At 42.7% G+C, this 57,671-nt stretch carries 53 protein-coding genes and 1 tRNA gene (2 of these 54 cut by a window edge); 26 read left to right on the top strand and 28 right to left on the bottom strand.

All coding sequences use genetic code 11. The features are described from left to right. From NSTC731_RS15100 to NSTC731_RS15085, 4 genes are all read left to right on the top strand, one after another. A protein-coding gene (locus NSTC731_RS15100) for a photosystem II high light acclimation radical SAM protein (RefSeq protein WP_445631503.1) crosses the window boundary here: on the top strand, positions 1-1,068 show its 3' portion. The gene continues 525 nt to the left of window position 1, outside the view; only the last 1,068 of its 1,593 coding nucleotides appear in the window; its start codon lies beyond the left edge, outside the window; it ends in the stop codon at positions 1,066-1,068. Between the two features lie 87 nt (positions 1,069-1,155). Beyond that, a complete protein-coding gene (locus tag NSTC731_RS15095) occupies positions 1,156-2,553 on the top strand; it encodes a DICT sensory domain-containing protein (protein ID WP_445631502.1) in 1,398 nt (465 codons plus the stop codon). Beyond that, complete coding sequence (locus NSTC731_RS15090; protein ID WP_445631501.1) at positions 2,550-3,188, top strand: pentapeptide repeat-containing protein; 639 nt, start codon at positions 2,550-2,552, stop codon at positions 3,186-3,188. The genes NSTC731_RS15095 and NSTC731_RS15090 overlap by 4 nt, the downstream gene beginning before the upstream one ends. A 57-nt stretch (positions 3,189-3,245) precedes the next feature. Continuing rightward, positions 3,246-3,488 carry a hypothetical protein gene (locus NSTC731_RS15085; RefSeq protein WP_445631500.1) on the top strand — a complete coding sequence of 81 codons (243 nt, stop codon included), beginning with the start codon at positions 3,246-3,248 and terminating at the stop codon, positions 3,486-3,488. A gap of 148 nt (positions 3,489-3,636) precedes the next feature. On the opposite strand, the gene NSTC731_RS15080 is transcribed toward NSTC731_RS15085, so the two are convergent. Genes NSTC731_RS15080 through clpS form a run of 4 tightly spaced genes read right to left on the bottom strand, consistent with a single transcriptional unit; the run spans position 3,637 to position 5,931 of the window. Continuing rightward, complete coding sequence (locus NSTC731_RS15080) at positions 3,637-4,197, bottom strand: type IV pilin-like G/H family protein (protein ID WP_445631499.1); 561 nt, start codon at positions 4,195-4,197, stop codon at positions 3,637-3,639. A gap of 31 nt (positions 4,198-4,228) precedes the next feature. Then, the gene (locus tag NSTC731_RS15075) at positions 4,229-4,774 is read right to left on the bottom strand and encodes a hypothetical protein (RefSeq protein ID WP_445631498.1); all 546 of its coding nucleotides are present in this window, start codon (positions 4,772-4,774) and stop codon (positions 4,229-4,231) included. After that, a complete protein-coding gene (locus NSTC731_RS15070; protein ID WP_445631497.1) occupies positions 4,771-5,604 on the bottom strand; it encodes a lysostaphin resistance A-like protein in 834 nt (277 codons plus the stop codon). The genes NSTC731_RS15075 and NSTC731_RS15070 overlap by 4 nt, the downstream gene beginning before the upstream one ends. Before the next feature lie 45 nt (positions 5,605-5,649). Then, positions 5,650-5,931, bottom strand: coding sequence for an ATP-dependent Clp protease adapter ClpS (clpS, locus tag NSTC731_RS15065; RefSeq protein WP_069070124.1), 282 nt, complete (start codon positions 5,929-5,931; stop codon positions 5,650-5,652). A 294-nt stretch (positions 5,932-6,225) separates the two neighbouring features. Between clpS and NSTC731_RS15060 the strand changes: the two genes are divergently transcribed. Then, the gene (locus NSTC731_RS15060; protein WP_322683624.1) at positions 6,226-6,591 is read left to right on the top strand and encodes a hypothetical protein; all 366 of its coding nucleotides are present in this window, start codon (positions 6,226-6,228) and stop codon (positions 6,589-6,591) included. 256 nt (positions 6,592-6,847) lie between these two features. On the opposite strand, the gene NSTC731_RS15055 is transcribed toward NSTC731_RS15060, so the two are convergent. Further along, entirely contained in the window at positions 6,848-6,982 is a 135-nt protein-coding gene (locus tag NSTC731_RS15055; protein ID WP_445631496.1) for a hypothetical protein, read from the bottom strand. A gap of 344 nt (positions 6,983-7,326) precedes the next feature. Next, positions 7,327-7,527, bottom strand: a complete 201-nt coding sequence (locus NSTC731_RS15050) for a hypothetical protein (protein WP_292724859.1) — start codon at positions 7,525-7,527, stop codon at positions 7,327-7,329. Between the two features lie 471 nt (positions 7,528-7,998). Here NSTC731_RS15050 and NSTC731_RS15045 point away from each other — a divergent pair, with 471 nt between their 5' ends. The 4 genes from NSTC731_RS15045 to NSTC731_RS15030 all read left to right on the top strand — a co-directional run bounded on the left by NSTC731_RS15045 (position 7,999) and on the right by NSTC731_RS15030 (position 14,949). Beyond that, on the top strand, positions 7,999-8,328 hold the full coding sequence (locus NSTC731_RS15045) for an STAS domain-containing protein (protein WP_289795322.1): 330 nt from the start codon (positions 7,999-8,001) through the stop codon (positions 8,326-8,328). A 151-nt stretch (positions 8,329-8,479) separates the two neighbouring features. Beyond that, entirely contained in the window at positions 8,480-11,206 is a 2,727-nt protein-coding gene (locus tag NSTC731_RS15040) for a TIGR03960 family B12-binding radical SAM protein (protein ID WP_445631495.1), read from the top strand. A gap of 933 nt (positions 11,207-12,139) precedes the next feature. Then, on the top strand, positions 12,140-14,284 hold the full coding sequence (locus NSTC731_RS15035; protein ID WP_445631494.1) for an Rne/Rng family ribonuclease: 2,145 nt from the start codon (positions 12,140-12,142) through the stop codon (positions 14,282-14,284). 8 nt (positions 14,285-14,292) lie between these two features. Then, positions 14,293-14,949, top strand: coding sequence for a ribonuclease HII (locus NSTC731_RS15030; RefSeq protein WP_445631493.1), 657 nt, complete (start codon positions 14,293-14,295; stop codon positions 14,947-14,949). A gap of 167 nt (positions 14,950-15,116) precedes the next feature. Here the strand turns inward: NSTC731_RS15030 and NSTC731_RS15025 are convergent, their stop codons facing one another. Beyond that, the gene (locus NSTC731_RS15025; protein ID WP_445631492.1) at positions 15,117-15,704 is read right to left on the bottom strand and encodes a DUF1997 domain-containing protein; all 588 of its coding nucleotides are present in this window, start codon (positions 15,702-15,704) and stop codon (positions 15,117-15,119) included. Positions 15,705-16,166: 462 nt separating this feature from the next. Between NSTC731_RS15025 and pheA the strand changes: the two genes are divergently transcribed. Continuing rightward, positions 16,167-17,042 carry a prephenate dehydratase gene (pheA, locus tag NSTC731_RS15020; RefSeq protein WP_445631491.1) on the top strand — a complete coding sequence of 292 codons (876 nt, stop codon included), beginning with the start codon at positions 16,167-16,169 and terminating at the stop codon, positions 17,040-17,042. A gap of 147 nt (positions 17,043-17,189) precedes the next feature. On the opposite strand, the gene NSTC731_RS15015 is transcribed toward pheA, so the two are convergent. From NSTC731_RS15015 to NSTC731_RS14975, 9 genes are all read right to left on the bottom strand, one after another. Next, positions 17,190-17,837, bottom strand: coding sequence for an LON peptidase substrate-binding domain-containing protein (locus tag NSTC731_RS15015; protein ID WP_094349488.1), 648 nt, complete (start codon positions 17,835-17,837; stop codon positions 17,190-17,192). 212 nt (positions 17,838-18,049) lie between these two features. Further along, a complete protein-coding gene (gene rpsJ, locus NSTC731_RS15010; protein WP_445631490.1) occupies positions 18,050-18,367 on the bottom strand; it encodes a 30S ribosomal protein S10 in 318 nt (105 codons plus the stop codon). A 183-nt stretch (positions 18,368-18,550) separates the two neighbouring features. Continuing rightward, complete coding sequence (gene tuf, locus NSTC731_RS15005; protein WP_445631489.1) at positions 18,551-19,780, bottom strand: elongation factor Tu; 1,230 nt, start codon at positions 19,778-19,780, stop codon at positions 18,551-18,553. A gap of 23 nt (positions 19,781-19,803) precedes the next feature. Further along, positions 19,804-21,882 (bottom strand): elongation factor G, encoded by a 2,079-nt coding sequence (gene fusA, locus NSTC731_RS15000; protein WP_445631488.1) that lies wholly within the window; start codon positions 21,880-21,882, stop codon positions 19,804-19,806. 137 nt (positions 21,883-22,019) lie between these two features. Then, on the bottom strand, positions 22,020-22,490 hold the full coding sequence (rpsG, locus tag NSTC731_RS14995; protein ID WP_069070112.1) for a 30S ribosomal protein S7: 471 nt from the start codon (positions 22,488-22,490) through the stop codon (positions 22,020-22,022). Positions 22,491-23,070: 580 nt separating this feature from the next. Next, positions 23,071-23,454, bottom strand: coding sequence for a 30S ribosomal protein S12 (gene rpsL, locus NSTC731_RS14990; RefSeq protein ID WP_012410236.1), 384 nt, complete (start codon positions 23,452-23,454; stop codon positions 23,071-23,073). A 123-nt stretch (positions 23,455-23,577) separates the two neighbouring features. Further along, positions 23,578-23,901: a HesB/IscA family protein gene (locus NSTC731_RS14985; protein ID WP_445631487.1), complete on the bottom strand. Its 324-nt coding sequence runs from the start codon at positions 23,899-23,901 to the stop codon at positions 23,578-23,580. Positions 23,902-24,158: 257 nt separating this feature from the next. Next, a complete protein-coding gene (locus NSTC731_RS14980; protein WP_104907515.1) occupies positions 24,159-24,578 on the bottom strand; it encodes a cupin domain-containing protein in 420 nt (139 codons plus the stop codon). A gap of 254 nt (positions 24,579-24,832) precedes the next feature. Then, positions 24,833-26,908 carry a phosphodiester glycosidase family protein gene (locus NSTC731_RS14975; RefSeq protein ID WP_445631486.1) on the bottom strand — a complete coding sequence of 692 codons (2,076 nt, stop codon included), beginning with the start codon at positions 26,906-26,908 and terminating at the stop codon, positions 24,833-24,835. 1,009 nt (positions 26,909-27,917) lie between these two features. Between NSTC731_RS14975 and NSTC731_RS14970 the strand changes: the two genes are divergently transcribed. Beyond that, on the top strand, positions 27,918-32,603 hold the full coding sequence (locus tag NSTC731_RS14970) for a glutamate synthase-related protein (protein WP_445631485.1): 4,686 nt from the start codon (positions 27,918-27,920) through the stop codon (positions 32,601-32,603). Positions 32,604-33,000: 397 nt separating this feature from the next. Here the strand turns inward: NSTC731_RS14970 and NSTC731_RS14965 are convergent, their stop codons facing one another. Together NSTC731_RS14965 and NSTC731_RS14960 are read right to left on the bottom strand one after the other, a co-directional pair. Beyond that, on the bottom strand, positions 33,001-33,372 hold the full coding sequence (locus NSTC731_RS14965; protein WP_445631484.1) for a hypothetical protein: 372 nt from the start codon (positions 33,370-33,372) through the stop codon (positions 33,001-33,003). Between the two features lie 48 nt (positions 33,373-33,420). Continuing rightward, positions 33,421-34,329: a polysaccharide deacetylase family protein gene (locus NSTC731_RS14960; RefSeq protein WP_445631483.1), complete on the bottom strand. Its 909-nt coding sequence runs from the start codon at positions 34,327-34,329 to the stop codon at positions 33,421-33,423. A 1,716-nt stretch (positions 34,330-36,045) separates the two neighbouring features. Here NSTC731_RS14960 and lepB point away from each other — a divergent pair. Then, the gene (gene lepB, locus NSTC731_RS14955; RefSeq protein ID WP_445631482.1) at positions 36,046-36,618 is read left to right on the top strand and encodes a signal peptidase I; all 573 of its coding nucleotides are present in this window, start codon (positions 36,046-36,048) and stop codon (positions 36,616-36,618) included. Between the two features lie 79 nt (positions 36,619-36,697). On the opposite strand, the gene NSTC731_RS14950 is transcribed toward lepB, so the two are convergent. After that, a complete protein-coding gene (locus tag NSTC731_RS14950; protein ID WP_445631481.1) occupies positions 36,698-37,231 on the bottom strand; it encodes a helix-hairpin-helix domain-containing protein in 534 nt (177 codons plus the stop codon). 14 nt (positions 37,232-37,245) lie between these two features. Beyond that, positions 37,246-37,620 (bottom strand): NINE protein, encoded by a 375-nt coding sequence (locus tag NSTC731_RS14945; protein WP_194042368.1) that lies wholly within the window; start codon positions 37,618-37,620, stop codon positions 37,246-37,248. A gap of 368 nt (positions 37,621-37,988) precedes the next feature. On the opposite strand from NSTC731_RS14945, the gene NSTC731_RS14940 reads away from it, so the two are divergent. Beyond that, the gene (locus tag NSTC731_RS14940) at positions 37,989-38,921 is read left to right on the top strand and encodes a DnaJ domain-containing protein (RefSeq protein ID WP_445631480.1); all 933 of its coding nucleotides are present in this window, start codon (positions 37,989-37,991) and stop codon (positions 38,919-38,921) included. 126 nt (positions 38,922-39,047) lie between these two features. Further along, a complete protein-coding gene (locus NSTC731_RS14935; RefSeq protein WP_094349476.1) occupies positions 39,048-39,371 on the top strand; it encodes a DUF1825 family protein in 324 nt (107 codons plus the stop codon). Positions 39,372-39,464: 93 nt separating this feature from the next. Here NSTC731_RS14935 and NSTC731_RS14930 read toward each other — a convergent pair whose 3' ends face one another. Further along, positions 39,465-41,390 (bottom strand): transglycosylase domain-containing protein, encoded by a 1,926-nt coding sequence (locus tag NSTC731_RS14930; RefSeq protein ID WP_445631479.1) that lies wholly within the window; start codon positions 41,388-41,390, stop codon positions 39,465-39,467. 173 nt (positions 41,391-41,563) lie between these two features. Here NSTC731_RS14930 and tyrS point away from each other — a divergent pair, with 173 nt between their 5' ends. The 5 genes from tyrS to gmk all read left to right on the top strand — a co-directional run bounded on the left by tyrS (position 41,564) and on the right by gmk (position 45,918). Next, complete coding sequence (gene tyrS, locus NSTC731_RS14925; RefSeq protein WP_445632103.1) at positions 41,564-42,754, top strand: tyrosine--tRNA ligase; 1,191 nt, start codon at positions 41,564-41,566, stop codon at positions 42,752-42,754. Between the two features lie 108 nt (positions 42,755-42,862). Next, positions 42,863-43,579: an orotidine-5'-phosphate decarboxylase gene (pyrF, locus tag NSTC731_RS14920; protein ID WP_445631478.1), complete on the top strand. Its 717-nt coding sequence runs from the start codon at positions 42,863-42,865 to the stop codon at positions 43,577-43,579. Beyond that, positions 43,576-44,256 carry a hypothetical protein gene (locus tag NSTC731_RS14915; protein WP_445631477.1) on the top strand — a complete coding sequence of 227 codons (681 nt, stop codon included), beginning with the start codon at positions 43,576-43,578 and terminating at the stop codon, positions 44,254-44,256. The genes pyrF and NSTC731_RS14915 overlap by 4 nt, the downstream gene beginning before the upstream one ends. Before the next feature lie 629 nt (positions 44,257-44,885). After that, a complete protein-coding gene (remA, locus tag NSTC731_RS14910; protein WP_041233849.1) occupies positions 44,886-45,152 on the top strand; it encodes an extracellular matrix/biofilm regulator RemA in 267 nt (88 codons plus the stop codon). A gap of 166 nt (positions 45,153-45,318) precedes the next feature. Continuing rightward, entirely contained in the window at positions 45,319-45,918 is a 600-nt protein-coding gene (gene gmk, locus NSTC731_RS14905) for a guanylate kinase (protein WP_445632102.1), read from the top strand. A 98-nt stretch (positions 45,919-46,016) separates the two neighbouring features. On the opposite strand, the gene NSTC731_RS14900 is transcribed toward gmk, so the two are convergent. The 3 genes from NSTC731_RS14900 to NSTC731_RS14890 all read right to left on the bottom strand — a co-directional run bounded on the left by NSTC731_RS14900 (position 46,017) and on the right by NSTC731_RS14890 (position 47,498). Then, positions 46,017-46,538: a photosystem I reaction center protein subunit XI gene (locus tag NSTC731_RS14900; RefSeq protein WP_445631476.1), complete on the bottom strand. Its 522-nt coding sequence runs from the start codon at positions 46,536-46,538 to the stop codon at positions 46,017-46,019. Between the two features lie 276 nt (positions 46,539-46,814). Next, positions 46,815-46,964 carry a photosystem I reaction center subunit IX gene (gene psaJ / locus NSTC731_RS14895; RefSeq protein ID WP_094349471.1) on the bottom strand — a complete coding sequence of 50 codons (150 nt, stop codon included), beginning with the start codon at positions 46,962-46,964 and terminating at the stop codon, positions 46,815-46,817. A gap of 39 nt (positions 46,965-47,003) precedes the next feature. Then, positions 47,004-47,498 (bottom strand): Photosystem I reaction center subunit III, encoded by a 495-nt coding sequence (locus NSTC731_RS14890; RefSeq protein WP_445631475.1) that lies wholly within the window; start codon positions 47,496-47,498, stop codon positions 47,004-47,006. 288 nt (positions 47,499-47,786) lie between these two features. On the opposite strand from NSTC731_RS14890, the gene tsaD reads away from it, so the two are divergent. Beyond that, positions 47,787-48,836: a tRNA (adenosine(37)-N6)-threonylcarbamoyltransferase complex transferase subunit TsaD gene (gene tsaD / locus NSTC731_RS14885; RefSeq protein ID WP_445631474.1), complete on the top strand. Its 1,050-nt coding sequence runs from the start codon at positions 47,787-47,789 to the stop codon at positions 48,834-48,836. A gap of 278 nt (positions 48,837-49,114) precedes the next feature. On the opposite strand, the gene NSTC731_RS14880 is transcribed toward tsaD, so the two are convergent. Beyond that, complete coding sequence (locus NSTC731_RS14880) at positions 49,115-50,026, bottom strand: alpha/beta fold hydrolase (protein WP_445631473.1); 912 nt, start codon at positions 50,024-50,026, stop codon at positions 49,115-49,117. Between the two features lie 115 nt (positions 50,027-50,141). Further along, positions 50,142-50,861, bottom strand: coding sequence for a hypothetical protein (locus NSTC731_RS14875; RefSeq protein WP_445631472.1), 720 nt, complete (start codon positions 50,859-50,861; stop codon positions 50,142-50,144). 473 nt (positions 50,862-51,334) lie between these two features. On the opposite strand from NSTC731_RS14875, the gene NSTC731_RS14870 reads away from it, so the two are divergent. The 6 genes from NSTC731_RS14870 (at position 51,335) to NSTC731_RS14845 (ending at position 56,558) form a co-directional block, all read left to right on the top strand. After that, positions 51,335-51,886, top strand: coding sequence for a GNAT family N-acetyltransferase (locus NSTC731_RS14870; RefSeq protein WP_322671979.1), 552 nt, complete (start codon positions 51,335-51,337; stop codon positions 51,884-51,886). A 487-nt stretch (positions 51,887-52,373) separates the two neighbouring features. Further along, positions 52,374-52,447 (top strand) — tRNA-Pro (locus tag NSTC731_RS14865). Positions 52,448-53,121: 674 nt separating this feature from the next. Continuing rightward, a complete protein-coding gene (locus NSTC731_RS14860; protein ID WP_445631471.1) occupies positions 53,122-53,940 on the top strand; it encodes a Tic22 family protein in 819 nt (272 codons plus the stop codon). Between the two features lie 25 nt (positions 53,941-53,965). Next, the gene (gene prmC, locus NSTC731_RS14855) at positions 53,966-54,856 is read left to right on the top strand and encodes a peptide chain release factor N(5)-glutamine methyltransferase (RefSeq protein WP_445631470.1); all 891 of its coding nucleotides are present in this window, start codon (positions 53,966-53,968) and stop codon (positions 54,854-54,856) included. 63 nt (positions 54,857-54,919) lie between these two features. Then, positions 54,920-55,522: an L-threonylcarbamoyladenylate synthase gene (locus NSTC731_RS14850; protein ID WP_445631469.1), complete on the top strand. Its 603-nt coding sequence runs from the start codon at positions 54,920-54,922 to the stop codon at positions 55,520-55,522. Positions 55,523-55,625: 103 nt separating this feature from the next. Continuing rightward, positions 55,626-56,558 (top strand): sensor histidine kinase, encoded by a 933-nt coding sequence (locus tag NSTC731_RS14845; protein ID WP_445631468.1) that lies wholly within the window; start codon positions 55,626-55,628, stop codon positions 56,556-56,558. Between the two features lie 102 nt (positions 56,559-56,660). On the opposite strand, the gene NSTC731_RS14840 is transcribed toward NSTC731_RS14845, so the two are convergent. Further along, the gene (locus tag NSTC731_RS14840; protein WP_445631467.1) at positions 56,661-57,128 is read right to left on the bottom strand and encodes a GNAT family N-acetyltransferase; all 468 of its coding nucleotides are present in this window, start codon (positions 57,126-57,128) and stop codon (positions 56,661-56,663) included. A gap of 372 nt (positions 57,129-57,500) precedes the next feature. Then, a protein-coding gene (locus NSTC731_RS14835; RefSeq protein ID WP_445631466.1) for a hypothetical protein crosses the window boundary here: on the bottom strand, positions 57,501-57,671 show its 3' end. 243 nt of this gene lie beyond the right edge of the window; only the last 171 of its 414 coding nucleotides appear in the window; its start codon lies beyond the right edge, outside the window; it ends in the stop codon at positions 57,501-57,503.

Below are 57,671 nucleotides of genomic sequence, written 5' to 3'. Positions count from 1 at the left end.
GGTGAAGGCGAAACCCTGCTGGAAAAACTTTTAAGTGGCAGAGATTTTCGAGATGAACGCTGTTACGTTGCCGGAGAAACTCAACCACGTCAACGGCTAATTCACGAACAACCCACCCCAATAGAAAAAACAGCTTGTAACTACGACTATATCGAAAGCATCTGGCCGGAATTTAACTTTTACCTGCAAGAGCAAGACTTTTATATAGGTGTACAAACTAAACGTGGTTGTCCCCACAACTGTTGTTATTGCGTCTACACCGTCGTCGAAGGCAAACAAGTACGCATCAACCCAGCAGATGAAGTAGTTGCTGAGATGCGCCAATTATACGATCGCGGCATTCGCAATTTCTGGTTTACCGATGCTCAATTCATCCCCGCGAAAAAATTTATCGCCGATGCTGTAGAATTGTTGCAAAAAATCGTCGATTCTGGTATGACAGATATCCACTGGGCAGCATATATCAGAGCCGACAATTTGACACCGGAATTGTGTGAGTTGATGGCGAAAACCGGAATGAACTACTTTGAAATCGGGATTACCAGTGGTTCTCAAGAACTTGTGCGGAAAATGCGGATGGGTTACAACCTGCGAACCGTCTTGCAAAACTGCCGTGACTTAAAAGCCGCTGGTTTCAACGACTTAGTTTCCGTCAACTACTCCTTTAATGTGATTGACGAACGTCCCGAAACCATCCGCCAAACCATTGCTTACCACCGCGAACTAGAACGGATTTTTGGTGCTGATAAAGTCGAACCTGCTATCTTCTTTATTGGACTACAACCCCATACCCATTTGGAAGAATATGCTTTCAAAGAAGGCATCCTCAAGCCAGGGTACGATCCAATGAGTTTGATGCCGTGGACAGCCAAAAAACTTCTCTGGAATCCCGAACCCCTTGGTTCATTCTTCGGCGAAGTCTGCTTGCAAGCTTGGCAACAAAACCCCAACGACTTCGGACGCGAAGTCATGAACATCTTAGAAGAAAAGCTGGGTTGTGCTGACTTAGAAGCAGCACTGACAGCACCATTAGAGACGAAAGAAAAACAGTTAGCAGGTGTATCCTAGAAAACACTAAAATATGAAGAAATTCAGAATTTTGAATTTCTCCCTCTTTCTTACTCAGTGCCTCTGCGGTTATTTTTACCAAATCCCATGTTAGAAGGTTCAATACTACAAAAGCTAGAAACAGCCCATCGCCATACCACCAGGCCAATTCGATTCGGTGTTTACTATAAAAATACCTTAGTTGCTCTGTGCCACGCTCTAGAAGATCATATCTTAGCCGATGACGGTACACCCTTAGTCATCACAGCCTTTCAACAGGGGAAATGGTATCTACAAGAAGCTGAACGATATGCAGACATCGCCCAGTACAGTCGCCATATTGCCATCATGGCTGCCTCTGAATCTGGCTTTGCTGAACATTCTACCAGCCAGCTCCCCAATGTAGACTTAGTGGGATTAGATTCAGGCGATCCAGTAGCGCAGGAGTGGCACTTAATTATTTTATCGCCAAAATACACAGCAATGGTAATTTGTCAAGAATTATCAGAGGCTGACTATGGCAGCGCTGGAGTACCGACATCGGACTTAGAGCGTAAATTCTATGGCTTGTGGACATTTGAGCCGGAGTTAGTACAAGAGACAGCAGAAATAGCGATCGCTCACATCAAAAAATACAACCCAGAACTGGCAGAAAAACTCACAGCCGACAAACAACAAATTGTCCCGTCAATGGCGAGATCGGAAAATTTAGGTGCAGTTGTCTCACGTGTAGTAGATTACCTCCAGACTGGGCAAGATAATTTATCCATCCCAACAGCGTCTCACCAACAAACCCTAGATCGCAACTTGGTTTCCAACGAAATCCAAGCCTTTTTGCGAATGGCGCAACTAATGGATATGGCAGATGTCAACAATCCAATGGCAGCTGCGGAAGTGGTAGGACTTGCTGAAGCGATCGCCCAGCTTTTGGATCTTCCCGCATGGCAGATTAAAAGATTGCGCTTGGCGGCTTTGTTGCATCGCATAGATCCGTTACAGAAAGCAGAAAGCGTTCTCACTGACGGTATATCCACACGCTACCAAGAAGATGCCCCTAGTTGTCCTTTAACTTGTCCCTTAGTACCAGGGGCGCAAGTATTGCGAACCATGCCACGATTACGAGCAGTTGCCCAAATTATTACTCACCAAAGCGAGTGGTGGAATGGCACAGGGGAACCAGCAGGTTTATCTGGAGATGAAATTCCCCTAGAGTCGAGGATTTTGGCATTATTGGCAGACTTTCAGTGGCGAGTCAATGAGCGAAAATCGTCAAATCAAAGCCGGGAACAGATATTTACTCAAGCTTTAGATGAGTGCAGACAGCAACAATCTACCCGCTTTGACCCTAAACTTGTAGATACCCTAACTTTATTGGTGATGGGTTTACAACAGGGACTCGACTTACCCATCATGACACCCAAAGTCAGCGCCGGCATTTGGATACTTGATTCTCAATGGGACAGCCACAGCAAGATAAGTGAGCAGATTGGTAGTTACTTTACATGAACATTGAAGCCATTAAATTAGGAAAACTCAAACAACTTCCAGGGGCAAATTTAGAAGACGAGGAACTCTCTCGACTGGATTTAAGCCGGATTAATCTTGCTGGTGCTACCCTTGTTGGCACTAATTTTGCTGCTTCCAAACTCGAAGGAGGGCATTTGGAGGGGGCAAATTTAATGGGGGCGAACCTCCAACAAACTGACTTGCGGGCGAATTTAATGGGAGCAAACTTGATGCAAGCAGATTTAACCGGTGCTGACTTGCGGGGTAGCAATTTGCGTGGCGCTAACTTGATGGGAGCCAGACTTAGTGATGTGTCATTGGTGGGTGCTTTCTTGAGTGGTGCTAATTTGATGAATGTGAACTTGCAAGGCGTTGATTTGCGCGGTGCTGACTTGCGCGGTGCAAACCTGACAGCGGCAAATCTCAAAGGTGCAGATTTGAGTCGCGCCGATTTGCAAGGGACGTTGTTGAGTGAAGCAAATCTTGAAGAGGCTGATTTGCGGGGGGCGAATTTGGCAGGGGCGAATTTGACGGGGGCGAATTTACTCTGTGCAGAGTTAGAAGGTGCAAATTTGAGCGGCGTTAATTTGAATAAGGCGTGTGTAGTGGGTACTGTGGTTGAGACATCGGCGTAAATATTGCATTCAAAAACTACCTATGCCGATTAGTTGTATTGTTGAGGACTACCCAGAATGACAACCGTCGCCTCCCAAGTTTCAATCACCACCATGATTTCCATGTTGACTGCGATCGCAAATCGCCAATGGGAACAGTTCAAAGAACTGGAGGCAGATTTTGTATCCCAGTATGGTGTAGAGGTATGGCAAGAGGTTTTTAATTTCCGTCTCAAGCCAGCACTGGATAAAGATTCTGACAGATGGTTATTGATTCAGTGGTGTGGTGAAGGAATTATCTTAGTCAAAAATGTGGCGTAGGTGCAATCGCCCAATGTGAATTATGGCGATCGTTTTATTCCCATCCGAAGGTTATTGCTTCCCCGTTTTGCAGTATTCTTAGGTATTGTTAAAATTTTTGTTCGCAAATAATTCTAATATTCTTTGCACTTGCTGCTGTTTAATAGTGTTAGATTGCGTCATCGTTTTTCTTATTAAATAATTCAGTTTCTAAATATACTTTTTCGGCTTTTGGAGGGCAATCTACTAAACCATTTGTATAGTATGGTCGATAATTTAAGGGTGCATATCCTGGCCCAGTACTTTTACATACGATATTTACCACTTTTATTTCTTTAGCATCAATAACAGGAATTACAAAAACACCACCGACATAAGAACTCAAATCTATGCCCCAATTGCCATCACATGCTTCCTGTCTTGCATAAATATAAATACCGTTTACAGTTGATGTACCATTAATTTCAGGAATAGTTTTAGTGTAGTAACCATAACATTTTTCAGTTTTGAAAAAAGATGAATTTGATTTTAATGGTTTATCAAGTGGTTTCAGGAAAGTTTTATGGGTTGAAAAGTAGTTTTTTTGAGTCTGAATCATAGATATAATATTATCTTCTGCAATTTTTTCATATTGTGGTTCCTCACCTGGTGAATATATCTCAGCACATCCAGCGACAAGCAAGTTAATTAAAATAATATTATAAAATAACATTAATATTTTGATTTTCATATATGACGCGATCGCTCAGTCCTTGCTCGCGTTAATATACTTTCGTTGTCTTATTGGGGCATTTTACTACACCGTTTATGTATTCTGGTCGAGAGGGTGGGGCAAAACTTTCAACGCTTTTACAAACAATACTTAGCGTTTTCAGTTGTTTATCTCCAGTAATGGGAACGGCAAAGACTGCTCCAACATAGGACTTAAGCTCAAAGCCCCACTTTCCATTACAATAGTCTTGAACGGCATAGCTATAAACAGCATCAATAGTTGTCTTAGAGAGAACGTCAGCATTTATCTCAGTATAGTAACCATAACAAATTTGTGTTCCGAAAATTGGTGGAAAGTAACCAGAATTAGTTCCTCGTTCATCAGGAGGTTTAAAAAAGGTTTTGTGTTTGGAGAAGTAGCTCTGTTGCTCCTGAATCTTATATACAAGATGCTTTTCTGCTTCTTTCTCAAGTCTTGATATCTTTTCATCCATTGCCTTATTTTCGTCTTTATTCTCACAGCCAGCCAAAAGGAAGCTTAGTGAAATAATTAGTACTAAAAAATAAGCTGATACGATTAATATTTTTATTTTCATATATGATGCGATCGCTCAGTTCGCCCCCGTATCCCCAAAGCTAGTACACTCATTAACAACACCCCCATCACTCCTTGTAGGGGATTATTATTCACACCAGTTACCCAATCAGGAACTTCACCAGAATATTTCACTAATTTACCTACATTAATAATGTAGTAACCCCAAACTAAACCACCATGTAAACCAATTGGAAAACCCAAGCGTCCCCTCCGCCAACGCTTTCCCCATACTTGCGTTAATCCCAGAAGTACTAAAGCTGGAAATTGCGGCAGTGTATGAATAATTGCCTCCAAAGGTTTAATAAAGTGCAATGTAGCAAACACAGTTGCATCTGTCCACAGTGCCACACGCAGACTGTAATCTCGTTGTAATTCATCTAGCAACCAGCCTCGGAATAACAACTCCTCAGCAAATCCAACACCTAAGCCAACAAGTAAACCTTCTAAAACAACTTTCAGCAAAAAAACTTTCGGTTGTTGCCACACCAACCAACCCAATAAACTTTCTAACCCAAAAAGTATCAAAATATTAATTATCCCCAGAGCCAAGCCACGCATTAAATCCACACCGTTTTGCCGCGTGAATTCTAAGCCATAATGCCGCAGAATTTGGGGCTGCTGGTAGACATATTTACCCCATAGTCTCAGGAGGAAAATAAAGATTGCATATAACAATACCAATGTCAATATACTTTCTAGGTTTGAATCATGCACTAGTAAGTATATTGGTGTAGCCAATGGCAACCATAGCAACAGTAAAGTCAAAATAAAACAGCCCAGCCTGATAGGGGCAGGGCGTTCAGCTAAACAGACAAGGTTTTCTTTCATACCAATGATAAGTCACCAGCCAATACTCTATACTTCGACTAATGACTATTCATCAGGTTCAATCGTGCTACTTAAACCATGACTTTTCAATGTTTCGCAATAAAACTCAGCGTGTTCCAAGGCGCAAGTAATGACTAAAGCTAGCCCGTTAGTATGGGCTTCCATCATGATGCTCACAGCTTGGGGTTGGGTAAGGCTAGGTACAGTGGCTATTAGCGACTGTACAACATGCTCCATAGAGTTGTAGTCGTCGTTATGGAGCAAAACGCGATACCGAGGCGCGAGCTTGCGGGTTGTGGAAGGCTTTTGAATAGTTTCAACTGACACGGCTCTTTGCTCTTTTCTCGTTACTTCACTACAACAAAGTCTCTGTTTTGCGATCGCTCAACAGTTGTTTACCTATTCTATAGTATTTCTGCTCAGATACTATGCTAGGAAAACCCTTTGCTGGCAGGGATTGGTTGATTAATTTTGCGTAGCCACCTGATAAGGCACACGTCTAAGACATGGCTGCCGTAAGAGTGCTACCCTAATCTTACAGAAGCTTTTCTTAAACGTAGCGCATTTTCACTTTTAAAATTAAAGAAGTTGCAAGCAAAACAATCCTTGCCCCTGCCCAAGATGGACATGAGCCTAGATTTTCTTCAAACGGGACAAATTGTGTCTCTAGAGTATGGCGACAGGAACCTGTATGCAGAAGTCATTCAATTTGTAGTTTCCCGCCAGTTGTGCTGGGTGCGTCCTTTATTAATGGTTACTTTTATAGAAGAATCACCCCTAATTACCGATTTGCGAGACGCATCTGACTTACTTTGGCCTGCCAATTTATTTCGCCCAGCACTAGATACAGAAGTAATTACCTTCTTGAGCCAACTTTTAGCCAAAGAACCAAAAACTGAACCTGATTCAGCCGCAAAGCAGCAACTCAATCAGTTTATTCACCAACTTTGGCAAGCATATCAAGAGGGATTGGTGATTGGAGATTAGGATGGGGCATGGGGGAGGCAGTGCGGTCTTCTCCCTTGGCGCTAGCCTCTCACGAATGGGAGAAGGGGAGACGCTTTAGCGCATAGCGCCGGCGGCAAGCGAGGTACGAGCGTCTGGGGTTTCCTCAAGTGGAGCAACTGCCGTCATTGGGAATAGGCAACATAGAGACTTCTTGAATAATTCCCCCTTGTCTTCCCAGTCCCCAGTCCCTAATTCCCAGCATTTTTCATGTGTTGAAGACTATGAAATTCGATTGCTAAATTCTTCGCACCAGAAATTTTTTCGTCCCTTCGTAAGGTCGATAATTGTGGTTAGGAGCGTTGTCAATCGCTTCATGCATCACCTGAAGGATATGACTAGAAGTCAGTTTATCTGGCTCGCCAGTAGCCATATTGATGATATCAACTCCCTTAGCAACGAGTTCATTCCGCTTGTGGACAAATTCAGCAAACAGATTGGGAGGAATTTTTTTAAGCGTTTAGCGAACTGTATGGCGATTTTCGATAGAATGCACAATGTAGAGGTTTTTGAGTACAGCTGACGCCACCTTAACTATTTAAATAATCGACCTCATAGAAAAATACTAGCTAATCATACCGCCCTTTTATCCCCCTGCTAGATTTAATTACGAATTACGTTAGGGAGTCCTCGTATCCTTACAGAGAAGCAAGCTACACAGAACTTCTGTCTGCAACACGCTATTCGCGTTCTTAGAAAGCGTGATTATGAATTATTTTAAAATCCCAGGCTAGGAACCAACTGGATTCGTCCAGCATCCATCTCTGCCATTAATAATTCTAAGGCTTCGTAATCAACATCAGAAATGTACCCTAATTCCGTCAGTTCTGAGTTGATTTCATTCTCTATCTCAGGAGTTAGTTTTTTAATGTCAAGAGCTTTTTCTACCAATTTACGAATAGCGTACTGAGTTTTCATAAGTAATAACCCAACTGTAATATGACACTAATAATCCCAGATTGGCCTCAGTATAAAGAGCGATCCAAATACTAACTTAGTAGTGATATATATCACAATTTAATTAGTTAGAGAGATAATTCACTATGACTTTGCTGTATGCCATCAGCAACGCTAAAGTGTAAGATTTAACCTACTGTTAAGACTTGGCTAAATTAGCTTTAGTTATAGACTAAGCAAGCTTTCTCAGCATAGTTACTGATAAATTGTCTGCTTTATGGCCGTCTATAGTTGATTGTTTTTGAAGTGACATAAAAAAAAAGTATATATAAACACATTTTAACCTGGAATTATAACAATCTTTAAACAGACATCCTAAAGCAATAAAGATTCAGCAAAGAGAGCTAAGACGTATGGTCGATGCAACAAAATAGAGTTTATGTTCAAATAATCCTTAGCTTGACGCTTCAAAATTCTTAATAGGATGTAACTATGCAGGCAGTGCTTAACTATCCCAAGATTGCAGTTATTCGCCCCCAAGGGTGTTTAAATGCTGCAAACGCCTTGGAATTTGAACGAGATATGGCTACAGCGTTGGCGCAAAATGGTATTTCCACCTTGGTAGTAGACCTCGCAGCAGTAGAATCCTTAGACAGCGCGGGGTTGATGGCATTGTTATCTACACACAAGCTGGCTCTTACTTTAGGAAGAAGTTGTCAACTTAGCGCTGTTGCCCCACAAATTAGAATGATTTTTGAACTGACGCAACTCGATAGGGTATTTGAAATATTAGACGCTGAAGCCAAATTGACCCAAATATAACTTTATGTAAAAGACAAAGGTTCGAGCAATAATTAAGTGGACTTTATGTAAAGGAGTTGTAAGTTGCAACGATAAAATCTGTTAGAAGACCTAATTCAATGCTAATGTTGGGTTTAGGTAGCTGTAATTAAGGTAGCTAGAAGATAGCACAGTGGTTGTTGCAGTTGAAAAATTAATAACGTCGGATATTTTAAAACCAGCACGTTACTTAGGTAACGAGCTGTTAGCGGTACACAAAGATTGGGATACGACACCAATACGTTGGGTTTTAACCTACCCAGAAGTATATGAAGTCGGTGCATCTAATTTAGGGCACATCATCCTTTATAACATCTTGAATGCCCAACCGCGTCAATTGTGCGATCGCGCCTACCTCCCAGGAAAAGACCTGGCAGCCAAACTACGCGAAACTAATACGCCATTGTTTGCGGTAGAGTCAAAGCGATCGCTGACAGAATTCGACATTTTAGGCTTTAGCCTCAGTTACGAGCTGGGTGCAACTAATATCCTCGAAATGTTGGATTTGGCTGGAATTCCCTTGACATGGCAAGAAAGGCAGGGAAGCAGAGGAGCAGAGGGGCAGGGAGTCAGGGAATCTATCGATACCCAGTCATACTTTCCGTTGATTTTTGCTGGTGGGCAAACAGCGACATCAAATCCTGAGCCTTATGCTGACTTCTTCGACTTTATCGCCCTTGGAGATGGAGAAGAACTGCTGCCAGAAATTGGTTTGGTGTTAGAAGAAGGCAAACAAGCAGGATTAAGTCGGGAACAGCTGTTACTGGATTTGGCACAGATACCAGGTGTATATGTGCCTCAGTTTTACGATATGGCAGAGGATGGCTCAGTTCACCCTCTTCGTCCAGATGTGCCGAAGCGAATTCTGCGACGGGTTGCAACTCCCATACCAGCATATTCCATTGGGTTAGTTCCTTATGTAGAAACGGTGCATGACCGTTTGACCATTGAGATTCGGCGTGGTTGCACTCGTGGCTGTCGCTTCTGTCAACCAGGAATGCTGACTCGACCAGCACGGGATGTAGAACCCGATAAGGTTGTAGAAGCAATTGAACAGGGTATGCGGGCAACTGGTTACAATGAGTTTTCCCTCCTATCTTTGAGTTGTTCTGATTATTTGTCCCTACCAGCAGTGGGGATGGAAATCAAAAATCGCTTAAAAAATGAAAATATTTCTCTGACTCTACCAAGCCAACGGGTAGACAGATTTGATGAAAATATTGCCAATATCCTGGGAGGTACGCGCCAAGGTGGACTGACTTTTGCTCCAGAAGCTGGTACTCAGCGGATGCGAGACATTGTGAATAAGGGGTTGACGAATGAAGAATTGTTGCGGGGAGTAAAAACCGCTTGGGAGCAAGGCTGGGATAAAATCAAGTTGTATTTTATGATTGGCTTGCCAGGTGAAACCGATGCTGACGTTGTGGGCATTGCGGAAACGGTAAGCTGGCTACAGCGAGAATGTCGGGGTAAGGGCAGAAAACCCCTGAACTTTAACCTGACAATTTCTAACTTTACGCCCAAGCCCCATACACCATTCCAGTGGCACTCAGTTTCTACCGCTGAATTTAAGCGAAAACAAAACCTGTTGCGGCAAGAATTCCGCCGAATCAAGGCAGTGAAGGTAAATTTTACCGATGTCCGCATTTCGGCAATGGAAGATTTTGTGGGACGAGGCGATCGCAACTTGAGTAAAGTAGTCCGCCTGGCGTGGGAATTGGGTGCAGGTATGGATTCCTGGTATGAAAATTTAGATCGAGCTTTTAGCGCTTGGGGATCTGCGATCGCCCAAGCTGATTTAGATTGGAAATACCGCCAAGTAGAAAATGGCGAATGGAATTTGTTTCACGCAGAGGCGCCCAGGAGCACAGAAGATGAAGAAAATACCCAACTCCTAACTCCTAACTCCTCACTCTCTAGTACAGACGCCATTAATCGCGTCTCTTCCCACTCCCTCGATATTCCCCTACCTTGGGATCATATTGATACCGGGATTGACAAAAAGTGGCTCCAAGAAGACTTGCAACGCGCTCTAGAAGCTGCAATTGTACCAGACTGCTCTTTTGAAGGTTGTTCTCATTGTGGCGTCTGTGGCACTGATTTTGGGCACAACGTGGTGATTAAATCACCTGTTATCCCAAAATTTGCTGGCGAATTTGTCCCCAACACAACTAAGGCGCAAAGACTGCGAGTTTGGTTTGGGAAACAAGGTAATATGGCTTTAATAAGCCATCTTGATTTAATCCGTCTGTTTGACCGAATTGTGCGGCGATCCGGCTTACCAATTGCTTTTACTGGTGGGTTTCACCCAATGCCACGCATTTCTCTAGCAACTGCTTTGGCTCTAGGGGCTACTAGCAGCGGTGAAATTGCAGATTTTGAGTTAACTGTGCCAGTGGAAGTTGATACTTTCTTCAGAAAGTTGGCTCATGAAATGCCCACAGACATACCTATATATAATGTGGAGCAGATAGATTTAAAAGCTAGTGCCGCTACCCAACTGCTAGAGTCCGCAGAGTATTTAATTACTGTAACAGCACTAGCAGAAACAACACCCATACAATGGCAAACCTGGATTGATACAATCAAAGCAAAAGAGGAACTTTGGTACGAGCAAACAACTAAATCAGGCAAGAGCCAGTTAATAAATCTGCGCGATCGCTTATTTGAACTGGAATTAGTAGAAACCCACAATAGCATTGCAGAATCTATGTCATCTGTAATCCGTTATTTAGGTAGCTATCGCCAGGACGGTTTGCTGTTGCGTCCCGAACAAATCCTGTTTATGCTAGAGACAGTGGCTGGTGTAGAATTTCAACTCCTGCACATCCACCGCAATCGGCTAATTTTAGGGGTATAATCCCTGTAGGGCAACTTGCTAGTAGTTGTCCTAAAATGGCAGCTCACAGGAATTGATTTTTAGCAAGGTTGCGTTAGAATAGGGTGAAGAGAAATTTTCTGGCGCTGCATTGAATTAGCTGGTTCACTACCCTGGTATTCAGGGGGCGAAAGTAAAGATATTAGAGTGCAACTTCTAGGATTTTATCCTAGACAAACAAAAAGCAGATAAAAGAATGCACATCTATATAGCTACCTTGTGAATCAGTAACTAACAGCAGGCTCGGTTAGCTTCTCTAAATTCATGCTTTTTAAACAACTGCTGAATGTCTAATCCACGTAGTGCCCAAGAGCTAGTGCATTACTTTTTTAGAGTTAAAGCAACTGCTGTCGGTTCTGCTTACTTGTAGACGTTCGCGAGACGCGCAAAGCGGTGCTTGTCTTAGTTTAGAACGGCTCAAGGCAGGGTAGCAACTGTGGTGCTGAGTATAACCCTAAGATAAATCCAGGGAATGGAAAATAGAAATAGTTTCTTTTTCTTAACGAATTCAATAGGTTACTCTCAAAGAAAACATCCTGAGTTACAATGCTCACTCAGGATTTAGAACTTCAACTCAGAACTCTCAAGATTTGAGAGTATTGCATCACAAATCAACCACGAACGGTTGATTTAATAGCTTAAACGATATGCAGCAGTTCTGGAATAATCAGCCGTAAAAACGCTCTTAAGAGCGCCAATAGCTATTTAACTTAGAAGCTCAGATTTGCGATTTTTATTATCAGTAGCGCCTTTTGAGGGTTGCGAGGACAGCGAAAGTATAATATCAAACCGAGAAAACACTGGGAATTCAAACTGATGCAAAGACGCAATTAGTTTTGAATTATTAAGTAATTAACCGGACTTGATACAACAAACCTCAAACCTATAAGTGCTGCCAATTTTTGAGGAAATTGAATGCCGAAACAAATTATCATCGCGGAGCAGCACCAAATTGCTGCGGTTTTTTCTGAAGATCAAATACAGGAACTCGTTGTTGCTACGGGTCATCATCAAATAGGTGATATCTACTTAGGAGTAGTAGAAAACGTATTACCTGGGATAGATGCGGCTTTTGTGAATATTGGCGACCCAGAGCGCAACGGTTTTATTCATGTTACCGACTTGGGACCATTGAAGCTCAAGCGTACTGCAGCGGCAATTACAGAACTACTTGCACCACAACAGAAAGTTTTGGTGCAAGTAATGAAAGAGCCAACAGGGACAAAAGGTCCCAGGCTCACGGGGAATATTACTTTACCCGGACGCTACGTAGTACTGATGCCATACGGCAGGGGCGTAAATTTATCCCGACGGATTAAAAGTGAAAGTGAGCGCAACCGCTTGCGAGCGCTGGCGATTTTGGTCAAGCCGGCGGGAATGGGTTTGCTTGTGCGTACAGAAGCAGAAGGTAAACCCGAAGAAGCGATTATGGAAGATTTGGAGTTGCTGCAAAAGCAATGGGAGGCTATCCAGCAAGAAGCCCATTCTACCCGTGCGCCAGCACTGCTCAACCGAGACGATGACTTTATCCAGCGCGTATTGCGGGATATGTACGGCGCGGATGTCAATCGGATTGTGGTAGATTCCAGTACTGGTTTGAAGCGCGTCAAACAGTACTTGCAGAATTGGAGTGGCGGTCAAACACCGCAGGGATTGTTGATTGACCATCATCGCGATCGCTCCCCAATTTTAGAGTACTTCCGCATCACTGCTGCGATTAGAGAAGCCCTGAAACCAAGGGTAGACCTACCTTCTGGCGGTTACATTATCATCGAGCCGACGGAGGCATTAACCGTAATCGATGTTAACTCAGGTTCGTTTACGCGATCGGCAACAGCTAGAGAAACAGTTTTGTGGACAAACTGTGAAGCAGCAACAGAAATCGCTCGCCAGTTGCGTCTGCGAAATATCGCTGGGGTGATCGTCGTTGATTTTATCGATATGGAATCGCGACGCGACCAACTACAAGTTCTCGAACACTTTAATAAAGCACTCAAAGCAGACAAAGCTCGTCCCCAGATTGCCCAACTTACCGAACTGGGTTTAGTAGAACTGACCCGCAAACGTCAGGGCCAAAATATTTATGAATTGTTTGGTGAAACTTGCCCCACCTGTGGCGGTTTAGGACATACCGTGCGTCTGCCTGGAGAACTCGAAAACCGATTACCGATACCTACAGAGACACCAGAGCGCGAGCGTTTTGTATCCTTGCCTCACCGAGAACCACGTCAGCCATCTGCGCGTATCCCGGAACCACGAGAAACCTATGATGGATTTGGGGAAGGATTTGACGGCGACTCGGAATTGAGCAACCTAAATCTGATCAATCATCCTAGTTATCAAGAACTTAATGATAAGCGCCGTACCCGAACTCGCCGCAGTCGAATTGGTGTCAATGGGTTAAACGGGAAAGATGAAGCTCGGATTGTTCCCAGTCCCTTAACTTTTGTTAACGAGCCAGATTTAGACCTGGATATAGAACCAGAACTAGGAGTTGCGCCAGAAATTCCCTCACCCACCCTTGGTAAACCAGGCTGGAGTGAAAGAGTAGAGCGCACTAAAATTATCAAGGCAGAACCAGTTAAACCAGTGGTCGAACCACCGGAGATTAGAACTGTAGAAATGAGCCTCCAAGAACAGGATATATTTGCCTTGATGGGAATATCTCCCTTAGTGAAGTTAGAGCAAGAGGTTAAAAATACCAAGTCTGTGATTATTAATGTGATTCAGCCCGGTCAAAAACCAACGACCCCAATTGAATCAACCTCAGAATCAACTATTGTCCAAAAAGCAACACCTGAAATAATCACTATTGCCCAAAAAGCAACACCTGAAATAACTGCAAGCAAAATACCGACACCAAAAGTTATTGAGCCAGAACAAAAATCTTTGATCGAAGAGACAACTGAAGCACCATCGGAGTTAACTGTGAATCCTTCGGGACGCTTGTCTGCAAAAGCTGCTGCGGCCAAAGAGATTGCAGATGAAAGTGAAGCTAATAGTAGCGCCACAGCCAGCCGTCGCCGCCGCCGTCGTTCTTCAGCGATCGAGGATAATTAATTTAATTTATGGTAGAAACATCGCCAACGCCTTTGGAACAATCCACTTGGCTAGAATTTTCTACCTTGTCAGATATTCCAGGGTTGGTTGCAGGTGTGGATGAAGTAGGGCGAGGCGCTCTGTTTGGGCCTGTGGTGGCGGCAGCAGTAATCCTACCAGATCGCGCTTTGCCAATACTGATGGCAGCTAAAATTAAAGACAGTAAAAAGTTGTCTAGTTCTCGGAGAACTCAGCTAGCGCAGCAAATTTGTGCGCTGGCTATAGATTGGAAAATTGGGTTTGCTTCTACTGCCGAAATTGACAAGATAAATATTTTGCAAGCGACGTTGTTAGCAATGAAGCGGGCTGTGCTGAAGTTAAAGGTACAGCCTGCACTCTGCTTAATTGACGGCAATCAGTCAATCAAAGATTTGCTATTGCCGCAACAAACAATAGTTAAAGGGGACGAGCGATCGCTCGCTATTGCCTCTGCTAGTATTGTTGCTAAAATTTGGCGTGACGAATTAATAATGCGTCTAGCATTAAAATACCCTATGTACAACCTGGAGTGTAACAAGGGTTATGGTAGCCAGCGGCATTTGCTGGCTTTGCAACAATACGGGCCCTCACCCCTACATCGTCAGTCTTTTCGTCCTTGCCAAATCAAAAATCTGAGTGTTGAGTGATTGAAGAAGAATACAGAATACAGAATACAGAATAAATTAGTTTAGTAGGGGATAAGCTGTGGGAAGCAAGCTACAGACTTTCTACTAATTACAGAGTTCAATTCTGTAGCTTGCTACCCTGAAAGGGTATTCTGGCTCGTGACTCCTAAATTCTGTTTGTTAACAAATTACTCAGCATTCAGGATTGGTAATTCAGTACTATCACTGTCAAGTCCTCTATCTTTGGTTTGTGATATCACCCAGTAGCGATAATCCGTCAAAAGTTGATTCAATAACCTTTGCTTGACCGACAACAGCACGCTTTTGAGCAAACCATTACCAGTCGTTTCTAAAATCGGCTTAGGAGTAAAGGAAAATGGCGGTGGAAAATCCACCACTACTTCTAAATCAGCTTTTCCTTGCAGGCGTGTGCCAGTGCTAAACTCTTTGGGAGACAAATAGCCTTTTAAATTGAGAGCAAAGCGCTGGTTAATATACTCGAAACCTAAAATTTCACAGTTTAGCGATCGCAAATAAATTATTCCATTTGATTCTGCCCAGACTCTCATGTCTACAGTAGGTTGAATACTCAATGACATAAAAGTCAGCGGACGCATTTTCAAGCGAAATACTTCCTCAGAAAGCTGCTGAATCCGGCTATTGTCAACCAAAGCCTTAACCAGACGTTGAGGCTGACGCAAGTAGTGCTGAATGGGAATAGGCTGCTCTGGAACAGCGATTTCAACCGATTGGGAGGCAGTAAACCGGGTAGCCATGAGCTAATAAAAATATCTGTTTCTTAATTTTAATATTTTTTAACAACTTAGTTTTGATTATTAGAAAATTACAAAATTTATTGACTATAAAAACGACTGTTGCTTATCAGCTATACTCATTAGCACAAAGTTGTTACGCTCATTCTATCTTGGTTCAAGAAATATAGATTATGATTTAAATATTGACACAAAAACAATAATGTGCTCTTTATTTTGGGTAGAAACCAATATCATTGCTTTTAAATCTTTAGAGGGATTTAGTAAAAAACTACTAGGAAATCTATCTGCCAGAAGACTGATTTTCATAACTTGTTTTCTTGGATACATATTTCCTTCTATCCCTTTAGTGCGTAAATTTTAGAGATAACAGTGTTTAGTAAGAATAAATGTTGGATATATTTGCCAAACCAAAATATCATAATCTTTGTTTAGGCATTAGACTCGCAACTCAAGGCTAAAAGTATGACTTTATCGATCGCACATTTAGGGCCTCCCGGCACTTACACAGAACAAGCAGCTGTTTTTTATGTCAACTGGCTAACTAAAAGTACGGGAGTTGAAGCTAGGTTATGTCCCTATCCCACCATTTCCCAATCACTGCACGCCGTTGCTGATGGTCAAACCCACCTGGCTGTTGTGCCAGCAGAAAATTCTATTGAAGGGAGTGTTACAACAACACTGGATACACTTTGGCAGTTAGACAGTTTGCGAATTCAGTTGGCTTTGATATTACCCATTGTCCATACGTTAATTTCTTGCGCGTCTAGCTTAGATATAATTAAAACTGTTTACTCTCACCCGCAAGCTTTGGCACAATGTCAGGGATGGTTAGAGCGGTTTCTCCCGACTGTACAGATTATTCCCAGCAATTCTACAACCGAAGCACTACAGCGATTGGAGCAAGAGACAACAACAGCAGCGATCGCTTCTAGTAGAGCAGCTCAACTCTACAACCTGCCGATACTTGCTAGTGGTATCAACGACAATCCAGAAAACTTTACTCGTTTTTGGGTAGTAAGTCACGGTGAAGTGGAGGCTGGATATCAGGTAAGAAAAGCGCCTGCTAGTCACACATCACTGGCTTTTAGTATGCCTGCTAACACACCCGGAGCATTGGTCAAACCTTTGCAAATATTTGCTCAACTAGGGATTAACCTCAGCCGAATTGAATCTCGTCCGACGAAGCGATCGCTAGGCGAATACTTGTTTTTCATAGATTTAGAAGCAGATGCCAAAGAAGCACAAATGCAATCTGCTTTAGCAGAATTAACTACCCACACAGAGATTTTAAAAATTCTTGGCGCTTACAATGTTTTACCGATCGCCGCCATTACTTAAAAAGTTAGAAGTTCTTTTTTAAGAGTTATTATTTAGGATTTACCAGTTATCAGCTAGTAAATATAAATTATAAGTAGTCGAGCTTTTATTTTTGTTTTTCTTCCTAACTCCTCACTGTACAGACGCGATTAATCGCGTCTCTACTCCTCACTTTTCACTAAATGTATCTTTGAGAACAGCGCGAGCTGCCAAGTGATTCCGAGTAGAAGTTAAAATTTCTGCTTCCCGCTCTAGACGAGTTACAGTATCTTGCATTTCTAACAATAATTGCTGCTCTGCGGCGACACCATAAAGATTACTGGCTACCCAATAAGATAACTCTGTTGGTAGATCGGGCAAATCTTCCGGCAATTCAATATTTTGTTCGGTTAATTTGGCTGACAGACGCACCACATCTCGCAGTAGTTGTTCTACTTCAGTTGATAAAGGCCGCAAATCTTTAGTCGGTGGTTGGTCTTCAATCCATTCAACTAAGCCAACGCGATATGGCTTTTCACGAACATACTCTAAGACACGAAATCTTTGCTGCCCTAAAGTCATCATCTTGATCCGATCGTCTGGCAGCCTTTGGTGATGAATGATTTCGGCACAGCAGCCAGTGTTTGCAATTGTACCTTTGACTGGATCGAACATCAAAACACCGAACCTGCGATCGCTCTCCAAAATCGTGTTCATCATGATTCGGTAGCGAAATTCAAAGATGTGCAGGGGTAATGGTCTGGTAGGAAACAGAACTACTTCGGGTAACGGGAACAGAGGTAGTTCGCGAACTGCAATTTTAGAAGATGATGTCATTGTTACTTTGGTATAAACTTAATCTTTAAAATTTCTTTTTCTCTGCTTTTCCCGTACTTTATCTACATTCTATCATTTGTTTCCTAGCTAAATAAAAGCCCTGAGATATATTTCTTCAGGGCTGTGTAAATATTCATACTAATGTAATTTGTCTTTTGTCCTTTGTCCTTTGTCATTAGTAAAGGACAAATGACCAATGACTAATGACTAAATTAAAGTTTGACTTCAATATCTACACCCGATGGTAGATCCAATTTCATCAGGGCATCAATAGTCTTAGAAGAGGGCTGGTAAATGTCAATAATCCGGCGATGAGTACGGGTTTCAAAGTGCTCTCGTGAATCTTTATCTACGTGAGGCGATCGCAGCACACAATAGATCCGGCGTTTTGTTGGTAAAGGAATTGGGCCTATGGCTGTAGCGTTGGTGCGGTTAGCGGTGTCTACAATCTTCTCGCAAGATGTATCTAATAAGCCCCTGTCAAAGGCTTGTAAGCGAATTCTAATCTTCTGCTGCTGTAGAGTTGCCATCTTTAATTTTCCAGGTTCTGCGTAATTAGGGGAGTATTTACAGGTTAAAGGTTACAGGGTAAAGGTTACAGAAAACTATTACCTGTCCCCTGTAACCTATTACCTTATTTATAGAGGGAAGAGAAAGGAGCAGAGAGGCAAAATATATACCATCTCTGCTCCTTTGTTATGAGCAAAAAGGTGCTACTTGATAATTTTGGAGACGACACCTGCACCGATGGTGCGACCACCTTCGCGGATAGCGAAGCGCATTCCTTGTTCAATCGCGATCGCGTTGATCAATTCTACTGTCATTTTGATGCGATCGCCTGGCATCACCATTTCTACTTCTTTGCCTTCATCGGAGGTATAGGCTTTGATAGTACCAGTTACATCGGTTGTCCGCACGTAGAACTGGGGACGGTAGCCAGCGAAAAATGGAGTCTTACGACCACCTTCTTTTTCTGTAAGGACGTACACTTCACCTTCAAATTCATTATGAGGTTTAATTGAACCTGGTTTGGCAATTACCATACCCCGTTCAATATCAGTCTTCTGAATACCCCGGAGTAGTACGCCAGCGTTATCTCCAGCCATACCTTGCTCAAGACTCTTCTTGAACATTTCAATCCCAGTTACGGTAGTAGCGCGAGTATCTCTGATACCTACTAGTTCAACGTTATCGCCTACTTTGACTACACCGCGTTCAATCCGACCAGTGGCTACAGTACCACGACCTGTGATTGAGAACACGTCTTCTACAGCCATCAGGAAGGGTTTATCAACATCCCGCTCTGGTGTGGGGATGTAAGAATCTACAGCATCCATCAGTTCATAGATTTTGTCTACCCAAGGATTTTCACCGCGTTGGGTCTTGGGATTCTTGGTCATTGCTTCTAGAGCTTGCAGACCAGAGCCTTTGATAATAGGGATATCATCGCCAGGGAAATCATAGCTGCTTAACAGTTCTCTCAGTTCTAATTCCACTAGTTCCAAGAGTTCTGGATCGTCCATCAAGTCTTCTTTGTTCAAGAAGACTACCAGACTGGGAACGCCAACCTGTTTTGCCAACAGAATGTGTTCGCGGGTTTGAGGCATAGGACCATCGGTAGCAGCAACTACAAGGATACCTCCGTCCATCTGTGCAGCACCAGTGATCATGTTCTTCACATAGTCAGCGTGTCCTGGACAGTCTACGTGAGCATAGTGTCGATTTGCAGTTTCATACTCTACGTGAGCGGTATTGATGGTAATACCCCGTGCCTTTTCTTCTGGGGCATTATCAATTTGGTCGTAGCCTTTAGCTACAGCCTGACCCATAGCTGCTAAGGTCATGGTGATGGCTGCTGTCAAGGTAGTTTTACCGTGGTCAACGTGGCCAACTGTACCGATATTGATGTGGGGTTTATTCCTTTCAAACTTTGCGCGTGCCATGAATACTCATTTCCTTATTTTAACTAAGCGTTCCCTTTGCTTTTTGCAATGATAGTTTCAGCTACGCTGCGAGGCACTTCTTCGTAGTGGCTGAACTCCATCGTGAAGATACCCCGACCTTGCGTTTTTGACCGGATATCAGTGGCGTAGCCAAACATGGTCGCCAGCGGAACTTTGGATGCGACCTTAGCAAGTCCCTGTTCGGTGCTTTGGCTTTCAATCTGCCCTCGGCGAGCAATGAGGTCGCCAATGACGTTCCCGATATAGTCTTCAGGAACTTCAACCTCAACTTTCATCATAGGCTCTAAGAGGACGGGTGAAGCTTTCAGCACAGCTTCTTTCATCGCCATTGAACCAGCGATTTTAAAAGCCATTTCCGAAGAGTCTACATCGTGGTATGACCCATCAATTAGCGTTGCTTTAACGTCAATCAATGGATATCCAGCTAGAACACCTGATTCACAGCTTTCTTTCATTCCTTGTTCTGCGGGGCCAACGTACTCTTTCGGTACTGAACCGCCGACAATTTTGGAGACGAATTCAAAGCCAGTACCAGGGTCTCCAGGCTCCAAATTGATCACAACGTGACCGTATTGACCTTTACCACCACTTTGGCGGATAAATTTACCTTCAATTCTGCTCACAGCTTTCCGAATTGTTTCTCGGTAAGCTACTTGCGGTGCACCTACATTCGCTTCCACCTTGAATTCTCGTAACATCCGGTCTACTAGAATTTCTAGGTGTAGCTCTCCCATCCCCGCGATTACGGTTTGGTTTGTTTCCGGATCGACACGGACACGGAAGGTGGGGTCTTCTTCTGAGAGAGATTGCAGAGCCTTGGACAGCTTGTCCATGTCGTTTTTGGTTTTGGGTTCAACCGCTACCGAGATTACAGGCTCAGGAATGAATAGGGATTCCAGAATTACCGGCGCTCCCTCATCACAGAGCGTGTCACCTGTCAAGGTGTCTTTCAATCCCAAAGCTGCTCCCAAATCACCCGCTCGCAGTTCATCGACATCTTGCCGTTCATCTGCCTTCATTAGAACTAAGCGGGAAATCCGTTCTTTTTTATTCTTACTAGCGTTGAGAACGTAGCTGCCCTTTTTCAGGACACCAGAATAAACACGAACAAATGTCAGGCGACCATAAGGGTCAGCCATAATCTTGAATGCCAGAGCGGCTAGGGGTTCGTTGTCATCAGCCCGCCGCTCAACAGTATCGCCATTCGGCAGTAAGCCTTGAATTGGTGGTACTTCACTTGGTGCTGGCAGGTAATCGACAACGGCATCCAGCATCAACTGTACGCCTTTATTTTTGAATGCCGAGCCGCATAGTACTGGTACAATTGTCCCGGCGATTGTGCCTGTACGCAGAGCAGTCCGAAGTTCCTGTTCTGTAAGTTCTTCGCCCTCGAAGTACTTAGTCATCAGAGCATCATCAGTTTCTGCCGCAGCTTCTATTAGCTTGGTGCGATATTCGTCTACCTGCGCTTGCAACGCTTCCGGGATATCAGTTTCCTGGATATCAGTTCCTTGATCGTTTGCGTAAATATACGCACGCATCCGTACAAGGTCAACGATACCTTGGAAGTCATTTTCACTACCGATTGGTAGTTGAATGGCGATCGCATTTGCCCGCAGGCGATCGCGGATTTGGTCGTGAACTTTATAAAAGTTCGCTCCCGTGCGATCCATCTTGTTGATAAAGACTATCCGAGGAACTTTGTAGCGTTCTGCTTGCCGCCACACTGTCTCAGACTGCGGTTGCACGCCACCCACAGAACAAAATACTGCGATCACACCATCCAACACGCGCATGGAACGCTCAACTTCAATTGTGAAGTCTACGTGACCCGGAGTATCGATAATGTTAATTTGATGATCTTTCCAACTGGTACTGATCGCAGCGGCAGTAATGGTGATTCCCCGTTCCCGCTCCTGCTCCATCCAGTCTGTGACGGCAGTTCCTTCATGAACTTCGCCAATTTTATGAATTATCCCAGAGTAAAATAATATTCTCTCTGTTGTTGTTGTTTTGCCCGCATCTATATGCGCCGCAATACCAATGTTGCGTACTTTCTCTAGCGGGATCGTGCGTGCCACAGCTACCTCCTATAGTTTTTGCCTCATGATATCTTGTATATTACTCTTTGTTAAGATTCTATACTTTTACGGAAAACCGTCTTTTTGTGTAAATCTACGATATACCGCTTCGGCAAGGCGATATATCGCTTTTTTACTTAATAACGATAGTGTGCGAATGCTTTGTTAGCTTCCGCCATCCGGTGCGTTTCTTCGCGTTTGCGAATGGCATTGCCAGTTTCGTTGGCAGCATCCATTAACTCATTTGCCAATTTGCTGGCCATTGTCCGGCCTGGCCTGGAGCGAGAATATTGCACTAACCAACGCAGTGCTAAAGTAGTGCCCCGTTCTGTACGCACTTCCATTGGTACTTGGTAGGTTGCTCCACCAACTCGCCGAGCCTTTACTTCTACTAAAGGCGTGGCATTTCGCACTGCTCTTTCAAAGGTTTCTAAGGCACCAGCACCAGTGCGTTCTTCAATAGTTTTTAATGCATCATAAACAATGCGTGCGGCAAGTGATTTTTTGCCATGACGCATGATCCGTCTGATAATCATGCTCACAAGGCGACTGTTATATACGGAGTCAGACGGAACTGGGCGCCTTTGAATAACACCACGACGAGACATACTTCACCTTTAATTCGGAATTGGCAACGAAATTATATGCTATCAGACACCGGAAACTAAAAGCGGTACAACCCAACCCTCAGACTTCCTCAATTTTTTCGACCGTTACAGCAAGTCTGACTTATTTACTGCCAATTTTGGATTTTGGATTTTGGATTTTGGATTAAAAGTTTTTGGTATCTATTCCGATCCCAAGGATCTGAAAAAATCAAAAGTCTGTAAGCCTAATTCCCTGCTGGGTTCGACCAATCCAAAAGACGCTCGATAACTCACTAATGCTACGCTATCGCAAATCTAAAATCAAAAATTGTTTGACTTACTATCTGCAACGAAATACTCAAGGCGACAAGATTATAAACTTTAATGTTCAGATGAGAAATTCGCTGTGGGTTACAGCATTTTCTTCCTCAGAACTTCTACACTTGCTCGCTTAGTGTAGATGTAGTTTGCTTGATTTTTGGAAACAGACTTTAGTAGCCTCGATCGCAACTCCTAGAACAAAGACGGCGCTCCTTCTTTTGCCCTTGGGCGCTTTTAAGATAGACGATTAATCGTCTTGGATGCGATTAATCGCCTAATCCTATTTTTTCGCTTCTTTAGGACGCTTGGTTCCATACTTGGAACGGCCTTGCTTGCGGTCTTTGACTCCGGCTGTATCTAGGGTGCCACGGATAATGTGGTATCTCACGCCTGGTAGATCCTTAACCCGACCGCCACGAATCATCACAACTGAGTGCTCTTGTAAGTTGTGACCAATGCCTGGAATGTAAGCTGTGACTTCAAATCCAGAGGTAAGTCTGACTCTTGCTACTTTGCGTAGGGCTGAGTTAGGCTTTTTTGGTGTGGTCGTGTATACTCTGGTACAAACTCCCCGACGTTGGGGACATTGTTTCAGAGCCGGAGACTTGGTTTTCTGACGCGCTTGTTCGCGCTCATTTCGTATTAGCTGCTGTATTGTTGGCATGAGTTACAGCGCGTAAAGCTGCTTATGGTCTAAGTTTTAACAAATCCTGATTATATCTTTTTTTACGGCTTTATGTCAATTGTTATTTGTCTTTTGTCATTTGTCCTTTGTGAGAACCAATGACTAATGACTAAAGGAGAAGGAATTGCCACAGCCACAGGTAGCGATCGCCTGGGGATTGTGGAAGCGAAAACCACCACCCATTAAGTCTTCTGAATAATCAACTCTCAAACCGTTGAGGTAATTTAAGCTTGTGGCATCGATGACGACTTGAATCTCATCCAAGTCGAAAACCCGATCGCCAACTTTTATTGTTTCATCGAAGGACATATCATAAAAGAATCCAGAACAACCACCTGGTTTTACTGCCAATCGAAACAAGACATTTGGCTGCTTGGACTTTATTCGCCCAATCTCACTTACGGCTGCTTGACTCAGATGAATCATGGAACTCGTTTTTTGCAGTTGAATACCCCATCTTCCATTTTACAGATAGGTTGACCCTTGCTTGTGCAAAAAAATTCCAAATCACCAAAGGCATGAGCGCGATCGCTATTACTACATTTATAACACTAACATGCTTCAGTCCCCACCTAGTCAAGGTAGGGACTTCTGGGGTGTAGTAGTTCGTTCACAAAGACGGTTTACACAAACAAAAATGTATTCAGCTTTGGGATTAGAGCATTAATAGCGTTCTTTTGGTTTTAATCTTTGGTACGGGCATAGTCATCTTGGTAGCGAATAATATCATCTTCTCCCAAGTATTCGCCATTTTGGACTTCAATCAATACCAACGGAATCACGCCAGGATTCTCTAAACGATGAGATGTACATTGGGGTACATATGTTGACTCATTATTGCTCAGTAGTACTTCTTTCTCACCACAAACTACTCTAGCTGTACCAGAGACGACAATCCAATGTTCGCTGCGGTGATGGTGCATTTGTAGACTGAGGCGGTGTCCGGGCTTAACTTCGATGCGCTTAATTTTGTATCCGCGCCCTTCTTCTAAAACTGTAAAAGCACCCCAAGGACGTAATTCTGTTGCAGCAACGCCCCTGGAAGTTATGTTTGGAGGGAGGTGTAGAGTTTCAGTCTGTGTAGTTTCTTGATATCGAGCCATAGTTACCTCATTTGAAGACATAACAAACCGTTGGTACTCTTAATTATTGATAAAAAAATTTGGCGCTATCTTGCAACCTTGAAAATCAGCAATTTTGTCGCACTTTGATAAACATAGCAAAATCAAACCTTATGGTGTAAACCATCACTACTAAAATTCTGATGTCTACACCAAGTCTTCATCAAGCAAAATGACGGCTTGTTCTAAACTTTAAAAAGTGACTGGGATTGAGGATTAAGTTTTTCCCTATTACCTCATTTTCGTGGTTGCAGGAAAATACCAATTCCGTTGTGAACACGAGCAGCGGTACTGGGCGATCGATCGAGTAGTTGCCCTCCTAAATAAAGGCTGGTAGAGCTACCGCCATCTAAATTTAAAGCATCTACACAGCCCATCTGTTGCATCAATTGAGCATGTTCTGCCAAATTAGGCCCATAACCGCCGACACGATTATGTGTGGCAGTAATCATTAATGTCCCTGTTGCCGTTGTGCAAATACCGCTGCGAATAGCCTTTTCGGCAATAAAGGCGTTGCTGAATTTTTCACCTTTGGCATCAAGGACAATTTGACGATTTTGGACTAATAGCGGTCCCGCTCCGATAATGTGGGGATAACGACTAAAATCAACTGGAGTAGTGGCGCTGGAAATACTTACTGCGTTTCCAATAGATAGTTGTGAGGCAGCGCTAGCAGCGTTAGCGCGTAAAGTTAGTAGGTAGCCATCCTGGGGAATGGGAATCGGCGTCTCACCAACTTTGCCGCCTGGTAACTGATTAGTAATTTGGTTTTTTTGTACCACTAAGATAATTTCGTTATCCGTCAACGGCGTGTAAGTCGATCCCCAAGCTGGGGTGTAACGAGCAATGCCACTTTGAATGTAACCACTATTGAGAAACAGAATTGGTAGGCGCTGGTCATTTGCCGTAATTAAAGTTTCTTCCAAGGTGAGACGACCGAAGTAAAATTGACCTGAATCATTCCAAGCGATCGCACCTCGGTTAAGAATCGGGCCTGATAACCACTGATTATCTCGACGAATCGCACCCAATGGCAATCTGTTATTGCGGTTAAAATAACCACCATTAATTCCAGCCACTGCTAAGTAACGTTGTGCTGTTTGAATTAAGGGAGCAGTACCCGCAAGTCCATCAGGACTAGCCCACATCGGTTTCAATGTTAGCCCAAATTTGCGGGGATTAACTTCTAGCCAGACCACCGGAAAGCGTTCTGTGCCTAAGTTGACATAATGCTGTCGCCAGCGCAATCCTGGGGCCCAAGTAATATCTCGTTCTTCTAAAGGATCGGGTCGAATATCGATAATCAGGCGATTGGGGTTATCTACAGTACTAACTTGAGGTGATAAACCAAAGGGAACGCTCAGACTAATAATGGTTTGGTTTTTTACCACCTCCACTTGTTGAATCAGTGGTTCAGGGGTTGGGGCTGGTGCTGCTGGTATTGGTTGTGTTGGTGTAATTGGTAATAATTGTTTGAGCAAGTTTGGCAACAATGGTGGTGCTGTTGGTGCTGCTGGTGGCTGGGGAGTATAGCGTTCTATCAAAATGGGATCGGCGATTCCATCAAGAGTAATTGTCCACTTCCGATTTGGCGGTACAGTGGATTTTGGGGTTGGCGTATCTGGATCGAAAGATGGTGTTTGCGGTTTGGCGATCGCCGATCCTTGTGCAAGTTGCCAGGGAGTGGGACGATCTAAATCGACACGAATCCGAGTCTGTTGCAAAGGGGCACTCGCTTCTAGAGGTTCCTGGCTCTGAACAATATTTGTGATTTGTGTTTTTGGGGTAGCAATCACCAAAATGTTGCCATTGGTTCGGATTTCCCATCCAGATGTTTGAGCAAAATTGCTAATATCCAGATAGCGATATGCTCCTATTAGTCTGGTGGATAAAACCAGTGGCGTTGTCACGGACGAAAACCACTGTATTGGTTGCTTCGCTGAATTACTACTGCTTAAGAAATTTACTCCAATTAATTGCCTGAATGCCCCATCACTGATATTGGTTGTCACCTGGCCAGATTTTCCAGACCGTTGTAACCAAGTTCCAGGTAAAGTACGTCCATTGAGGGAAATTTGATTTCCAGAGGATGCTACACCTGTTAAAGGAGGTGCAGGTGATTGTGAGATTAACCTGGGTATAAATTTGGTAGTTTTCGGGGACTCCTGGGCGCTGGTAGCACAAGTAGTCGTTAAGCACAGTACTGTTAAAAGTATTGGTGACACTGTAGCCCAAAAAAATCTGTGATCGCCCTTGGCGTTTGTAAAGCCGTCGCTAATCTCTGATTGGCAACAATTCAGCATTTTTACCATAATTTACTAGATATTTTTGAAAACTATCACCCAAGGTTTAAACTAACCAATTATTTGGAAATATAAAGGAAACATGACTTTATTTTTGAATAAATATGATAATCTATATATTGGCTAGTTATCTCTTTTAGATACACATTAATTTATTTAGACGCTAAAGCCACTGCAACCAAGTTTTTTAACTCCCAACTAATTCTAACCACACTATATACGGTAGTTTTGGTTATCAAAACCGGATTAAGATATTTAATCCTAGCTGATTGTTGCTACTGTTATTACTTCAGTAATGTCTAGTTAATAGTAATACATGCGGCAACTAGTAAGCGGCAAAATTCTAGACAACAAAAATATTTGGGAATTGTCAAATGGGTATATATTGTAATACGCTGATTTTATTGCTGGATCGGGATAACCAAATAATTACTAATTCGTAATTCGTAATTCGTAATTAAAAGGGTACACCAGCTCAGACTCAATTTTTAATTCAATGATTAACAAAACAATGGAGGGTAAAACCCCTCACTGATTGCAACCACGAATTAAGGTAGCGTAGCGTAAAGCCTTTAGCATAGCTTCTTTAAGAAACGCAACGCGACTGCTTAGAGTGAGTTCTTGATTGTCACGATCGATTACAAATTATCTGGGCTTTGGCTTAAAAAAATAGTGCAGCGTTCAGTTTTAGTTTTGTTTCAGGTGAGCCGAAATAGGCTCCATGAGTAGCTAGCGTGCATCTGGAAAAAGAAATTGAAAAAATACTTAGCTTCAAAATATAAAAAAGAAACTGTCAGGGCAAAAATGATGTCTTGGCTGAAGTAAGTTGTCTAACACCGCATAAATACATAAAAAATACGCAAACATTTTAACACGGGTTAACTAACAAAGTAAAACCGAAGTTAAAATTTTTTTTCCCTAAATTTCGGTGCTTATATATTTTTCCATCGCTGAATTTAGAAATTTTTTCCCACAGTGTAGTGGCAAAATTGGTAACTCATTACTTCAGGAACAGGGTATGAATAATAAACCGATGAATCAAGGCCAGAAAATCACAGCGAATATCAACTCAAGAGATACCTATCAGGGGCAAAAGTGGTTAGTAGATGAACGAGATGCCTGTGGTGTAGGTTTTATTGCTCATCGCCAAAATCATACCAGCCATGAAATTGTCGAAAAAGCTTTAGCTGCTTTAGCCTGCTTAGAACACCGGGGAGGTTGTAGCGCCGATCGCGACTCTGGTGATGGTGCTGGAGTCTTGACAGCTATTCCTTGGGAGTTGTTCCAACAAGACTTTGCCCAAAGAGGGAAGGAATTTCCATCTAGCGATCGCATAGCTGTGGGGATGATATTTCTACCACAAGACCAGCAAGCAGCACAAAAAGCTAGAGTGACTGTCGAGCAAGTAGCTGCTGAAGAGAAATTAATTGTATTGGGTTGGCGAGTAGTACCAGTGCAATCTGATTTACTGGGGGTACAAGCAAGAGAAAATCAACCCCAGATTGAACAAGTTTTGTTAGCTTCTGTTGACAAAAGCGGTGATGAATTGGAACGGCAGTTGTATATTACCCGCCGCCGCATTAGTAAAGCTGCAACTGATATCTCAGAAGAATTTTATATCTGTTCGTTGTCGAGTCGCACAATTGTCTACAAAGGTATGGTGCGTTCTGCTGTCTTGGGCAGCTTTTATGACGATTTAAAAAATCCAGCTTACAAAAGCGCCTTTGCTGTTTATCACCGCCGCTTTAGTACCAATACCATGCCCAAGTGGCCGCTAGCCCAACCAATGCGGCTTTTGGGTCACAACGGCGAAATCAATACCTTATTGGGTAACATCAACTGGATGATGGCACGAGAGGCTAGCCTGAATCATCCTGTATGGGGCGATCGCATCCAGGAACTCAAGCCATTAGTTCACATTGATAATAGCGACTCAGCTACCCTAGACAACGTAGTGGAATTGCTGGTTTGCTCTGGACGCAGCCCCTTGGAAGCTTTAATGATTATGGTTCCAGAGGCTTACCAAAATCAGCCTTCTTTACGTGAATCTCCAGAAATTGTTGATTTCTACGAATATTACAGTGGTTTGCAAGAAGCTTGGGACGGGCCAGCACTTTTAGTATTCAGCGATGGCAAAAAAGTTGGTGCAACTCTAGACCGTAATGGTTTAAGACCCGCTCGTTACGCGATCACCAAAGATGATTACATTGTTGTAGCTTCGGAAGCTGGTGTGGTGGATTTCCCAGAAGCCGATATTGTCGAAAAAGGTAGACTTGGCCCAGGGCAAATGATTGCCGTGGATTTAGAAAATCATGAAGTGCTGAAGAATTGGGATATAAAGAGGCGCATCGCCAAGCAGCATCCTTATGGAGAATGGCTACAACAGCATCGTCAAGAATTAAAGTCATTAGTCATTAGTCATCCGTCATTAGCAAATGGCAATGGCAATGGACAAATGACAAATGACCAAGCACAAGTGACAATTGACAAGCAAACCTTACTTCAGCGTCAAACTGCCTTTGGCTACACCACAGAAGATGTAGATATGGTGATTCATCCAATGGCGATCGCAGGTTCAGAACCGACTTTCTGCATGGGTGATGATATTCCCTTAGCGGTGCTGTCGCAAAAGCCCCACCTGCTTTATGACTATTTTAAACAGCGCTTTGCTCAGGTGACGAACCCAGCGATCGATCCCCTGCGGGAAAAGCTAGTGATGTCTCTAAAAGTTGAACTGGGCGAACGGGGTAACTTATTAGAACCTAAGCCAGAATATGCTCGGAGATTAAAACTCGAATCGCCAGTGTTAACTGATAGTGAATTAGAGGCAATTAAGCTGTCAGGATTTGCCACGGCTGAGTTGTCAACGCTATTTGCGATCGCCACTGGCCCTGAAGGATTGAAAGCCGCAGTGCAATCTTTACAAGCACAAGCAGCTGAGTCAGTCCGGGCAGGTGCAAAGATTTTAATATTAAGCGATCAAGCTAATGACAGTCTCAACACAGAATATACCTACATTCCTCCCCTATTAGCAGTAGGTGCGGTGCATCACCATCTGATTCGTGAGGGGTTGCGAATGAAAACATCCCTGATTGTGAATACTGCTCAATGCTGGAGTACCCATCACTTTGCTTGTCTGATTGGCTATGGTGCTGGTGCAGTTTGCCCGTACATGGCTTTAGATACGGTGCGTGATTGGTGGTCCGATCCCAAAACTCAAAAGTTAATGGGTGTGCAGAAAATTCCCACCCTCACCCTAGAACAAGCTTTAGGAAACTATCGCAAAGCAGTAGAGTCAGGTTTGTTAAAAATTCTCTCCAAAATGGGAATTTCTCTGCTCTCCAGCTATCAAGCAGCCCAAATCTTTGAAGCTATTGGTATCGGTGGAGATTTAATCGACCTGGGATTCCGTGGGACGACTTCCCGCATTGGTGGTTTGAGTGTTACCGAACTTGCTGATGAAGTGCTTTCCTTCCACTGCAAAGCTTTCCCAGAACTGACGGCTAATAAGTTACAAAACCTGGGCTTTGTACAGTACCGTCCTGGTGGCGAGTACCACATGAATAGCCCCGAAATGGTTAAGGCGCTGCATAAGGCTCTAGATGACAAAAACTACGACCACTACGAAGTTTATAAAAAGCACCTCCAAGGCAGACCAGTAACAGCTTTGCGGGACTTGCTAGACTTCCAAGGCGATCGCACCCCAGTTCCTCTAGAAGAAGTGGAATCGGTATATGAAATAGTTAAACGCTTCTGCACAGGTGGTATGTCTTTAGGCGCTTTGTCAAGAGAAGCCCACGAAACTTTAGCGATCGCTATGAACCGCATTGGCGGTAAATCCAATTCTGGAGAAGGCGGCGAAGATCCAGTGCGCTACACAGTTCTAGATGATGTAGACGAATCTGGTTACTCGCCAACCCTACCTCATTTAAAAGGATTGCGAAATGGCGATCGAGCTTATAGTGCCATTAAGCAAGTTGCATCGGGACGCTTTGGTGTCACCCCAGAGTACCTAGTCAACGCCAAACAAATTGAAATCAAAATTGCCCAAGGTGCCAAGCCTGGTGAAGGTGGACAACTCCCAGGGCCCAAGGTGAGCCAATACATTGCGATGTTAAGGCGCTCCAAACCAGGTGTTACGCTGATTTCGCCACCACCACACCACGATATCTATTCCATTGAAGACCTAGCACAACTGATTTTTGACCTACACCAAATTAACCCCAAAGCAAAGGTGTCGGTGAAGCTAGTTGCAGAAGTTGGCATTGGCACGATCGCAGCTGGTGTAGCCAAAGCAAACGCTGATATTATTCAGATTTCTGGACATGATGGTGGTACAGGTGCATCGCCACTCAGTTCGATTAAACATGCTGGTTCCCCTTGGGAATTAGGTTTAAGCGAAGTGCATCGCGTCTTGATGGAAAATGGCCTGCGCGATCGCGTGATTTTACGCGTAGATGGCGGACTCAAGAGTGGTTGGGATGTGGTAATGGGTGCATTGATGGGTGGTGAAGAATTTGGTTTCGGCTCCATTGCCATGATTGCTGAAGGCTGTGTTATGGCGAGAGTTTGCCACATGAATACCTGTCCTGTGGGTGTTGCTACTCAAAAAGAAGAACTCCGCAAGCGGTTTACGGGAATGCCGGAACAAGTTGTCAACTTCTTCTACTTCATTGCCGAAGAAGTGCGGAGTTTGTTAGCCCGACTTGGCTACCGTTCTTTGTCAGAAATCATTGGACGTGCAGATTTATTAAAACTGCGCCCAGAGGTAAATCTCACCAAAACGCGATCGCTCAATCTCGACTGTTTACTTCAGCTACCAAATAGCAGAGACAATCGCAGTTGGTTGGTGCATGAAGAAGTTCACAGCAACGGCGTGGTTTTGGATGACAAGTTCCTTGCCGATCCTGACATTCAAGCTGCTATTAGGGATCAGTCTACTGTCACCAAGACTTACCCAATTATCAATACTGACAGAACAGTGGGTACAAGATTAGCGGGTGCGATCGCTTCTCAATACGGTGATAGTGGCTTTGAAGGACAAATTAATCTCAACTTTACAGGTAGTGTTGGACAAAGCTTTGGTGCTTTCAACCTCCCAGGTATAATTCTCAGCTTGGAAGGAGAAGCAAACGACTATGTAGGTAAAGGGATGCATGGTGGTGAAATCATCATCAAACCTCCAACAGATGCTACCTATAACGCATCACAAAACGTGATAGTTGGCAATACCTGCCTCTATGGTGCTACTGGTGGCATATTATTTGCCAATGGTCTAGCAGGAGAACGCTTTGCTGTGAGAAACTCCAAAGGCATCGCAGTGATTGAAGGTGCTGGAGATCACTGTTGTGAATACATGACAGGTGGTGTGATTGTCGTCCTTGGCAAAGTAGGACGAAACGTAGCTGCTGGAATGACTGGTGGACTCGCATACTTCTTGGATGAAGACGACTCATTTCGTGAGTTAGTCAACCCGGAAATAGTCAAAATACAGCGGGTGATTACCGAAGTAGGTGCAAAGCAACTGCAAGAATTAATCCAAAATCATGCAGAACGCACTGGTTCACCAAAGGCGAAGAAAATTCTGCAAAACTGGCAAGAATTTTTGCCGAAATTCTGGCAGTTAGTTCCGCCTTCTGAAGCTGATAGTCCAGAAGCTAATCCTGAAAAAAAAACTGAGTTCAGTTTAGTGACTAGTCATTAGACATCGGAATTAAAAAATGAAGTAGGCACAATTCATGAATTGTGCCTAATAAGAATTTACGGCAGCGTATGCTTGATAATTTTAATTAACGTGAGTTCGATGCACAGGATTTTGACCTCACCCCCAGCCCCTCTCCCAACAGGAGAGGGGAGCAAAAAGCCTAATTTTTCGTTGCTCCTCCCTCTTTTCTCTTCTCTTTCAGAGACGCTAACGCGAACGAGACGCTACGCGAACGCAGGAGAGGGAGGCTGGGTGGGTGAGGTCTGTCGAATTCACGTTTAATTAAAACACTCGTGTAATAACTCCGTCGAACATCCCCAAGAATAATCTAAAAACAAATACTTCTAAAACAAAAAACAGAAAAAGGTTACATTTATAGTTTAGGAATTTATGAACGCTAGCGAAATACTTTTCTCATCATAAATATAGCTATACTTGCACCTATTGCCCCCAACATACTCGGAATAAAAAATCTAAAATCAAGAGGAAAATTAATAATTACTTTAAGTATTTCATTTGAATTTTTAAATGAATCTTTATTAAGAATAATATACCCAATTACTAGACATTCATATCCTCCAATAGCAGCAATTAATAGTCTAAATATTTCAATAAAAAAATTGGTTTTCCTTGTGATAAGTAGAGTAGCTATTCCTATAAATGCTCCTCCAAAAAAGGGTAGCCCAAATATTATTGCCAGAATTATTAAGAACTCTAGAGTGCTTGGTGGCTCAGGAAAAGGTGATGCAAAAAATATTATGATAAGCATTGATAATGTTAGATCGTCTGGTTCCTAGATAATCTAAATTAATCATTATTACTTTTTGGTAGCAAGCAACTTTTGGTCAGCATCTTCGATTTCTAAAAGTTCTGGAATCGTCACAAAGCGATAGCCTTGCTTCTTAAAGTTGCTAATAATTTCTGGTAAAGCTTGCACAGTTCTAGAACGATTACCACCACCATCATGCATCAGCACAATCCCACCAGGTTTTGAATCTTTAATCACGTTATCGATCAACTTTGGTACAGTTGGTAACTTGTAGTCTGTGGAATCAGCCGACCACATCACCACAGCATACTTTTGTCCTTTTGCATAACCAGCTAATCCATTGTGTAGCATACCACCAGGCGGTCGGAACAGATTTGTTTTGACACCTGTAACTTGATAAATTAAGTCTGTTGTGCGCTCAATTTCAAAAGCAGCTGCTTGTTGATTAAAGAAGTGATACCAGTGATGCCAAGTATGGTTGGCAATGACGTGACCTTGAGCGACAATCTCCTTTCCTAACTCTGGATAATTTTTGAGGTTCTGCCCAACTACAAAAAACGTCCCTTTGATATTATTTGATTTCAGAATATTTAGCACTTGCTCTGTAGTCTGAGGCCAAGGACCATCATCAAAGGTAAGAGCAATTACTTTCTCACCCTGAGTGAGTTTTGCAGCATTAATTATTGCCCCTTGAAAACGTGATGGTATGGGGTAGGCTAGACCCTTTGTTTGTGCTTCTTGCTGCCAACTTGTAAGCATCGCCGCCTTTAATTTTTCAATGCGTTGCTGAGTTCCTACGTTTGCAGATACATCCTTGATATTTATACTTGGTCTACTCTGAGCATCCGAAGCATTTGGCCTTAGAAGCATCATAAAAGCAAGACTAAAAACACCACCTAAAGCAAGTAGCGCAATTAATATTCCTTCTGGCCACAGAAACGACTTATTGTTTTCCACCTCAACGCTCCTTCAAAGATCGAACCATCACCACAGTTATGACGGTACGTTATAGCACATTTTTATTAGATATTTAGATACCAGCTGCTTTCTGGTAATCATGAAAATTAGAATTGGTACTAACGAGAATTCAGAATTGATAAGACAGACTATATTGCTTTAACTGAAATCTATACGCTCTCGATTTGGACAGCGTTGAATATACAATATTTGCTACTGTTTAATTTCAACCCAGTCATAAAAAGTAAGCTTTGTGCTTCCACATTCTCACCACTAGCTCGAAGAAGAAGAGGAACACAATTAAATAATTAACCACACCCCAAAATCCTTTTAAATAGGAGTTCTGAATTAGTTGTTGTTTTTCGCTTCACCGCTAAGGCAGCATTATCCTTTCAAGTTTTATAGCTTTTCAAATAAGATGAACTTAGTTGTCATACCTACAATTTGCACTTTTCGCAGACTGAAGTTTTTTTAGTCAGACTTTCTCACTGTAAAACTGCATAGTTTACAACTTAAGTGTATTGTTTGATTAACATACAAAATTACTTAAAAGGGTGCGGTCTCTTTAAAATAAGAGTCTGGTAAACTATTAGTTCTATCTTGATAAGATATATTTTACTGCCTGTTGCCATTGTTTCCTTTTTAAGAAAAAGTTAAATTTTTAACTGACAGAATATTACCTTGTACTTTCTATGAAATAGACCAGACGAAAATTGATTCAATATAGTTTCTCATTGGCAAGGGGCATTTATTGTTTCAATCTAGTTACCTTTGACTTATTCAAGAAAAATAATTCTATCAGCAGCTTATTTCTCTTTCGGATGCTGATACTTTAGCTCAAATTGCTAGTAGCTTTCTGTCTGTGAATGTTTTTTTCGATAATTAAGTATGTTTATATCTTAATTAATAGTACAGTTTAATATGCACTGTCACCGTGTAATTACGGAAATTAATTTCGTAAATATAGGCAAGTGATTAAAATCACAATAGAATAGCATTTATCCATTGAAGTAATAAAGTCTATATTTCATCTTTAAAAGTAGTATTTTTTACTAAAAACGCTGTTTTGAACTATATTTATGCATTTAAAAGTACATTTAAATTTTGGTTAAGTTTATGTAATTTTACTTAAAAAATGTATTTTCTTGTAACTCAACCTCCAGCAAAACTGCCCGACGCTCTCTGCGAGACGCTGCGCGTAGCTTGCTTCTCTGTAAGAGTACGCGGACTCGCTCTCAGCGAAGCCATGCCGTTGGCGCAGCCTCTCGTAGAGAAGGCTTTACGCTGCGCTATCTGCCTTTTTTCAGTAAAGTGAGGTAGATACTATCAAACATCAGGTAGATTATTTTGCAACTATACGACCAATTTTCTGTTTAAAGAAAAAACCTACTGGTTGTATCGCTTTAGCAGTCTGTAACTAGCTTATTTTGCAGGAAGAAACAAAACTTACAATTGTCTCATAACTTGCTTTATAATTACAGCAATTAGAATTTTTTATTTTTAATTATCTATTTAGCAATCCTAACTATTAGCTTATATTACCTTAGACAAGTCATAGTTTCTTTACAGTACTTTTGCTTATCTTTAGCAAATGGGTAAGTGTATTATTTAATGTCTGTATAGGTTGACCTTAAACCCTGTTTTCCTATTAATATAACTTTTGAGTCAAAATAATCAAGGTATTTGTCTCACTTCTGAAACTGGCTAGAAACTTTTATGATTCCTCACGAAAGTGATGCAAAAAAAGAGCGTGCGTCGTTAAAAGTATGGCGTAGTTCGCAAGAAAATCTGATTTTAATTGCGATCGCACTGTGTTTGGCATTCCTGATCAGGACTTTTATCGCCGAACCGCGCTATATACCTTCTGACTCGATGTTGCCCACCTTACATACTGGCGATCGCTTGGTAGTTGAAAAAATCTCCTACCATTTTCACCCTCCCATAACTGGCGATATTATTGTTTTTCAGCCACCCGCAGAACTACAACGTCGAGGATATCCCAAAGACCAAGCGTTTATCAAGCGAGTTATTGGCCAGCCTGGTGAGGTAATTAGTGTTGCTTCTGGCAAAGTCTACCTCAACGGTCAACCCTTGGCAGAAGACTACATCGCTGAACCTCCAAATCAGCCATATCAAGCAGTGAAAGTCCCAGAAGACGAGTTTTTTGTTATGGGAGATAATCGCAATGATAGTAATGACTCTCGCTATTGGGGCTTTTTACCCAGAAAAAATGTCATCGGTCGGGCAACGTTTCGCTTTTGGCCTCTCGATCGCATTGGGTTCATTTAATCAGTTTTGGATTTGAGATTTTTCTTTCAATCCAAAATTGCCAGAGTTAGGAGTTATTTTAAGACTTCTAACTTTTAACTTAAAACCTCAAATAATACATTATCTGGGCGATCGCATCACCAGTTAACTCCAGCCGTCGCTGGAAATCAGCCAGGTTACGGTAGGGCCCGGCTGATTGCCGATTTTGCACCACTGCTTCCGCCAAAGATAAATCTACAAATGGAATTTGTGCTAATTTTTCAACGGTTGCTGTGTTCGGGTTGAGTAAATGGGTAGGATTTTCTAAAGATTCGTGGTCATAGTAAATAAAATTCAGCAGAGGCTTTAATGGCTCTAAGCGCGGCGCTGGCATACCCAAAGCCGCAGCTATATCTTCAATACAATAAAATTTAACACCCGAATGTGAAAGTTCCACAAGCGATCGCGCTTGGTGAATTGACAAACCTGGTAAGCGTAACCAATCATCTACAGTGGCTTGATTAGCATCAATACGGATACCTAATTGGGCCGCGATCTGAATTTCTTCCCCAGATTGTAGGCGATAGTAGGGATCGTTGAGTAGCTTGGCGCGGAGTTTTTGCAGTCTGGAATTTAAAGGTAGCCAGTTATTCATGATTGTTGCTTACCTTAAGAAATCTGGTCTAGCAATTGGCGGCGCTTTTGTTCAAATTCATACTCTGAAATCAGTCCATCCTGGCGCAGAGCATCTAATTCTCGCATTGCGTCAGCGATCGCTCCTACCTGATTGATCGCTTTTTGTGAGTTCCTTGCTGCTGACTTCCCTAGATTAAAATTGCGATCGAAAGCTTCTTCGTCTTGGGCTAAATACCAAACTCCCTCAATCGCACTAGCTACCTTGGGGATCGGCGTCCAGGAAAGCAACACATATAAAACACCCCACAGGGGCTGTCCCAAGTAGAATTTATGTAATCCTGAAATTGTCAGCGTGCCAGAAAAAGCTAAAACAGCGGCAACACTTCGACTTTTGCGCTTAGTCAACATATTTCTAATAAATATACGAATACCATAATTCCTACAATAAGACAGCCAAAAGGCACAGAAACAATTCAAAACTCACTCAAAATTCCATAAGTTCGCGTAGTGTCTCATAGACAAGAAAAGTAAAAGTAATTTTAGTAAGACTTATGCACATTCTACGATTCTTCTCTTTTCTAGGAGATGCTTTGCAAAAGTGTTCTTGGCCAGTGTTTATATAAATTTATTTTAGTTAATTACCCTGTTTTGCTCTTTAGACTTTTGGGTGGAAAGTCCCACAATTTAGTATTTGAAAAAATTTGAGTAAGTTTCACATGACTGTGCATTCAGGTTTGATGCTAATTTTAAGTTTTTAACGGATCTAGATTACTACGATGTCACAGACTTTCCTACCGCCAGAATGGCTAAAACAGCTTTGCGATCCTTACGCTGTACTAGGAATTTCTGTGAGTGCTGACGATCGCCAGATTTTTAAACGCTATCACACTTTAGCGAAACTGCTACATCCCGATCGCTATGCTAAAAGCTGCAATCCAGACCAAGAATTAGCAACGGCAATACTTAGCTATTTAATCAATCCAGCTTACGAACAACTCAAAAATCGACACAAGCGCTTAATTACTATAGCTATGCTGCGATCGGACGCAAGAGTACTACAGCAGCAAGCTTTGTGTGGGCAAAGTGCCATAGCTCAGGAAATTATAGAAATGTCTGCACCCCAAGCAGAGTTGTTTTATGAAGAAGCGATCGCTTCCTATGCAGAAGCTCAATACAAATCACTCCATCAGTTTTATCAAGTTACACAACAAATTAGTATACTGAATTTAGTTTACTTACAGTTGCATAAACCTGACTTGTTTCTACCGCAAAAAGCTGTTCGCATCATCCCGGAAGTAGAAGTCAAGCCAATTGAATTGACATTTAATCAAGAAACTAATGTCAAACCAGTTTTGACAAATTACGCCCAACGTCACTACCAGCGAGCGATTGAGTACGTCAGGCTAGCCAATTGGGCCCTAGCCGTACAAGAACTGCGCGATGCCATCAAGTTAGAGCCAAATAACAGCGACTATTATGCTTTATTAGGTTTAGTACATCTAAAACAGAAATTTATCGGGATGGCCAGGGTTTATATCCGTCAGGCATTAAAACTTAACCCGCAAGATTCACTAGCTCAGAAATACGCTACCAGACTGAAAATTGAACCGGGTGAAAATACCAATCCGAAATCAATGGCTAAAGCTCTGAGTATTGCGAGTTTATTAAGTCGATTTAACAAGGGGAAACCTTCTCAAGTCAAGTGTTGAAATTTCGGTAACAAACCGTACCAAAACCGAAGCTTCGTGACTAGATTACTCCCCTAGACTAAAATAATAAATAGAAGTAAAACTATTAAGCTACTGAGTCTGGGCGCTCAGTTTAGTATAAGCAATATGGGATTCTTCGATTCTGAAATAGTTCAGCAAGAAGCAAAACAGCTGTTTGAGGATTATCAAGCGCTGATCAAGCTTGGCAACAGCTACGGCAAATTTGACCGCGATGGCAAAAAGCTGTTTATTGAGCAAATGGAAACCATGATGGATCGGTACCGCATCTTTATGAAGCGCTTCGAGCTATCAGAAGATTTCATGGCACAAATGACAGTAGAACAACTGAAAACCCAATTAGGTCAGTTCGGTGTTACTCCGCAACAAATGTTTGACCAAATGCACCTCACTTTAGAACGGATGAAAGCCGAGCTAGAAAAACAGCCCTAGCAAAAGTTAGAAGTACAGACGCGATTAATCGCGTCTCTACAGGAGTTAGGAGTTGTCAATCAACTCATAACTCATAACTTATCGCTTCTAACTTTAATTTGACTTGGGACGAGAAAACTGGGAAGGTGGCTTGAAGTTTTCTACAGGTACGTTTTTAAGTGCCTTCTCCATAAAATCTTTCCAAATGGGAGCAACCATGACACCACCTGTGGCATGGTCAGCTAATTGTCTATTGTCATCTCTCCCTACCCAAACAGCAGTTGTCAACTGTGGCACAGTGCCAACAAACCAAATATCTTTTTCTGATGATGTTGTTCCCGTTTTCCCTGCGGCTGGGCGACCGATCGCAGCACTTTTACCTGTACCTTCAGTGATTACCGATCGCATCACATCGATAATTGCAGCTGATGCCCAAGGATCGAGAACTAGTTGCGGTTTCGGGGTATTATCCAGCAACACATTACCACTACTATCGGTGACACGGGCAATTACAGTTGGTGGAGATTGCCAGCCATAATTAGCAAAAGTAGCGTATGCACTAGCCATTTCCAGAGGGGTGACACCAATTGCACCAAGTGGCAAGGAAGTCACAGGTTCCATCGGACTCGTAATTCCTAAAGTCCGGCAGGTTTCTATGACTCTATTCATCCCCACAGCCTTACCAACCTTGATCACAGGAATATTTCGCGATTGGGCTAAAGCTGTGCGAATTGGCATTGCTCCCCTAAAACTACCATCATAATTTCTGGGAAAGTACCAACCGTTACCATCTCGATAGCTGACTGGAGAATCATCCACCGTTGAGTCTGGTGCATATTTCCCACTAGCGAAAGCAGTATAATATACAAACGGTTTAAAAGAAGATCCGGGCTGGCGCTGAGATTGAGTCGCACGATTGAATTCACTGATCTTCGGATCTATACCCCCCACCAATGCTTTAATAAAATGCGTGCGTGGATCGACTGCTACCAGGGCCATTTGATTCTTAGATAATCCCTGCTCTAAAAGTGTTTTATGCCACTTCGTAACAGTTTCCTCAGCCATGATTTGGAAGTTGGCGTCAACTGTAGTTTGCACCCGCATCCCGCCTTTGAGTAGTGTCTCACGCCCAAACTTCTTAGCCAACTCCTGCGCTACGGTATTGGTTACATAAGGTAGGGCACTACCTTGAAAGGATTTGATTTTACCAAGTTTGATTTCTTGCTTGAGGGCATTATCGTATTCTGACTGGCTAATCCAGTTCAATTCCAGCATCCGTCCCAGCACTTCTTTTTGTTTCTGTTTTGCCAGCTTCATGCTCACAAACGGGCTAAATTCTTCTGGTGCTTGGATCAAACCCGCCATCATTGCTGACTCACCCAAGCTTAAATATTCTGATGATTTATTAAAGTAACTGCGGGCTGCCGTTTGTACACCATAATTGTTATGACCCCAATAAACTTGATTGAGGTACATTTCTAATATTTGGTCTTTAGTGAGAATTTGTTCTAACCGGATTGCTAGCACAGCCTCTGCTAACTTACGGGTAAAGGCCCGCTTTTGAGACAAAAACAGGTTTTTTACCAACTGCATAGTAACAGTGGAGCCACCTTCTTTGACTCCACCTGCTACAGCGTTAACTACTATAGCCCGGCCAACACCAGTAGGGTTAATACCGTGGTGATCGTAGAAGTGGCTATCCTCACTTGCCAATACTGCCCGTTTTAAGTTCGGGGAAATTCTATCTAGGGGTACGACTTCCCGATTGGCTTCCCCGTGAATACTCGCTAAGAGTTTGCCCTTAACGTCATAAATGTAAGTAGTTTCTGAGGGAAAGAAGTTACGTAGCTGTCTGACATCTGGCAAATTACGGAAACTGATGGCTAAACCAACCAGTCCTCCGGCTACAATGGAACTTGCCAGCATGGTGATTGAGAGGAGAGTACCGCCAGTTACCTGACCGACTCCTTTCAAAAACTCAAAACCTGATGAAGCCCGACGCTGTGGCTGTTTATCTTCAAAAGTCCTAGACGACGACACGGCTATTTCACTTCCTCATTTGTAAATTTAACTGTAATTGATTGGGTGAAGCAAGGCGGTTAGTTTTTTGCAATTATAGTAGTTTGGCGGATGAGAAAGTGGATAAATTGCAAGTGTTTATAACCAACTTAACTTCTAGTGTGCAAAACATAGGTAATAATGAATCTCTTAGCATGACGCCAGATTTTGCTTGGTTGCGTCGTGGTGTAGTAGAAGTATTCCCACAATCAGTTGATGTTAACAGCGAAAGTCTAGAAAGGCTCTTACAAACTACAAACAAACCTTTAAGGGTCAAATTGGGGATTGACCCTACTGGTACTGATATTCATCTTGGTCATAGCATACCAGTACGAAAACTGCGAGGATTTCAAGATGCAGGTCATACAGCAGTTTTAATTATTGGCGATTTTACAGCGCGTATTGGCGATCCAACTGGTAAATCTGAAGTGCGTCGTCAGCTTACAGAAGCAGATGTAGCTCAAAATGCTCAGACTTATTTAGATCAAGTACGTCCTATCTTGGATTTTGACACACCAGGAAGGTTAGAGGTGCGCTATAACTCCGAATGGCTCTCTAAGCTCAACTTAGAGAAAATTTTGGAGTTACTCTCGACGATGACGGTGGGGCAGATGTTAGCGAAGGAAGGATTTGCCGATCGCTATAAAAAAGAGAATCCGATTTTTATCCATGAGTTCCTGTACCCGTTAATGCAGGGTTTTGATTCGGTTGCAGTTGAGGCAGATGTAGAATTAGGCGGCACCGATCAGAAATTTAATATTGCTGTAGGCAGAGATTTGCAGCGCCATTTTGGTCAAAAGCCCCAATTTGGAATGCTACTGCCAATTTTGATTGGCACAGATGGCGTGCAAAAAATGTCTAAGTCTTTAGGTAATTATATCGGATTGTCAGAACACCCAGGACAAAAGTATCAAAAGTTGCAAGGAGTTCCCGATCATCTCCTAGAACAGTATTTTGAACTGTTGACGGATTTACCTTTGGATCGACTGCCAGAAAATCCCCGCGATCGCCAAACACTCTTAGCATGGGAAGTTGTTAAACAGTACCACGGCGAACAAGCAGCCCAAGAGGCAAAAGAAGCAGCCCAAAGTGGCGGTAAAGAAGGTGCTGTTCCAGAATTTTCTCTAGCTGGCGTGCAGCAATTTCCTACGAAGTTAGCATATATTCTCAATGTCACTGGTTTGTGCAAAAGTACAGGTGAAGGAAAGCGGAAAATTCAAGAGGGTGGCGTGCGTTTAGATGGCGATCGCATTACCGATGCTGATACCACTTTCGATGCTCTTGGTGAATTACAAGGTAAAGTTTTACAAGTTGGAAAAAATAAGTTTGTGCGCTTAGTACCCTAAATTGGGAGTAAGAATGAAAAAACTAATGACAAATACAACTCTTGGAGAGGCTGCACTTCGACTACGCTCAGTGACCACGCCAACGACTACGCTCAGTACAAGTGACCAATGACTAATGACAAAATAATTGTGGCTTTGGATGTACCGGATGAACAAAGTGCGATCGCCCTTGTAGATCGACTTGAGGATGTTACTTTCTTCAAAGTAGGTTTAGAGTTGTTTACCAGCACTGGCCCGAAAATTCTGGAAGTGCTAAAATCCAGGCAAAAGCGGATTTTCCTGGATTTAAAGTTTGATGACATCCCCAACACTGTTGCAGGTGCTTGCCGTAGTGCAGCTCGTTATGGTGTGGATTTATTGACAATTCATGCTACGTGTGGTAGAGAAGCTCTCAAGGCTGCAACAGAAGCGGCACAAGTAGGAGCAGCACAAGCGGGTGTACAACCACCAAAGTTAATAGCGATTACTCTGTTAACGAGCATTTCTAGTAAGCAGCTGGCATTTGATTTAAAAATCCCCTTAGAATTGCCAGAATATGCTCTAGAAATGGCCCTGCTGGCTCAAGAATCTGGTTTGGATGGGGTAGTTTGTTCGCCTCAAGAGGTAGCACAGCTACGACAAACTTGTGGAGATGACTTTTTGCTTGTTTGTCCGGGGGTTAGACCAACTTGGGCAGACAAAGGGGATCAAAAGCGATCGCTCACTCCAGCTCAAGCTATTATTGCCGGTGCAGATTATCTAGTGATTGGTCGTCCCATCACCACTGCTACTGAGCCTGAGTTAGCCTGGAAGAGAATTTCTGAGGAGTTAATCGCGGTGGCATGAAGCTAAGAGTCAGTGAGAAACTCAGAGTGCAGGGTGTAGAGAAGAACAATCTTGCCTCTTCACTCAGTCAGAAACATTATAGTTTCCTGTTTGCTTGTGGCTTCTGGGTTGTAGTTTCAAATAGCTTTGCTTACCCAGCCTTCTCGATAAACCCTATCCCTAAACCCTCGACGCTTGCAGAAAGGGAAAATGCGAACAGTGGTGCGAAGTCTTTGTGTTCTGAGCAAAATTTAGAAACATTAACTATACAGCTACTGCAAAAATTACCTAGTTATACCAATCGCGCTAGTCAACGCGCCCGCCGCCTCAGTAGAAGCAGTCAGGTTTACAGTTATATGTTAGTGGCAGGAAGACCTGAGTTTAATCCTCTGCCCCTTAACCTGGAAGAATATAGTGCAGATGTGTCTAAAAGTGCTGCATCAGGAGTTAAGCAAGTTTTCTTTACTACCTTGGAGCGGCAGTACATAGATCGGAAAGTTGTAGAATTGCAAGAATTTCACTGGCTGTTATTGACTAACACTAAAAGTGGTTGGCAACTAGTGATGATGTTTTCTCAAGCAGGTTCCTATTCACAACAGCAACCACTATCTCCACCACGAGATAGTAGTAACGGTACTGTTGCCCAAGGGGTTAAAGCTTGGTTGCGCGATTGTGAAGCTGGAAGTTTACGTCAATAAAACCTAATTCCCAATCTTCGTAAATTAGAAGAATATTAAGTAATATCTAAAAATACTTACTCAAATTCTCTATAAACAGGATTATCACTTGTGGTTATAAACTACATTAAAATAATTGCAAGAACAAGATTTAGAACATCTTGATTAGGATCGTTTGATTGAGGAGATTCAAAGATTCAATAATGAACAATAACACAAGTTTGAAAATTATTTACTTTCTTTGAAATGCTCTGGCGCGGCATAGCCCCTTGTTAAAGGTAAGCTAACTTTTTACAGCACGGCGTAAAGAAACTACTCATTTCAAATCAGTAAAATGCTTACGCTGTATACCTGTTTGAATTTTGTTCGCGAGTTTGCAAGCGTCATTGTGAATTTTGAATTCGCCTCTTGCGGTACTAATTATTTTCAGAGAAGATACATTACCTAACTAGCTCGTATCAGTATGATTTTACCTGTATCTTTAGGAATATTTTTAGGAAAAATAGCTAATAAATAGCTAAAAGAAGCAGACATTATTTAAAAACGCAGATTGGCTTAAATTTAAGCGTTGTAACTCCCGTTTTTTGGCGATAACATGGAAAGAAGTTTATTTCAAGCTTTATCAAACCGCCTTTAGCGTCAGTTTTTTTATGGACATTCAGTTAATTAACATCGGGTTTGGTAACATCGTCTCTGCCAACCGAGTAGTTGCCATTGTCAGTCCAGAGTCTGCCCCAATTAAGCGGATTATTACCGATGCACGAGACAGAGGTCAACTGATTGATGCAACTTACGGTCGTCGGACTAGGGCTGTAATTATCACCGATTCCAGCCACGTAATTCTGTCAGCGATTCAGCCGGAAACGGTAGCGAATCGCTTTGTGATTTCTCGCGAGCATCAAACTGTAGATAATTGACTAGCAAGGGGTTTTTCCTACTCCTCTTTGCACCGTATCGGTAGTACCATGTGAATTAGACAAATTTTCTGTCACTCTTGCTACAAATTCCTTAGTCACCAGTGGACTAGACCAGGAATACAAGACTAATGAATAATATGTATTGATTGATTCACAGGTTGAAGGGATGATGCCAGTTTTACCGATCCAGAGTAGTGCGACTACCGAAGAATGCTTACATTTAGGCAAATTAATTGTTTTAACTGGCCCTAGTGGGGTCGGTAAAGGCACTTTAATGCGATCGCTCCTAGAGCGTCATCCAGAACTCTATTATTCTGTATCCGTAACAACTCGTTCTCCCCGTCCAGGGGAAATCGATGGCAAAAGTTATTACTTCATCAGTCGCAGTAAGTTTGAACAATTAGTTGCTGAAGGCGAATTTTTAGAATGGGCAGAATTTGCTGGTAACTATTACGGCACACCCCGTGAAGCAGTACTTAACCAAATTCATTTCGGTAAGTTGGTGGTGCTGGAAATTGAACTAGAAGGGGCAAGACAAATTCGTGCTTCCTTCCCCAGTGCCCTCAGCATTTTTATTTTACCGCCTTCCTTTGATGAATTAGAGAAACGAATACGCTCTCGTGCCCAAGATTCTGAAGAAGCGATCGCCCGTCGTTTGCTTCGCGCCCAAGAAGAAATTCAAGCCGCAGATGAATTTGATATTCAAATCGTTAATGACGATTTTGAAACTGCTTTAAATGATATTGAAGGAGTTTTGTTTAAATAAATTAGGAGTTAAGAGTTAGAAGTTATAAATTTAAACTCCTAATTCTTAACTCCTGTACAGACGCAATTAATCGCGTCTTTACTGCTAACTCCTAGTAATTAACCAAATAGACCTTGAATTAGTGCCAAATTACTGGTCAAAAAGTAAGCAACTACTGCACCACCAATACCACCAATTAAGAAAGAACTGCCGAAGTTGTTCCAGCTTTCTTTAGAGTTAAAAGCATCTGCTGGAGGCTTGGGTACGGTAACACTAGGAAGTGCTTTGGGTGGATTGCTATTTGCATACAGCGATAGAGCGCCTGTGAGAACTACAACCAAGCCAATAGCTGACAGTAACCCAGCTAAGTTAGCATTATCTGTGTCCCGCAGTGGGCCTAATTTGGCAAAGGGGCCAAATAGCCAGTAACCATGAGCCATACCAACTTCCAAACCGCGTCTAGCAGGAGCCAAACCTGGGCGATAGGCAGGTAAATTATTAATAAACCCCTTGATCAAAGGAGAAGAATTAACCGGGGTTTCTAAGTTGCCTAACTGTGGATCGCCAAATGCGGGAAAAACAACTTCCCGATTTCTAGGATCGCTGGGAAGATTCTTTGATGCATCTACTGCTTGTGCCATATTTTATGTTCGCCTTTAAATTAAAATGGTGGCATTTTTATATTAATAATAATTGTCGCTAAAGAAGCATTTTGTTTAGGAAGTTTAGAAAAATTAATTTAGCTGATTTTAAAACCGTGAAACTCGCGATCTGTAAACAGTATCACGAGTTTCAAAAAACTATTTTTGCCGGCTATTTTAGTGATAATTCTGCCTAACTAAGCTGAAAAAATCAACTACACAATATTAAGCAAAAAACAAGACATTGATTCAACAGTCCTAAGTCCTATTTGACACTTATGGTAGTGGGTGGAAAAGTAGGTCGGGGAAAAAGCGGTTGAATTCAATCAAGATACCTGCTGTGATGAACAGCCATATCGTAGCGGCTACGGGCGCTGTGGAAATGAATTTAATCAAATAAGCTGATTGATCGCCTTTGTCTGCCATAAATTTAGTCTCCAAAACGAATGAATTAGTTAAGCTGATTTAGCGTGGGGAAATGGGGATTTCTGTATCCTTGGCTGCTAATTTTCCAGAGAGAAATTCTTGGACTGCTGCTACTGGCCAAGTAAAGCCTGACGCTATGATAGGTAGTGCCAAACCAAAATCGATTTGGATTTCTTTTTGTTCAGTATTCGAGTCTTTTTTGACTGCTTGCAGATAGGCACGACCTACCCAACCAATCCAACCAGCAATATATAGAAACAAAATGCTAGGGATCAAAAAGTCACCAGCACGATCTAGACGACCATCAACAATCAAGTGGGGATATCCTTCAGGACCGCACAGCGCCTGAGAATAACGCTCAAACCGCTTTCTCCCAGATTCAGGATCGGCAGTGGTATTACGGGCATTAGCTGCTAGCTCTTGAAAAGCGGGATTGTCTTTGCACGGTGTCAAATTAGCCCCTAAAGCTTGTGCTGGGGGGGCAAAATTGAACCAAAGACTAATCGCTAACATCAAAGCAAACAATCGTCGCATAGAGTTGTTTCCTTTTATTACAAAACAAGAAGTTCTTTGTACAAAACGAAGCGGCTTGTACAGTTGTTTATTTGCATAACTAGGAAGTCATCATACTCTTGGGTGGGAACCGAGTAAAGTTTAAGTAAATAAAAGTTAAAGCTTCTCAACCAAAATTAGTGCTGAGTGCTGAATTCCGAGTGCCGAGTATAAGAATTGTTGTTGTAGGGTAGTAAAGAAGCAAGATTTTTTCTCTACTATTCAGGATTCAGGACTCAGAACTCAAAAACTCAGCACTCAGCACTCTCAATGACAACCGTTTTAGCAATAGAAACCAGTTGTGATGAAACAGCCGTCGCAATTGTTAACAATCGTAAAGTTTGCAGCAGTATCGTAGCCTCGCAAATTCCAGTCCATCAGCAGTATGGCGGGGTAGTACCAGAAGTAGCGTCTCGCCAGCACTTGGAAACGATAAATGTTGCGATCACACAAGCCTTAGAGCAAGCCCAACTAAATTGGGGACAAATTGACGCAATTGCCGCCACTTGTGCCCCTGGACTTGTAGGAGCGCTATTGGTGGGATTAACTGCTGCCAAAACTCTAGCGATGGTACACAATAAGCCATTTTTGGGAGTTCATCACCTCGAAGGTCACATCTGTGCAACTTACTTGAGCGAATCAACTTTAAATCCCCCTTTTCTTAGCTTACTGGTTTCAGGCGGACATACAAGCTTGATTTATGTCAAAGATTGTGGTATATACGAAACTCTGGGACAAACCCGTGATGATGCTGCGGGTGAAGCCTTTGATAAAGTGGCGCGATTGTTAAAGCTGGGTTATCCGGGTGGACCAGCGATTGACAAGTTGGCACAGCAGGGTAATCCTCAAGCCTTTGCTTTACCGGAAGGAAAAGTTTCTTTACCTGGTGGGGGGTTTCATCGTTATGATGCAAGTTTTAGTGGGTTAAAAACGGCTGTATTACGTTTAGTGCAGCAGTTAGAGAAAGATACTGGACAAGTACCAGTGGCAGATATAGCAGCGAGCTTTCAGGATGCGGTAGCGCGATCGCTAACCAAAAGAGCGATCGCCTGTGCCCTTGACTATAGTCTAGACACAATTGCCATTGGCGGCGGTGTAGCAGCTAATAGCGGCTTGAGAAAAAATCTCCAAGCCGCCGCCGTTAAACATAACCTACGCGTCCTCTTCCCTCCTCTAAAATTCTGTACCGATAACGCTGCCATGATTGGCTGTGCCGCCGCTGACCATCTATCCCGTGGTCATACGTCCCCCCTGACACTAGGCGTTGAATCTAGATTAGGGCTTACTCAGGTGATGAAATTGTATCAGCCTGTTGAGTAGTCATTAGTCATTAGTCATTAGTCATTTGTCACTTGTACTGAGTTTCGACTGCGCTCAACTACCGCGAAGTCGTTGGCGCAGCCTCTCGTAGAGAAGTATTTGTCCTTTGTCATTTGTCCTACTCTGCGGGTTCGCCCTTGGCGTTCTCGTTCGCGCAGCGTCTCCGTCAGGAGAAGAGTAGCCGCTGGCGCGTCTATGTCATTTGTCCCTTGTCATTTGCAGTTGCCCAATGCCCAATACTTCGACTACGCTCAGTACAAGTGACCAATGACTAATGACTAATGACTAATGACTATTGATCGGATGTGATCTGCCACTGCATCCGGCTGTTCTAACATAGCCAGGTGTCCGCAATTAGGAATTTCCAGAACATTGTCACCACAATATTGAAAAAGCCTGTGAAAGCTAGCTAAATGGCGCACATACTTGGGTTCCATAACCTTGTCTTCCGCGCCAGCCAAAAAATAAACTGGCTGCTTCAGTTGGGATACTAGCTCAGGTAAACGATTGATTTCTTCTTCAGTTGTAGAGTCTAACAAAGTCCCCAGAGCCGCTTCTGGATCGGCCACAACGAAATCTATTACTCGCTGACGTGCCCAATAGCGCTCTAAAGGACGAGCCACACTAGCTCTAGTAAACAATAAATCAATCAAAGGCACTTGGGACAGCCAGCGCGGACGGACTTGCAAAAATTTCTGACCCGCCGAGCGAAACTGCTCAAAGGCTTCTTTGAGGTAAATACCACCGCCAGCGTTGATACAGATAACTCCCTTAACACGCTCAGGCATTTGATCTGCTCCCCAAAGAGCGATCGTCCCGCCTAATGAGTGACCAATTAGCCAAGCACTTTTAATATTCAACTGTTTCAAAAGAGCTGCTAAATCTTGAGTATACGCAGCAGGAGTATAAAGAGAATCGAAAGATGAGTCAGCCGTACTACTGGAGATAGGCATCATACTCAAAGACGTTTGTGCTCGACTAAAATCGGTTTTTATCTGGGATTGGGATTCACCAAAACCCCGCAAATCATAGGACAGGCACTGCAAATCATCTGATAGGCGGGAAATCACAGGTTGCCAATATCCACGGCTATTGAGCCAACCGTGGATAAATACTAAAGCATGGGGGCAGGAAGTGGGAGCCGTTAGCTCGTATGCGTGTGGAACGCCCAAGATTTCAATAGTTGCCATACTTGTATCGTACCCTTAAGGACGGGTGCGACTAAATACTAAAGTAGAAAGAGTTAGAAGTTAGGAGTGAAGAATTTTTAACTCATAACTCATAACTCATAACTTTTTACTTTTTTTATTTACCCAGCAACCTCTGTCGCACTCCTTCAGCAATTTTGTGACCCAGATATTCAGGAATGAGACTTTCATTCGGCCCTAACAAGTAGAGAATTAGCCGTGTACGTCCGCGCCAAACCAGTAAATTGGCATTGACGACTAGAAGGTCTTCCTGCCAGATAGCATACATCACTTTGTAAAATAATCCTGGTTGATTATCAGCTTCAATCACTAAGGCAGGGAGATGAAATACCGGATCGACATAAAACTCAGTTTGTACCTGCTCTAAGCCAGTGTCAAGATTAAATTCTACTGCCAGCATCTCTTCTACCTCAAACCGACCTCCTAAAGCCTCGCGAATAGCGCGACAGACATTTTCTGCGGTTTTCTCGGTCAAGGCTTTACTACCACGAGATACCAACAGTTTGATAAAAACTAACATTGGCGGACGGATTTGACCGTATAGACTTAAACCGTGGATAGTCAACCCATAAGCTGCTAGTACACCAAAAATATCGCTGAGGAGAAAAGACTGGTTGCGGTAAGCAAAATGCAGGGCACTTTTGCTACCTTCCGGTTTCAGTTCAATCACAGCGCGTCTACTTTTATAGAGACGGTAGGCTAGCCGCAAATTTTGCAGTTGAATTTCACTACTGACGAATTGCTCATAAAACTGGGGAAACGCTCGATTAAAGCGCTTTAGGAGTTCCAGTGTCGAAGATTTTAAACCAGAAGCCATTGTTAAGGGTAAAACTCGCTTGCTTTCGTCATCTGGGGGCTGGGTGTTAGGGGTTAGATGTTAAGGACTGGGGACAAGGGGACAAGGGGGACAAGAGAAGAGTGTTCTCAATGTTCCATACCTTATACCCAAATCCCCTATACAATACACTCCTAAGCTAACGTGCATTTAAGCTCTATAGGAGCAATTGCCACGATTAGGTTTTTTCATTTGAATGCGTGAATGCGTGAATTTTGAATTAGTTATATCCTTACCCTTTTGGTGAATTTCTCCTAGCCTTTACAACAAAATGCTAAAGTTGAAAATGATTGGTGTGAAACACGCTCTAACTGGCTGTTACCATTGCAAATCCCGAAAACAACCGAAAAACTTTGAGTGTAATAGGGTAATAAATGGGCGTAGCGATGTTAAAAGTGAATCAACACTCCTAAGAGTGGAAACCAATTCAGTTATACTACCCGAACCGCGTTGGCATGGGTTTTTGGAAAACTTGGTTTAGTACTCCTGAATCTGTAGGGACAACTAGGACAAATCTCTTTGAAGAGCATACAGCAGAAACTGCGGGCAACTCTAGCCCGAGTAGTATTAGCGAAGCTGCTTCAAAGGAGGCTCGGATCGTCTTCAGCACGGAACGAGATATTGACCTATATGAGTTAGAAGAACTCTGTGATGCAGTTGGTTGGTCGCGTCGTCCTCTAAGAAAAGTAAAAAAAGCTATTGAGCATAGTTTTCTCGTTGCTTCAATGTGGCAAGTGAGAGGAAACCAAAAGCGGCTCATTGGTTTTGCCCGTGCTACCTCAGATCACGCCTTTAATGCCACTATCTGGGATGTAGTGGTTCATCCAGACTTTCAAAGTCAAGGACTGGGCAAGGCGCTGATGAAATACGTTCTCAAAAAACTTAGGAGTGAAGAAATTAGTAATGTCACTCTCTTCGCTGACCCCCATGTTGTAGATTTCTACCGAACTATGGGGTTTATGGCCGATCCAGAAGGCATCAAAGGCATGTTCTGGTATCCTCACTAATGCTCAATCCAAATAAAACCCGATTCGCACAATAAAATCAGGTATAGTAGTACAAATCTATTATTGAAATTTGGTTTGACAAGGTTTAGCCGACGAACGCACAAGTAATATCTCTTGTATAACTAAGTCGGCAGACAAACCTTTAATCTTTATCAATCCAAATATCTAATCTAGCTAGTATTTGCAGAAGATATAAATATAACGTGAGTTCGACAGACCTCTCCCGGACAGCCTCCCTCTTTTAAAAGGCGAACGCGAGTGCGTCTGGGTAAGGAGAGGAAGGAGTAGCGAAAGTAGAGGGTTTTTGCTTTCCTCTCCTGGTAGGAGAGGGGCTGGGGGAGAGGTCAAAATCGCACTCGTCGAACTCACGTTAAATATATTAGGCATGAGCAGTGTTATGTGATATGATTGCCTTAACGCTTTTGTGAAAGCGCGATCGCTTTGATGGGGAGCTAAAAAGCAAACCCAAAAAAGCGGATGAGTATAACGGGATGTAGCGCAGCTTGGTAGCGCGCCTGCTTTGGGAGCAGGATGCCGCAGGTTCAAATCCTGTCATCCCGATTTAATTAATATAGTTAACAGCTAGGGTAGTTAGTTAAGTTTTATTTACTAACATCTGCAATTTAATTAGATATTTTTACGGTGAAGACCAATTAGGCTGTTCTGTGGTTGAAGCCTAACAGACAAATTTCGTCATTCAGTAGTAAGATATTCTGAACACTGAGCTTTGTATAGATTTGAGAAGATATTAAAGCAATCGCAGATGGAACGTTGATTAAGTAATAGCGTCAACCAATATTAGAAAAAGTCGATAAAATAGCATTTATCATCTCCAAGGTTGGAGAGATGGAGAAACTTTTTGCTGTTTGAGAAGACATATAATAAGCATCTACGGCATTTCGCGGTAAATAGCGAAGCGAAACCTAGAAAAACACAACGTTAGCACAGCCAATTTGTGAAAACGATACTATAGCAACTCTAAATAGTTAGGGAACATTGGATTTTGACCGTTGAAACTCCGGGTGACGCTCCTGTGTCGCTACCGCTTGCGCTAACGGCAGTCCCTCTTTCTTGGAACAACAAGACTGGGCTGCCTCACGCTTAACACTCAACCTCAACGCGCATAATGAATTTTTCAAAACTAAAATGAATTGCTATATAACTAAAGCTAGTTGGTGCTGTGCAAATCCAACCATTTGTTTAATTTAATTGGACTATTGATGCGAGGAGCAGTCATGAAATCATTTATTCGCTTAGGCGCAACATTGGGTATAGCTGGCAGTGTATTTTTAACAGGGCTTTCAGGAATAGGCAATATACCAGGAATGGGCAATCTAGAGGCGATCGCTCTGCCACAAGATCAGGTAGTGAAAAAGCTCCAAGAAGTACCAGTATTCACGCTCACCAATCCTAAAGGCGAATTCGTAGTTCTTTCGAGAAACAACGCATCCAAGCCGATCTCACAAGTGGGATTTTTTATTAGCAAGCAAGATGCTCAAAAATTCCTTGACAATCGGCTCAAAAAAGAAAATCCCCAGTTAGCAGGCACTCTACAGGTTAGACCTTTGTCTTTGGCAGACTACTATAAAATAGTCCAAGAAAGCAAAAAGAAATCAGATTCTGTGATTTATACCTTAGTTCCGACGCAACAGCAAGTAGCTTCGGCAACAAGTATGCTCAATCAAAATGGTAAAAAGGTAGAGCAATTCAATGGTATTCCCCTATTTGTACCAAAATTTAAGAAAGATAATAGCTATCTGACTATTCCCCTTGCTAAAGGTAATGAGCGATACATCCCTTTCTTTTTTGAGAAAGAACAAGCAGTGGCTCTGTTAGAGGAATTCAAAAAAGCCGTGCCAAAGGAAGGAGCCAATACTGAAATTCAGGTGGTGGATTTGTACGGTGTTATGGAGGCTCTCAATAGCAGCAGCGATCCTAGTATTAATAAAATTGTTCTGTATCCATCACGGGAGTCGATTAATTTTATTCGCTCCCTGGCGCCAAATCAATCGCCAGGTGCCAAGCCAGCTGCTGCCCCCGCTCCGAAAAAATAACGGATATGCGCTCCAAAGTTGACGTATGGGGGAGAAACATCTGATAGTCTCTGGTTTACAACTTTGGCAGTGGCGGAATGCAGCTCAAGAAGCAGCGATCGCCACTGATGTCCCACCAATGGAGGTAGATTGGTTGCTCCTCGAAGTTGCTGGATTAGACCGCTTGGCACTGCGTTTAGAGTCTTTTAAAAACTGGCCGCAAATTCAACTGCAATTGCCGCTAGAAGAGTTAGAGCATCTGTGGCAGAGGCGATTAAATGACCGCTTACCAGTGCAGTACATTGCCAAAGTTACACCTTGGCGTCAGTTTAAAATCGCGGTGTCGAGTGCAGTTTTGATTCCTAGACCAGAGACAGAGTGTTTAATCGATTTAGCTGAAGCATCTACTAGCAATACTTCAGGACATTGGGCGGATTTAGGGACTGGGAGTGGTGCGATCGCCATCGGATTAGCAGATGTCTTGCCAAAAGCCACAATTCATGCAGTTGATTACAGTTTAGAAGCTCTGGCGATCGCTCGAACCAACGCTGATAATTTGGGTTTTGCTGACCGGATTCAATTTTATCAAGGTTCTTGGTGGGAGCCACTGACATTCTTAAAAGGTCAGTTCAGTGGTATGGTGTCGAATCCCCCTTACATACCCACCAACACCTTACTGACTTTGCAACCAGAAGTCGTTAACCACGAACCACATCTGGCTTTGGATGGTGGCCTTGATGGCTTAGATTGCATTCGTCATTTGATCGAAATCTCCCCTAGTTATTTGCAATCGGGTGGCGTGTGGCTGATTGAGATGATGGCTGGACAAGCGGATGCAGTGCGAGAACTTTTACAAAATCAAGGTAGCTATTGTAAGATTCAAATTCACGCTGATTTAGCTGGAATTGAACGTTTTGCCCTGGCCTACAAAAGTTAGGAGTGATGAGTGATGAGTTATGAAATTCCTCACTCCTAACTTCTAACTCCTCATTTTGTAAATATGACCCAAGTTTCTTTAATAAATCTAATAGCTGGCGCACGTGCTGGTGTTTTGGTGAGCTTTCCGACGGATACTGTTCCGGCACTTGCAGCGATGCCAGAAAAAGCAGGATTAATTTTTGCGGCGAAACAACGCAGTCAAGACAAACCTTTGATTTTGATGGCGGGTAGTGCTGAAGATTTGTGGCCGTATGTCAAAGGTAGTGAGAATGAATATAAAGTTTGGCAAGAAGTAGCAGATAAATATTGGCCAGGAGGGCTGACATTAGTTTTGCCAGCGAGCGAACGCTTACCAAAAGTTATGAATCCCATCGATCCAACAACAATTGGGATTCGAGTACCGAACAGTGCGATCGCTCAAACTATTTTGGCACAAACAGGCCCTCTTGCCACCACTAGCGCCAATTTTTCTGGTCAGCCGCCTTTGCAAACAATGGCAGAAATTGAGACTCAGTTTCCTAAAGTTCTTACTTTAGCAACGACAGAATACCAGAGTGAAATACCAGGGATGGGTATACCTTCCACCGTTGCGAAATGGACAGGGATAAATTGGCAGATTTTGCGACAAGGTGCCATCGAGTTAGATTTATCGAGTGATAACTAAGTATAGGTAGTTATAATGTTGTTTTCGTGGTGTTAACAACAGAGAAATCTGAAACTTTAGTTGGCGCTGTTGTACTTAATTAGCAAGTTAATAATTGCCAGATATGAATTGGAGCAACTGGATATATCTAGGAGTAGGAATAGCACTAGGTATGGTTTTCCGTCAGTTATTTGGGCGATGGCTACGCCCAAAGCAGGCATCGCCTAATGTTTCATCTAGCTCATCCCCAGTAGCGCCATTAGCTCAACAGGATATGTCGCTAATATCACAACAGCTACAGCAAACGCAGCTGGCATATCTGATGGCAAAGGAAATGAGCCAGTTTAAAGCTGGTTTTTTGGCGCGGACTACCCATGAATTGCGATCGCCTTTTAATGGTTTGATTGGCTTACATCAATTAATTTTGTCAGATTTGTGTGAAAATCCAGCTGAAGAGCGAGAATTCATTGCCCAAGCTCACGAGCGAACGCTGAAGTTGCTGAAGCTAATGGATGAAATTCTCAATGTTGCTAGAACTGAACACGGCACCAATAAATTAGATATTCAGCCTAGACCCTTAGCCCAAATTTTAGAGGAGGTTCATGACTTAACTTATATGCTGGCGGCAAATCGCAATTTTCCCTTAAAATTATTACCCCCAGACTCCGAAATTTATGTTTTGACAGATTACCTCTGGCTCCGCCAATTATTGATAAGTTTAATAGACACTGCGATTACTCAAATGGAGGAAGGCAGCATTTGTATTTCCACTAGCACTCTACCTACAAACAATTTTGTAAAAATTTGGCTAGATTTACCAACTCATGCTGTACCTTTGAGTGAGCCGATTGATTTGCTCAAATTTGAAGAGCGGTTGACTCCGATTGACCACAAAAACGCTACTCTTTCCCCAGGAATGAGACTATTAATCAATCAGACTTTGGTGGAAGTTATGGGAGGAAAGTTAGAAATCTTGCCCTCGACTATTGTCAAGGAACCACTCTTGCGTACCAGAATACAAATATCTATCCCTTTAGTGAGTAGTGCTGAGTCCTGAGTAGTAAATAGGAAATCTTGCGCCTTGACTACCTTACTACAGTTCTTATACTCAGCACGGGCTAAACCCTAGCTTTCTGCTAACAGCACTCATTGCTCGGAACTATTTCGATGATTCTTGAAGCTGAATTTCTGTAGCAGCAAGGAAAGTACGGTTAGCTTGATTGTGTAGCACCATCGTAGTGGTAGTGTTGCTTTGAAAACCAATCTTTTCGTAGAAACCCTGTTGGTAAGTAGTCATCAGGTAAACTCGCTCAACCGACTTCATACGAGGATGTCTTAAAACGGTTTCTACTAAATTGCTTCCCAAACCACTATGTTGATACTCTGGATGAATCACAACATCCCAAATTGTGGCGCGATAGATGCCATCAGATGTTGCTCTGGCAAAGCCAATGAGCCGATTGCTATTCCAGACGGAAATTACTGGCTCACTGTTGGCAATAGCGATACCTAAGTCTTCAATACTGCGTCCCTTTGCCCAGAAAGCGGAAACGTTTAACAGTTCTTGGAGTTGATAAAGGTCAATTTCAGACTTGCGATCGCTAAACTTAATCTGAAGATCGTTCATGTATGGCATCCACTTTTAGCAGTATCTTTGAGCAGACATTTGATGAAATTAAATATGCATTATTCAGAAGTCTTGTAGAGACGTAGCACTACTAAGTCTTTACATTCTTTTTCAGCAGATGTCTCGTACAATGTCTAAGCTAGCTAGTAATGAAAAGTTTGTAGTAAGCACTTGAGTGCTGAGAAAATTAAAAACTAAAGTCCTGACCCAACGGGAAAGTTAGTCGCTCATGGAAGAAACCCCCATCGCCCTTGGCGTCTCCCCTTGGGAGAAGACCGCGCTAACTCACTACAAACTTGCTTACCCATCAATTTAAACTTTGATTTCAGTCATATTTTGCTATAAATTTCTGTACGTGTAGAGCAAGAAAATTTAATGACAAACCCACTTCCATAGAGGATGAGTTGCTCCCTGTTGACGTATCCGATAAACTTGTTTTTCTAAACGTTGTTTTTCCTGCGGTGGCAGTCCAAATAGAATATTCCGACTTTGCCAAACTAAAACAGCAGCAGTCATCCCCAGACAAAAAGCGAGACCGAAGGT

Source organism: Nostoc sp. DSM 114167 (genome assembly GCF_052692655.1).
This window is presented reverse-complemented; position numbering and strand designations above follow the sequence as displayed.

Bases quoted from the DNA above. Each gene is read 5' to 3' on its own strand.
- NSTC731_RS15095 (WP_445631502.1), top strand. From the start codon at position 1,156: ATGTTAGAAGGTTCAATACTACAAAAGCTAGAAACAGCCCATCGCCAT.
- NSTC731_RS15090 (WP_445631501.1), top strand. From the start codon at position 2,550: ATGAACATTGAAGCCATTAAATTAGGAAAACTCAAACAACTTCCAGGG.
- NSTC731_RS15085 (WP_445631500.1), top strand. From the start codon at position 3,246: ATGACAACCGTCGCCTCCCAAGTTTCAATCACCACCATGATTTCCATG.
- NSTC731_RS15080 (WP_445631499.1), bottom strand. From the start codon at position 4,197: ATGAAAATCAAAATATTAATGTTATTTTATAATATTATTTTAATTAAC.
- NSTC731_RS15075 (WP_445631498.1), bottom strand. From the start codon at position 4,774: ATGAAAATAAAAATATTAATCGTATCAGCTTATTTTTTAGTACTAATT.
- NSTC731_RS15070 (WP_445631497.1), bottom strand. From the start codon at position 5,604: ATGAAAGAAAACCTTGTCTGTTTAGCTGAACGCCCTGCCCCTATCAGG.
- NSTC731_RS15060 (WP_322683624.1), top strand. From the start codon at position 6,226: ATGGACATGAGCCTAGATTTTCTTCAAACGGGACAAATTGTGTCTCTA.
- NSTC731_RS15055 (WP_445631496.1), bottom strand. From the start codon at position 6,982: ATGGCTACTGGCGAGCCAGATAAACTGACTTCTAGTCATATCCTTCAG.
- NSTC731_RS15050 (WP_292724859.1), bottom strand. From the start codon at position 7,527: ATGAAAACTCAGTACGCTATTCGTAAATTGGTAGAAAAAGCTCTTGAC.
- NSTC731_RS15045 (WP_289795322.1), top strand. From the start codon at position 7,999: ATGCAGGCAGTGCTTAACTATCCCAAGATTGCAGTTATTCGCCCCCAA.
- NSTC731_RS15035 (WP_445631494.1), top strand. From the start codon at position 12,140: ATGCCGAAACAAATTATCATCGCGGAGCAGCACCAAATTGCTGCGGTT.
- NSTC731_RS15030 (WP_445631493.1), top strand. From the start codon at position 14,293: ATGGTAGAAACATCGCCAACGCCTTTGGAACAATCCACTTGGCTAGAA.
- NSTC731_RS15025 (WP_445631492.1), bottom strand. From the start codon at position 15,704: ATGGCTACCCGGTTTACTGCCTCCCAATCGGTTGAAATCGCTGTTCCA.
- pheA (WP_445631491.1), top strand. From the start codon at position 16,167: ATGACTTTATCGATCGCACATTTAGGGCCTCCCGGCACTTACACAGAA.
- NSTC731_RS15015 (WP_094349488.1), bottom strand. From the start codon at position 17,837: ATGACATCATCTTCTAAAATTGCAGTTCGCGAACTACCTCTGTTCCCG.
- rpsJ (WP_445631490.1), bottom strand. From the start codon at position 18,367: ATGGCAACTCTACAGCAGCAGAAGATTAGAATTCGCTTACAAGCCTTT.
- tuf (WP_445631489.1), bottom strand. From the start codon at position 19,780: ATGGCACGCGCAAAGTTTGAAAGGAATAAACCCCACATCAATATCGGT.
- rpsG (WP_069070112.1), bottom strand. From the start codon at position 22,490: ATGTCTCGTCGTGGTGTTATTCAAAGGCGCCCAGTTCCGTCTGACTCC.
- rpsL (WP_012410236.1), bottom strand. From the start codon at position 23,454: ATGCCAACAATACAGCAGCTAATACGAAATGAGCGCGAACAAGCGCGT.
- NSTC731_RS14985 (WP_445631487.1), bottom strand. From the start codon at position 23,901: ATGATTCATCTGAGTCAAGCAGCCGTAAGTGAGATTGGGCGAATAAAG.
- NSTC731_RS14980 (WP_104907515.1), bottom strand. From the start codon at position 24,578: ATGGCTCGATATCAAGAAACTACACAGACTGAAACTCTACACCTCCCT.
- NSTC731_RS14975 (WP_445631486.1), bottom strand. From the start codon at position 26,908: ATGGTAAAAATGCTGAATTGTTGCCAATCAGAGATTAGCGACGGCTTT.
- NSTC731_RS14970 (WP_445631485.1), top strand. From the start codon at position 27,918: ATGAATAATAAACCGATGAATCAAGGCCAGAAAATCACAGCGAATATC.
- NSTC731_RS14965 (WP_445631484.1), bottom strand. From the start codon at position 33,372: ATGCTTATCATAATATTTTTTGCATCACCTTTTCCTGAGCCACCAAGC.
- lepB (WP_445631482.1), top strand. From the start codon at position 36,046: ATGATTCCTCACGAAAGTGATGCAAAAAAAGAGCGTGCGTCGTTAAAA.
- NSTC731_RS14950 (WP_445631481.1), bottom strand. From the start codon at position 37,231: ATGAATAACTGGCTACCTTTAAATTCCAGACTGCAAAAACTCCGCGCC.
- NSTC731_RS14945 (WP_194042368.1), bottom strand. From the start codon at position 37,620: ATGTTGACTAAGCGCAAAAGTCGAAGTGTTGCCGCTGTTTTAGCTTTT.
- NSTC731_RS14940 (WP_445631480.1), top strand. From the start codon at position 37,989: ATGTCACAGACTTTCCTACCGCCAGAATGGCTAAAACAGCTTTGCGAT.
- NSTC731_RS14935 (WP_094349476.1), top strand. From the start codon at position 39,048: ATGGGATTCTTCGATTCTGAAATAGTTCAGCAAGAAGCAAAACAGCTG.
- tyrS (WP_445632103.1), top strand. From the start codon at position 41,564: ATGACGCCAGATTTTGCTTGGTTGCGTCGTGGTGTAGTAGAAGTATTC.
- pyrF (WP_445631478.1), top strand. From the start codon at position 42,863: ATGACTAATGACAAAATAATTGTGGCTTTGGATGTACCGGATGAACAA.
- NSTC731_RS14915 (WP_445631477.1), top strand. From the start codon at position 43,576: ATGAAGCTAAGAGTCAGTGAGAAACTCAGAGTGCAGGGTGTAGAGAAG.
- remA (WP_041233849.1), top strand. From the start codon at position 44,886: ATGGACATTCAGTTAATTAACATCGGGTTTGGTAACATCGTCTCTGCC.
- gmk (WP_445632102.1), top strand. From the start codon at position 45,319: ATGATGCCAGTTTTACCGATCCAGAGTAGTGCGACTACCGAAGAATGC.
- NSTC731_RS14900 (WP_445631476.1), bottom strand. From the start codon at position 46,538: ATGGCACAAGCAGTAGATGCATCAAAGAATCTTCCCAGCGATCCTAGA.
- psaJ (WP_094349471.1), bottom strand. From the start codon at position 46,964: ATGGCAGACAAAGGCGATCAATCAGCTTATTTGATTAAATTCATTTCC.
- NSTC731_RS14890 (WP_445631475.1), bottom strand. From the start codon at position 47,498: ATGCGACGATTGTTTGCTTTGATGTTAGCGATTAGTCTTTGGTTCAAT.
- tsaD (WP_445631474.1), top strand. From the start codon at position 47,787: ATGACAACCGTTTTAGCAATAGAAACCAGTTGTGATGAAACAGCCGTC.
- NSTC731_RS14880 (WP_445631473.1), bottom strand. From the start codon at position 50,026: ATGGCAACTATTGAAATCTTGGGCGTTCCACACGCATACGAGCTAACG.
- NSTC731_RS14875 (WP_445631472.1), bottom strand. From the start codon at position 50,861: ATGGCTTCTGGTTTAAAATCTTCGACACTGGAACTCCTAAAGCGCTTT.
- NSTC731_RS14870 (WP_322671979.1), top strand. From the start codon at position 51,335: ATGGGTTTTTGGAAAACTTGGTTTAGTACTCCTGAATCTGTAGGGACA.
- NSTC731_RS14860 (WP_445631471.1), top strand. From the start codon at position 53,122: ATGAAATCATTTATTCGCTTAGGCGCAACATTGGGTATAGCTGGCAGT.
- prmC (WP_445631470.1), top strand. From the start codon at position 53,966: ATGGGGGAGAAACATCTGATAGTCTCTGGTTTACAACTTTGGCAGTGG.
- NSTC731_RS14850 (WP_445631469.1), top strand. From the start codon at position 54,920: ATGACCCAAGTTTCTTTAATAAATCTAATAGCTGGCGCACGTGCTGGT.
- NSTC731_RS14845 (WP_445631468.1), top strand. From the start codon at position 55,626: ATGAATTGGAGCAACTGGATATATCTAGGAGTAGGAATAGCACTAGGT.
- NSTC731_RS14840 (WP_445631467.1), bottom strand. From the start codon at position 57,128: ATGAACGATCTTCAGATTAAGTTTAGCGATCGCAAGTCTGAAATTGAC.